This window comes from Streptomyces morookaense (genome assembly GCF_013030945.1).
In the GTDB taxonomy this organism is placed as follows: domain Bacteria; phylum Actinomycetota; class Actinomycetes; order Streptomycetales; family Streptomycetaceae; genus Streptomyces; species Streptomyces morookaensis.
The window spans coordinates 1-57,178 of record NZ_JABBXF010000001.1 but is presented as its reverse complement, the minus strand read 5'-3'; the positions used below and the strand labels follow the sequence as shown (position 1 = coordinate 57,178).

Below are 57,178 nucleotides of genomic sequence, written 5' to 3'. Positions count from 1 at the left end.
AATGCCGCGTACAAGTACTCCAGCGTCACGGCCAGTTCGAGCGCGGCCGCCTGCTTCAGTGCGGTCCACAGCTCGCCGCGGGTGCTGATCGCCGGGCCGGTGCCCGTCTGCGCCGGGACGGTGAGCGGCGGGCGTATGCGCGCCTGCTGATTGCGCAGATAGGCCAGCAGCAGGCGCGCCTTGGGGTCGGACAGGTCGCGGGTGGGCGGCATGTAGTACGTCTTCGGTTTGTTGCGCGGGTCGCACATCTGCCAGGCGAGCTCCGCGTACGTCTCCACCTTGCACTGGTCGGCCAGGCTGAAGACCTCCGAGCGCATGAAGGTGGAGATCTGCTCGTAGTAGGCGAAGATCTCCTCGTGCAGCAGGGCGAAGTCGACGTCCCGGCGCGGGATGTCGTCCAGGTGCCAGTCGTCCGGCAGGACGCGTACGGCCAGCCAGCCGGCGCCCGCCCAGAAGCCGAGCGCGTCCGCGTCGTCGTACGCCTCCCACGCCGAGCCCGGGCCGGGCGCCACTTGCGGCGTGTCGTCCGGATCGGCGGAGAGCAGGACACGGCAGGTGCCCGCCCGCTCGCCGCGGAGCACGAGCGTTCCGTCGCCGTGCTCGTCGGTCCGTACGACGCACTCCTCCGCATAACCGCCGTCCCCGGCGCCCACGCCCAGGATCACCGCGTCACCGGTACGGGCCTGCGGGGAGCCCGCCGTCTTGTCGGCGGGCAGGCCACGGGGGTTGAAGTACTGGCGGACGTGCACCCGCTCCACGCCCGCGGGACGCCCGCGGACGTAGGAGCGCAGCGGTACGCGCACGGCGTGGTCGTCCTCGCGCACGCGGTCGCGGTGGTGCAGGACCAGGAGCGCGTCGTCGGTGTGGACGGTGGTCTCCTTCTCCGTCAGCAGCGTCACCCGCCGGCCGCCCGGGGTGGCGGCCGTCAGGCACAGGGCCTGGTGCTCCGCCTCCTCCCAGCCCGGCTCGGCGGGCACCGTGACGATGCCCGAAGTGCCGTCGCCGGCGCGGTAGACGGCCGCGGGCAGCCGGGCGACCAGGCGCCCGGACACCGCGGTCCGCAGCTCCAGGTCCCCGGCGTCCAGCGGCGGGCCGAGCCGGTGCAGCGGGCCGGGGCCCGGCTCCGTGGCGCGGGTGGTGACCGGCACCGCGGAGACCATGTTGAACTGCGCCCGCCCGGAGGCGACTTCGACGGTGAGATGGTGCAGCACGCGCTCGTGCCGGGGCACCATGAGCCGCCCGGCCGGGTGGGTGCGCAGCTCGTGCGCGTGCCAGGGGGCGATGGTGCCGCGGACGCGCCAGTGGCTCGGCGCGTCCGGGACCAGCGGGGTGGACATGCCGTCCAGCGCGAACTGCACGACGAGCCCGTCCGCCCCGCGTTCGACGGACTCCCGCAACGCCCGCACCACGGGCGAGGTTTCCGCGTCGGGCAGCCACTCCGGCCCGCCGCCGGCGCCGTCCGCGGTGACCACGAACTGGTGCACCGCGCAGTAGCGCAGCTGCGACGCCCACGGATGCCCGGCGGCCCCGCCCAGATCCCGGATCCGGGCGAAGTCCACCCAGCGCGGCGGCAGGAAGCCGCCGACCGGGCCGCTGAGCATGTAGCCGCTGCCCTCGTCGTGCGAACGCCCCACCCGCCCGAAGCCGAACCGGCCCACCATCAGGGCCGTGGTCCAGCGGGACGCCGGGTCGAGGTCGAAGATCCGGGCGCGGTTGACGGTGGTGCGCAGATACTCGTTGTAGTGGCCCCAGACGTCCACCGTCCGGCCCACCACCGGGTCGCCGACGTCTGCGCGCCCGTCCTGTCCTTCTACGCTCACGATGCGCGCATCGAGCCAGAAGTGTCCGTTGCCGTCGAAGTTCCAGCCCTTGGCGGCGCTGAACTCCCCGTCCGGATCCGGCCGTCCGTCCGGGCCGAAGCGGGGACCGCGGCGCTGCAGGTGCGCGTGGTACTCGGCGGCGGGCCGGTCCGCGAGGACCGGCACGCCGTCCGCCAGCGCACGCTGGGCGGCCAGGTCGACCAGCCCGCTGCGCGGGCCGGTCGGCAACTTGGTCGTCGCGGTGCCGGTGAAGTGCAGCCGCGGCAGGTCGAAGACGCTCATCACAACGCTCCGGCAGGGTCGTGGTGGCCGGATACCGCCGGGGCCCGGCCGCCGCCGGGCGCGAAGGACTCGACCTCCTCGACGACGCGCAGCGCCGACTCGATCGCCCCCTCGATCCACGCCGGGGCCGTCGAGCAGTGCTCGCCCGCGAAGAACAGCCGGTTCACGGGACGGCAGGCGCGCGCGAGCTCCTCCTCGCACTCCTGCGCGCTCTTGCCCCACCGGGTGGTGCAACCCCCGCCCGTCCAGGGCGAGTCGGCCCAGGCCGCGCTCACCGCGTCCAGGACCATGCCCGGCGAGAGCAGCTCGGGATGGACCTCGCTCAGCTCCTGCAGCACCAGCCGGTGCCGCCGCCGGGCCGGCATCCTGCCCAGCCGCCCGGCCTCGTCACCGATGGTGTAACTGGCCAGCAGCGCGGCCCCGCGGCCCGGGTCGCCGTCGACGGGCGGGTAGTAGGTCTGCCGGATCCGCCCGCCCGTGAACGAGGCGCCCCCGCGTATCCCGCCCTCGCGCCAGAACGGCTCGCGGCAGTGGAACGCCACCTTGGTGGCCGGGCAGTAGACGACGTCGTCCAGCACCGCCAGCTTGTCGGCGTCCAGCCCCGTCAGCCGCATCCGCCGCAGCGCCGGGAACGGAACCGTGCACACGACGAAGTCGCTGCGCCGGACGATGATGCGCGAACCCGAGCGGATCCGCAGCACCACGTCGTCGCCGCGCACGTCGATGCCCACGACCCGGTGCCCGAAGGACACCGGCGCGCGCAACCGGCCCGCCAGCCGCCGCGGCAGCTGGTCCATCCCGCCGTCCAGCCGCAGCAGCGCGGGACTGGTCTCGGTCAGGATGTCGTCGAGGAAGCTGTCCAGCCGCCCGCTGCAGCCCGCCCGGATGCCCGGGTGCGCCGTGAACAGCGAGTGCAGGTCGACCCGGTCGCGGGCGGGACCGCGCAGGTGCCGGGCCAGGTCCACATGGGCCACCAGGTCCAGCAGTTGACGGCGCAGGTCCTCGCGGAGCGCCTCGCGCAGGTCCGGCGGGGCGGTCGCGTCGACGATGGCCGTCAGCCAGGCGCCGAAGGTGACGACGTCGTCGGCGTACCGGCGGCCGGGGCAGTGCCGGGCCAGGTCGGCCCGGAACGCCTCGCGCAGCGGACCGGGCGCGTCCTTGATGCGGACGAAACCGTCCGCGGTCTGCAGAAATGCATTTTCCTCCGACAGCAGTGTCGTGAACACGCGCAGCCGGCCGCCCAGTCGCAGCCGCCGAATGTATTCGAGAGTGCGCCGGTGGTGCGTCGGAATACGCATGGCGCCCAGTTCCACGGACGGCGCGCCCGGGCCGGATCCGAAACGGTGGGTGTGGATGCGACCGCCGATACGCGTGTTGCCTTCCAGCACCTCCACCCGGTACCCGAGCCGCTCCAGCTCGTAGGCGGCCACCAGGCCGGCTATTCCGGCCCCTATGACCGTGACGTGACCGCCCCCGCCGGCCGGCCCGCCGAAGTCGCGGGCATGCCAAATCCGCGTGGTGTCGGACATGGAATTTTCCCCCCGTAAACGTGCATCAATTCCCCGTTTGAGCCCTCATAGAGTTTTCATAGACGCCTGACGAGTGCAATAAAGTTTCAGGACAGCCCGCAAACCCGTACCGGATTCTTCGGCGGTGTCGACGAATGCTTAGACGGCATACGCCAGTTGTGGTCGCGGGACGGAACCGGCGGCCCGGAACCCCGACGCCGTATCGGGCCCGTACTCCTCAGGGAGTACGAAAAGATCCGTCCTCAGGGACGACGACGGGAGCCTCCGGCGCGAGGCATCGTGGAGACATGGACGACTTCGGGACGGCTCGCAGAGGAGAGCAGTGAGCGCGCTGGTGGCCTCCGTTCTGCTCTGCCTGGTCTCCGCCGGCTGCTACGCGGCCGCGGCCATCGCCCAGGAGCGGGTCGCCGCCACCGGGGAGGCCGGCGGCGGGGCGCTTCTGCCGCTGCGCCGCGCGGGCTGGTGGGGCGCGGTCGCACTGACGTGCGCCGGCGCAGGGCTGCACGTGGTGGCGCTCGCCTTCGGGCCGCTCAGCCTGGTGCAGCCGCTCGGCGCGCTGACGATCGTCTTCGCACTGCCCATGGCGGCACTCTTCGACCGCCGGCCCGTCGGCGGCGCCGGATGGCGCGGCGCGCTCCTGGCCACCGCCGGCCTCGCCGGGCTGCTGAGCCTGACCGGCCCGCCGCGCGCCGAAACCCTGGGCAGCGCCCAACGTCCGGTCCTCACCGGCGTCGTGCTCGCCTGCGTGGCCGCGCTGGTGCTGCTCGCGCGCTGCATGCGCAGACCCGTCGTGCGCGGCGTGGTGCTGGCGGCGGCCGCGGGGACGGCCTTCGGAATGGCCTCGGTCTTCACCAAGGCCGCCGACGAGGACTTCGAGGCGCACCGCGTGGGTGCGCTGCTGCCCGCCCTCGTGGTGATCGCGGTGCTCGCCACCGCGGGGATGCTGCTGTCCCAGGCTTCGTACCGGGGCGCCGGGCTGGCGGCCCCGCTGTCGACGGTGACCATCGTCAACCCGGTGGTGGCCGCGGCCGTCGGTGTCGTGGTGCTGGGGGAGGGTTTCCGGTACGGCCTCGCCGGCGGCCTGCTGGCCGTCGCGGCCGGCGCCGTGGCGGCGGCCGGCGTGGTCGTGCTGACGTACCGGTCGGCGGCGGGTGAACCCGACGCCGTGGCGCGGGAGATCGTGGTGACGGCGCACCGGGTGCCTGCGGCGCGTGTGCCGGACCTGCGCCCCGTAGGGGCGCTGGGGGCACCCCCAGCGGTAGCTGGGGGAGGAACTGCGCGATCGGCCACGACGCGCCCGTAGTCGACGTTCTCGGGGCTGCGCCCCGGACCCCCAGGGTGGTGCGTTCGGCTGCGGGTCGGTGGGGGCTGGTCGCGCAGTTCCCCGCGCCCCTTACGGGGCGCCATGGCGCGCACCGGCGCTCCGCGCCACCATGAAGGCCGGCCGGCCCACCGCTACCGAGGAGCGCGCCCGTGGAGTTCGACGTCGTCGTGGAGATTCCGCAAGGCAGCCGCAACAAGTACGAGATGGACCATGAACGGGGGCGCATCCGGCTGGACCGGATGCTGTTCACCTCCACCCGCTACCCCGCCGACTACGGATACGTCGACGGCACGCTCGGCGCGGACGGGGAACCGCTGGACGCGCTCGTCCTCGCCGGCGACCCCACCTTCCCCGGCGTCTTCATCCGGTGCCGCACCATCGGCATGTTCCGCATGCGGGACGAACAGGGCGAGGACGACAAGGTGTTGTGCGTCCCCATCGGCGACCCCCGCTACGAGCACCTGCGCGACCTGCGGCACCTGCCGGAGTTCGACAAGCTGGAGATCCAGCACTTCTTCGAGGTCTACAAGGAGCTCGAACCCGGCAAGTCCGTCGACGGCGCCTGCTGGGCGGACCGGGCCGCCGCGGAGGCGGAGATCACCGCATCCCGCGAGCGGGCGAAAGGAACGCAGACGCAGTAGGCGCGGATGCGGTAGAAGGAACGCATGGCAACTACGGGGCGGCGGGCGCCCGATGGACGGCTGCTCGCCGTCGCGGTCGCATACGCGGTGGTCCAACTCTGCTATGCCGTCGCGCACATGGACCTCGGCTGGGACGAGACCGTGTACCTCTCCCAGGTCGATCCCCGCCACCCGGCCGCGTTCTTCAGCGCGCCCCGCTCGCGCGGTGTGAGCTTCCTCGTCGCCCCTGTCGTCGCCGTCACCCCGTCCGTGCCCGTGCTGCGGGTGGTGCTGGTGCTGCTGTCCTCGGCCGCGCTCTACGCCGCGTTCCGGGTGTGGGATCCGCTGGTCGGCCGGGCGCGCGTCGCACTCGCGGCGCTGCTCTTCGCCACGCTGTGGATCACGGTGCTCAGCGGGCCGGAGGTGATGCCGAACCTGTGGATCGCACTGTCGGCCGTCGCCGCGGTGGGGTGGTTCCTGCGCACCCGGGGCGACGGACGCCGCCGGGCCCTCGTCGGCCTCACCGCCACGCTCGCCGCGGCCGCGCTCTTCCGCGCGCCCGATGCCGTCTGGCTCGCCCTGCCCCTGCTCGCCGTGTGCGCCGCGGCACCGGAATGGCGCCGGCCCGGCACCGTGGCCGCCGTGCTGGGCGGGCTCGCGCTGGGCGGCGTGCAGTGGGCGGTGGAGGCGTACGTCCGCTTCGGCGGCATCGGGAACCGGCTGTCGCTCTCCAGCGACACGGAAGGCGGCATGGGCGCCCACCTCGGCGCGGGACTGCGGGCCGCCTACCGCAGCCTCAACGGGCCGCAGCTGTGCCGCCCTTGCCACATCGCCGGGCCGTCGCCGACGCACGCGCTGTGGTGGCTGCTGCTGCCGGTGCTGGTGGTGGCGGCGTGCGCGGTGGGGCGGAGGGAGGAGCGGGCGGTGACGCTGCTGCCCATCGCCTGCGCGGTGGCCCTGGCGGCGCCGTATGTGCTGTTGCTGGACTACTCGGCGCCGCGGTTCCTGCTGCCGGTGTACGCGCTGCTCTCCCTGCCGGTGGCGGGACTTGTGGTGCGCGTGGCCCGGGGGCGGCGCGCGGTGACGGGCGTGGTGTGCGTGGTGCTGGCTGCCCACGGTGCCGTGCAGCTGAAGGAGTTGCGGCTGAACACCGCCGATGCGCGGGACACGACTGTGCGGTACCGGCGCGCCGCACAGGAGTTGGGGCGGCTGGGGGTGAGGGCGCCGTGTCTGGTGACGGGGCCGCGGGCGCAGCCGATCGCGTACGAGGCGGGGTGCGCGTCCGCGGAGACGATGGGGAACAACCGGTCGACGACGGTGCGGGGCATCGTGGATGCGGCATCCACGATGCCGGTGGCGATTCTCTACGATCCGCGGGATCCGTATGTGCCCGCTTATGCGCGGGCGTGGCGGGTGCATGTGTTGCCGGGGACGGATTGGGCTGTGTACGTCAACGTTCGGTAGGGGGCGCGGCACGTCATCTGCGGGCGCGTCGTGGTTGCTCGCGCAGTTCCTCCCCCAGCTACCGCTGGGGGTACCCCCAGCGCCCCTTGCGGGGCGCCCCCAACTACGGGGCGAGGAGTGCCGCCAAATCGCCCTCCACGTCCAAGTGGACCCCCTCCGACCCCGCAGGGACCACCGCGTAGGAGCCCGCCAGGAAGCCGCGCAGCTCCGCCGTGTCGATCTGCACCATCGCCACACCCTCCGCCGCGTGCAGCTCCAGCACGGTGCGCTGCGGTCCGCACGGCCAGACGCGGACGTCCCCCGTGCCCGACGGCGTGAGCAGGCCCCGCGCGAGCAGTTCGCGGGCGAAGGTCCACGAGACCTCCGAGCCGTCGAGCGAGGCCGCGGGCGGGAAGACGATGTGGACGGCGAACGGGTCGGCGCTCGCGTACCGCAGACGGGCCCGGACCGTACGGGTCGGCGGAGTCGACGCGATGAGCCGTGCTTGGACAGCCTGGTCGATGACAGTGGACAACGCCTGCTCCCTTGCGGTTGATGTCCGGGTGGTGCGGTCCGTGCCTTCCTCGAAGGGTGAGACGTTGGAACCATTACGGCAGTGCGATGAATGGAGCGTGACCTGCGTCACGCTTGAACCGGCAGGACGGCCAGCACCTCCCACCCGCCCCCGGCCACCGGCCCCGCCGTCAGCGAGCCCCCGATCGCGTCCGCGCGCTCGGCGAGGCCCACCAGGCCCAGCCCGCCGCTCTCCTCGGGCGGCCGCAGAGGAGCACCGCGCCCGCCGTCGTCGCGGACGGACACGAAGAGCCGCTCCCCGGACCGCTGCAGCGTGACGTCCACGGCCGAGGCGCCGGGGCTGTGCTTGGCCACGTTGGCCAGCGCCTCGTCCATGATCCGGCGTACGGACGCGGCCAGTTCGGGGGCCAGCCCGGCACCGAAGGACGGGTCGACGTCGAAGGTGACGCGCGCACCGGGATGCGCGCGGCGGAAGGCCTCGACGGGTTCGGCGATCCGGTCCGGCCCCGGCAGCGGCTCCCGGCGCGGGTGGTCCTGCTGCAACACCCTCAGCAGCCGCTGGGCCGTCGTCATGGCCACGTCGCCGGCCTCCTGGATGTCGCGCAGCGAGGCGGCCACCCGCTCGTCCTGTGCCAGCGACCCGGTGGCCTTGGCCAGCAGGGTCATCGCCTGCACGTGGTGGGCGACGTAGTCGTGCAGCTCGCCCGCCAGCTCCCGCCGTTCGGCCTCGCGTGCGGCGGCCACCGCCTGCGCGCGTTCGGCGTCCCGGTAGCGCAGGCACAGTCCGAGCGCGGCGACGCCGGCCACGACGAGCGCGGAGGCGACGACGGTCGTGCCGCTCGCGTCCGCGTCCCGGACCGGCGCGGCCAGCACCCCGCCCGCCAGGGCGATCCCCAGCGGCACGGCCGGCCGCACCGGGGTGCGCCAGGCGACCAGGCACAGCAGCACCAGCAGGGCCGCGCTCTCGGTCAGGCCCCACGCGGGGACCGGCTGCCCGTCCGCCAGCAGCCGGCCGGTCACCGCCCAGGACACCCCGACGGCCGCCGTCGCCCGCGCGGTCAGCGGCGCCCACGGCAGCACGCACAGCGCCACCAGCAGCCCGGCGATCCACACCAGCAGATGCGCGTGGTGCGCGGCGGCGGAGTACGACGCGTAGGCGTGGGCCCTGCCGAGCAGACGGCCCTCGCACACCCACAGTCCGCACAGGGCGGCCGCCGGCCAGGCTCGTCCGCGGGCGGTCCGGGGGCGCGCACCGGCGACCGGCGGCGGTGGCATCTGCGTCATGCCCCCCGACGCTAGGCAGCCGCGCGCACGCATGGATCGACCGTCCAGCCACATGCGCCTGGCCGAAAGGATGAATGTTTGACGGCCTCGGGCCGTGGACGCCACCACCCGGCCTCCGCTAGCTTGCCGGTCCATGACAAGTCGGACGATGGGACGCGGCCTGGCCGCACTGGCCGCAGCCGTCTGCGGGCTCCTTCTCCAGGCACCGGCCCAGGCCGCCGCCCCGCACCCCTCCTGGTCCTGGGAGGCCCGGCCGGCCGGCACCGACGCGCGCTTCCGCGGGCTCGCGGCCGTGAGCCGGTCCACCGCGTGGGTCGCCGGCACCAAGGGCACCGTGCTGCTCACCCGTGACGGCGGCCGCCGCTGGCGCACCGTCTCCCCGCCCGGCGCGGGCGGACTGGAGTTCCGCGACGTCAAGGCCTTCGACGCCCGGCACGCCGTGGTCCTGGCCATCGGCGAGGGCGAGGCCTCCCGCATCCTGCGCACCGACGACGCCGGCCGCACCTGGACGGAGGCCTTCCGCAACACCGACCCCAAGGCCTTCTACGACTGCATGACCTTCTTCGACCACCGGCACGGCATCGCCCTCGGCGACCCCGTCGACGGACGCTTCCGCGTCCTGGGCACCGGCGACGGCGGCCGCAGCTGGCACGTCCTGCCCTCCGCCGGCATGCCGTCGGCCCTGCCCGGCGAGGCCGCCTTCGCGGCGAGCGGCCAGTGCGTGGCGAGTTCGGGCCGCCACGACGCGTGGATCGCCACGGGAGGCGGCGCCGTCTCCCGCGTCCTGCACTCCACCGACCGCGGCCGCACCTGGACGGCCTCCGCCACTCCCGTACCGGCGGGCGACCCCGCCCGGGGCGTCTTCGCCCTCGCCTTCCGCGACCGCACGCACGGGCTGGCCGTCGGCGGCGACTACCGCGCCGGGCAGCCGTCCCCGCACGCCGCCGCCGCGAGCGGCGACGGCGGGACCACCTGGGCCGCGGCCGCACTCCCGCCCGCCGCCTACCGCTCCGGCGCCGCCTGGCTGCCGCACAGCCGCACCACGGCCGTGGCCGTCGGCCCGACGGGCAGCGACCTCACCACGGACGGCGGCCGCAGCTGGCACGGCTTCGACACGGGCTCGTACGACACCGTCGCCTGCGCCCCGGACGGCGGCTGCTGGGCGGCGGGGGAGAAGGGCCGGATCGCCCGGCTGGGGCGATCCGGACGGTGACGGTCAGGACGGCAGCGTCTCGCGGTACTGCTCCAGCGGCTCGGCGGTCTTCGTCGCGAAGAACTTCGTGATCGTGTACTCGCACACCCCCGCCACGCTGAACGGGTCGCTCTTGGCGATCTCCTCGATCTTCGTCCGGTCGTCGCCGAGGGCGATGATGATGCCGCCGTCCCGCGGGTCCTTGCGCCCGGAGGCGATGAAGACCCCGGAGGCGTAGTGCGAATCCAGCCAGGCGACGTGCTCCGGCAGTGCGGCCTCGATGCGGTCGATGGGCGCGATGTACGTCAGCTCCATTACGAACATGATCGACAGGCTACGCCCGTGCCGTAGCGTGGGAACCACTATGACCAGTGCCATGACCGATACGTCCCGCGGTGTGCCGCCCGACTGGCCCACGACCGAGGCGGAAGCGACAGCCGTCCAGGACGAGTTGCGCAGCCGTGTGATCCTGGACGAGCCCGGCCCGGCGCCGGACGCGCCGCTGGTCGCGGTGGGCGTGGACGTCGCCTACGACGACGAGCGCGACGTCGTCGCCGCGGCCGCCGTGGCGCTGGACGCGGCCACGCTGGAGGTCGTGGGGCGGGCGACGGCCGTGGGCAGGGTCAGCTTCCCGTATGTGCCCGGCCTGCTGGCGTTCCGTGAGATCCCCACCGTGCTGGCCGCGCTGGACCGCCTCGCCGTGGAGCCGGGCCTGGTCGTCTGCGACGGCTACGGCCTGGCGCACCCGCGCCGCTTCGGCCTGGCGAGCCACCTGGGCGTGCTGACGGGCCTGCCGACCGTCGGGGTCGCGAAGAACCCGTTCACCTTCCGCTACGACCAGCCGGGGCCCCTGCGGGGCGATACGGCGCCGCTGCTCGACGGGGAGGAGGAGGTGGGGCGGGCGCTGCGCACCCGCGAGGGGGTGAAGCCGGTGTTCGTGTCCGTGGGCCACCGGGTGAGCCTGGACGGGGCGTGCGCGCAGGTGCTGCGACTGGCACGGGGGTTCCGGCTGCCGGAGACGACGCGGGCGGCGGATGCGTTGTGCCGTGCGGCGCTTCGGGGGGCGTAGGGGGCGCCGTTCACCGGGGGTTGCCGCCCCCGGAACCGTCGACCAGTCGGCTGCGGGCCCGCGGTGGCTGGTCGCGCAGTTCCTCCCCCAGCTACCGCTGGGGGGACCCCCAGCGCCCCTGACGGGGCACAACCCCGGCAACGTCGAGCAGCCACCCCGGGGTCCGGGGCACAGGCCCGGTTTCGCGAAGCCCCGAAACTCCAGAGTGATAGTTCTGGAGTGGTCGGCCCATGGTGGCGTCCTCGCAGGTCAAGCGGTCCCGGCAACCTCTGCTCTCCACGGAGGGCATGGAGAAGAGCGATGTAGCAGGGCTCACGGTCGGAGGCGTTGGGAATCTCTCCGTCCCTACGGCCCGCATGGAGAAGTGCGACGTAGCAGCGGGTGCCGGGAATTCACTGGTCCCTACCAGCGGCATGCAACAGGGACATGCGGCGACATCTGCGCAGGTCAATGCCTCCGGGCAACCGTTGCTCCCCACAAAGAGCATGGGGAGCAACACAACTGTAGGAACCGTGTTCGCCGAGACCCTGCGCGGGGTCCGGTGCGTCCGCCTGTCGGTTCGGACGGATGAGACGACCAGTCCCGAGCGGCAGCGCGAGGCCGACGACATAGCAGCGGCAGCACTCGGGATCGACTTCGGCGGAGGCGACGCGCTGCGCGAAGCGGTCGACCTGGACGTGTCCGCCTCCAAGATCGGACCGTTCGACCGTCCTCAGCTCGGCGGGTGGCTCGCACGTCCCGATGACTTTGACGCCCTGGTGTGGTGGCGCTTCGACCGTGCCATCCGGTCCATGGCGGACATGCACGATCTCGCGAAGTGGGCGCGGACCCATCGCAAGATGCTCGTGTTCGCCGAGGGCATCGGCGGGGGTCGGCTGGTGTTCGACTTCCGCAACCCGATGGACCCCACGTCCGAGCTCATGATGATGATGCTCGCGTTCGCAGCGCAGGTGGAGACGCAGAGCATCAGCGACCGCGTCACCGGGGCACAGGCAGCCATGCGCCGGATGGAACTGCGCTGGCGTGGCGGCGGCCGTCCCCCGTACGGCTACCTGCCTTCCCCCATGCCCAAGGAGCATGGCGGGAGCGGTTGGACGCTTGTCCCTGACCCAGATGCGGTCAACGTCATTGAGCGGATCATTGCCGAGCTGGTGTCCGGCAAGACCCTGCACGCCATCGCACAGGGACTCAACCGTGACGGCGTACTGCCCCCCTCCGAGCACTGGAAGGCGTACAAGGCGAGGAACAAGGGCACCACCGACGCAGATACCCGGGACGCCACCGAGAACGCCGAGCCGAAGAAGCGGCCCGCACAGTGGGTGTCGGAGACCATCCGGAACATGCTCAAGAACCCGACGCTCCTGGGCTGGAAGATGCATGCCCGCAAGCCTGTGCGGGACGACCAGGGCAACCCAGTCATGGCCACCACGCAACCGATCCTCACGCGGGAAGAGTTCGACCAGGTCGCCGTACTGATCACGCCGAAGCCGACAGCAGAGAAGGCGCCCCGCCGTAAGGACTCGCCGGCGCTGCTGCTGCGCGTCATCCACTGCGACGGGTGCGGCGGCCGCATGTACCTCAACAAGTCCTCGGGGAACTACGGGTGCTCGTCCTACAAGTACGGGACGCACTGCGATGCTCCGGCCACCGTCCGCGCCACGTGGGTGGACGAGTACGTGACCGCCGAGTTCCTGCGGACTGCCGGACCGGTGCAGATCGCCCGCGTCACCGAGATACCGGGGTACGACCCTCAGCCGGAGATCGACGCGACCGTTGCGGAGATGGAGGAGCACGACGAGCAGAAGGGCCGCCGCAAGTCCAAAGCCGGTATGGCTGCTTGGCAGCGCCGCGCGGATGCCCTTGAAGCGCGTTTGGCCGAGCTGGAGTCCCGGGAGAAGCGCGAGCCCCGGCGTGAGGTCGTTTCCACGGGCCGCACCTTCGCCGACGAGTGGCAGGCGGCGGACACTGAGGGCAAGCGAGCCATGCTCATTGACAGCGGTGCCCACCTGGCGGTCAAGCGCGGCACCAAGGGCGGGTGGCGCACACTCGACCTGCGACGCGTTGAGTTCACCATCACCGGGGACCTTGAGCCCGTTATTGAGGAACTCGCCGCCGTCGCTGCGGAAGTCGAACACGAGAACAACCCCGAGCACGCCCCCGCGCCTGGTGCCCGCGCGCGGCTCCAACAGGGCGCGATATCCGCAGCCGCATAGGGCCTCTGGGGGCTGCGGACGCCCCCGGACGATCACTTGGCCGTCCGGGGCCTTGTCGTGCCCGCAGGCAGGCGTACGGGGCTTCCCCCGGGCCCCGCCGGCTCAGGGCTCGCTCCGGACTGCTCTACAGCAGGCTGAGTGGTGTTGGAGTGACGGTTTACACCACTTTTTTAGAACACATAGAAAAAATACAAAGAAAGAGAGACCGGTACCTCAAACGGCACTGCGCCACCGGGGGACCGACCAGCGGGAATCCGTCCGTCCCTACTACTCCCGGAAGCGGAGCGCGACGAGACCGCACCAGGTGCACCGCAGCAACGGTGACGCCCCTAGGAACTCGTCCGTCCCTACTGATCGCACCGAGAGAGCGGGATTACCGCGCACCCACCCCGAGGGGGAACCTTGGCGGACTGAGTGCCCGACTCTCGGAACCAGCGTTGCCCGTGCACCACGCGCCCCCGCGTTACTCGGGGGTGGCCGCAGGGGTCGTGAGGCAACGTGCGGGGACCGCACCGCCCATGAGTAACCGCCTCTTGATCGGGGGCGCCGAAAGGGGCTGTAAGCGCGTGCGGTCCCCACCGTGTCCGGACTGGCCCCGAGCCGGCGAGGACATGCAAGCCCGCTGACCCAACGGCTAGAGGTGCGCGGTACCGGCCCCCTCGGGGAGATCCGTACGCATTCCGCAGAGTTCCCCGGTTCGAGTCCGGGGGCGGGCACACAACGACGACCACCACCAGGGGGACGCACATGCGCTGTATCGACTGCACCGAGCCCGCCACACACCGAGGACGCTGCAAGACGCACCACGGGGCGTACGAGGGTCGCCCGAGCGTCCGCACCCGACGAGCACGGGGCAGGCGACGGGCGAACCGCCGGGACGCTGCTGCGAGGCTTCGCCGGCGAGTGCAGGAACGGGGCTCGGCCTGGTGCGACTGGTGCTTGGGTGACTTCCCCCGCGGACGGGGTGGACGTGGACCACGTGCGCCCGCTGTCCCTCGGCGGTGAAGACGTGGACTCGAACGTCCAAGTGCTGTGCCACGAGTGCCACCAGCTCAAGACGCGTACCGAGTTCGGTGTTAGCGCGACGTGAGCCACGCTGCTAGCCCACTTCCGGTGGTTGTGGCGAGAGCTGCCACCAGCCATCTAGGGATGCGCTGAACGGTCAAGTTCAGTCCACCGCAACGGAGTTCGAGGTGTGGGGGTTCGGCTATGTCGCTCGTTCGCTTCATGGCGGTAGGACAGCACGGGATCGCTGTACGACCAAACACACACACCCCGCCTTACGCCGAATGGTGGGCTCCGCGCAGCGCCCCCTGACATGGCGGCGTGTGTCAGCGGGATGTGATCCATGCCGCGAGCCCGCTTCCCGTGGCAGTGGCGAGACCGCCCACCAACCATCTAGGGATGCGCTGAACAGTCAAGTGCAGACCACCGCAGCGAAGTTCGAACTTTGGAGTGTTAATCGAGCTGTTACCGCTCCCGGTCGTTGTTGTCATGCTCCAAGACCAACACAAGGGAACTCACTGACACCACCGATGTCGAGGAATTGACTGGTGAAAAATTCTTCGCCTGGTGAAGAAGACTGCGGGGGCGAAGAATGCTTCACCCCCTCCGTAGTTCGGAGGTACCCCCATGCCCCGTAAGCCCCGCCCCCCGTGCTCTGTCCCCGGGTGCCCCGAGCTGACCACGGGTGGCCGCTGTGCCAAGCACCAACGCGAGGCGGAACAGCAGCGCGGGACGAGTGCGGCCAACGGCTACGGGACACGGTGGCAGCGCACGCGTAAGGCGTACCTGTACCGGAACCGTTGGTGTCTGCTGTGCGGTCGCACGGCCACGGTTGCCGACCATTTCCCTTTGTCCCGGCGTGAGTTGGTGACTCAAGGGGTTGCCGATCCTGACGCGTTCAGCCGGCTCCGTCCGCTGTGCACGCGGTGTCACAACCGCGAGACCGCTAAGCGGCAACCGGGTGGTTGGGCTGCTGCGAATGCGAAGCCCATTCGGTCATAGTGTGCGGCTTCCCCAGGGGGGTGGCCCCCTCCCCTCGCCTTCCAGAGCGGCAGGGAGGCGAAAAACTCGCATGGCTTATTTGAGCGTTTCTGTGGGTCATGTCAGCCATCGGCAATTAGGCGGCGCTCGCGTGAGCGCCACATTTGCATGCCTTTAAAGGAGGAAACTCATGGCTCTCACCCTTGCTGAATCTGCAAAGCTCTCTACCGACATGTTGCAGCGTGGCGTCATTGAAATGTTTGTGCAGGAATCCCCGATCCTCGATCGGCTGCCGCTGATTCAGGTGACGGGCAACGCCTTCAAGTACAACGAGGAGTCCACGCTTCCCGGGGTGTCCTTCCGGGCGGTGAACGAGGCGTATCCGGAGAGCACGGGCACGCTGAACCAGCGGATCGAAACCCTGGCGATCCTCGGCGGCGATGCCGACGTGGACAAGTTCATTGTGCAGACGCGTGGTGACCTGAACGATCAGCGTGCCGTTCAGACCACGCTCAAGATCAAGGCTGCCTCGGTCCACTTCGCGGACCAGTTCTTCAACGGTGACGTGGAGGTCAACCCGAAGGGCTTCGACGGTCTGCGCAAGCGGCTGTTCGGCGCTCAGGTACTGGACGCAAAGGGAGCGGGCCCGGTCGCCAACGGCCATGACTTCTTTGACGCCCTGGATGCCCTGACAGCACAGGTACGCGGCATCAGCGGCTCCAACGGCGCGCTGTACATGAACGCCGCGCTCCGGGCCAAGATCGAGTCCGGGTTCCGCCGGCTCGGCGGTGGCGAACTCCTGCGCGAGGAGATCGCAGGCAAGCGCACCGTCACGTGGAAGGGCATCCCGCTCCTGGACGCCGGACAGAAGCTCGATGGGGCCGATGTCCTGCCGCTGACGACGGGCACCGGCGGGAAGCAGACCGGCGACATCTACGCCGTCCGCTTCGGCACGGGCGAAGCCGACGCCGGAGTCTCCGGACTGACCAACGGCGGAGTCCAGGCAACAGACCTGGGCGAGGCTCACGACAAGCCCGTCTACCGCACCCGCATCGACTTCTACTGCGGTCTCGCCCTGTTCGGCGGCAAGGCGGCCGCCCGCCTGAACAACGTGCTCGTCGGCTGACATGAACCCCGCACTTGCTACCCACCGGGTATGCAGGTGCGGGGTTTCGTCATGCTCAGATGTAGTTTCAAATGCCGTACTACTCCGTCCACTTGACGGTTCTCTGCCGTAGGGGCGAGGCTCGCCCGTGCACACTGGTGCAACCCTTCGACCGTGGGAGCGAGCATGGCCTTGAAGTTCCTCGGCATCATCCCGAATACCCCGGACACGGACTCTCCGACGATCTGGCTCGACGAGGAATCCGGTGACCTTCTGATCCAGTCCTACAAGGCCACCGAGGAGGAGGTGAAGAAGTGCCAGGAGATCGGTTCGATCCCTGGTCACTCCACGACTGTGCCGGACCACGAGACGATCATCCGACTCCCCAAGGTCATGCTCCAGTTCATCCCCAAGCCCGACAGCGAGTAAGGAAGAGATGACGACGCCCGTACATGAGGGCCTGGCCAAGGCCACGCAGTCAGCCGTTCACCTGGAGATGCGCGACACCTATCAGCCCAGCGATCCCGAGTTCATCGCTTGGCAGCAGGGCAAGCGCCTTGATCCCGCTGGCGACCGGTCGTCGTGGTGGCGCCCGTTCCTCGACGTGGTGGCCGAGACGACAGCGCGCGGGGTCGTGATGCAGCGCGCCCGGATCGTCTCCGAACCGGTGACCGACTACATCCGGTACGAGTACGACGTGACGTTCCCGAATATCGTGGCTGGTGAGCAGGTGCGGTGGCTGGCCCGGCGCAAGGCAGCAGACATCGCGCTGCCTGGTACCGATCTGTGGATGTTCGATGACAAGGCCGTACTGTTCACCTATTTCTCCGGCATCGGCGAAGTGGTCGACCGTGAATGGCGCACAGAACCGGCTGTCGTGGACCTCGTGAAGTCGGCGTTTGAAACGGTCTGGGAACGGGCCACCCCGCACGAGGAGTACCGGCCCCGCTGATCCTTTGGCCCCATGGTTGTCTCTCCGTCTTCAAGCGCTCAGCAGGCCCGGCAGGCTCTGGCGGACCGGCTCGCGGAGCTGTGCCGGGATGCTGGGCTGACCGGGCGTGATCTCGCCCGTCTGTGCGGCTGGCATGCGTCCAAGTCGTCACGGATCATGAACGCGCGGACTCCGCCTTCCGCCGATGACATCCGGGCGTGGTGCCGGGCGACCGGTGCGGAGGATCAGACGGCCGATCTGGTCGCCTCGCTGCGCACTGCCGAGGGGATGTGGATCGACTGGCGGCGCATGGAACGCACCGGGCTGAAGCAGGCGCAGGAAGCCCGGTTGCCCTTGTACGAGCGCACCCGCCGGTTCCGCTCGTACTCACCCGGACTCGTGCCCGGATTGATCCAGACCCGCGCCTACACCGAGACAGTGTTGCGGGCTGTGCAGCGGCGCAGGGTGACGGTTGACGACGTGGTCGAGGCGGTAACTGCGCGCATGGAACGGCAACGTGTGCTGCACGAGGGGAGCCGGCGGTTCGCCTTCCTCATGGAGGAGACGGCCTTGCGGAACAGCCTCGGCGACGACGACATGCTCACTGACCAGCTTGGCCACCTGGCCACGGTCGGCTCCCTCCCCAACGTCAGCTTGGGCATCGTGCCCGAACAGCGCCACCGCTCACGGATGCCGGTCGAAGGGTTCTGGATCTACGATGCGGCACAGGTCAACGTCGAGCTGGTATCCGGTTACCTCACCATCACACAGCCGAGCGAAGTCGCCATGTACGCAGACACGTTCGCCGAACTGGCCGACATGGCCGTCTACGGGACACAGGCACGAGCACTGATCACGGCAGCCATGGATGCACTCCGGTAACTGCCGTGCAATCTCGTAGAACCTCCTGGGAGTTGAGGCTGCTCGGTTCCTAGCGTGGTCGTCATTCAGACGTCACGAGGAGCGGGGATGCGTACTCGTAGGACCACCATGTCACCGGCGCCCCTCATGGGGGCGCCGTCCCTTGAGCCACCCAAGCCGGTACCCGGTTGTGTTGAGTGTCTGAGACTGGCAACAGCCCGCCTGAACGCCCGGACGAGAGGCGACTTCACAACCGCCACGGATTGCGACATCAAGATCCGGAAGCACGGTCAGGGGCACCAGTGACCACGCGCGCTGTCTACCGGTACGTGCCGCACACGATCACGCACGTGCCCGAAGGAGGGGTCGTCTTCGAAGCGTTCTGCACTGCGGACGCCTGCTGCGAAGGCTCCGGCCCACAGGACGAACAGGAAGCGGCGCAGGACTGGGCTCTACACCATGCTGGGCGCACCGGTCACGACTTGTTCCGGCGCGTGGTGACCGACCATGCGAGGGTCACCCGTGCCGATTAGTCCCCGGCCCGCGAAGCCACGTCGACCATGACGGCTCCGCGGGCCGGACGGCAACGCTCCCGACCGGACAAGCCTTGAGTACGGGCAGACGTGCCCGAACTGGGCGGACGCGCTCAAGCTCTCGCCCCGGTCCGCCCCTTCGCTGGGGTGCCGCTCCGGCGGTGAGGGCGTAGCCACTGGCCCCGTTCGTACGCTGGCGTGCGAACGGGGTTACTTGCCGTCTTGGGGGCTGCCTCCTGCGATTCGGTCTCGGACGTACGTCCCGCGCTGAGGAACGGTGAATACGTAGCCTTCCTCACGCAGGAAGCGGACTGCGTTGCGCACGGTCTCGCGCGCCACTCCGAAACGCTGCACCAAGGTCGCCTCGGAGGGAATCCGGCGATTCACGGGCAGGGTGCCGTTCTCGATGTCACCGATGATCACAGCGGCGATCTGCCGATAGACCGGGGTCGGGGACTCGTGATCAATCTCAGGTGCAGCCATGAGGGGAACAGTAGACAACAAGCCATGTTGGCATCCGATGGCATACGTCTATGGACTGAGGTAGACGGAGGTAGACCAGTTGTCTTACCGTCGGACACGAAAACGCCCCGACAGACCGCTTAGGACCGGTCTATCGGGGCTTAGCCGACCAGCTTTCGAGGAGCTGAACGACTCATGCGCGATGCTATCGCCCGCGCCCTCTTATGGGTGCTCCGCCTGCTGCTGCCCGCCCACGGCAGGCACGACGGAAGACGCTGCACCCCTGCGATGGTCCCGGTGTCGACCGCCCCCGCCCCGGTGCCAACCCCGCCGACCCAATCGCCTTACGTGATCTGCGGCGGCCACAAGCCGATCCCGCCGCATCACCTCGCCCGGTACATCCTCCCGCCCGATACCCGCCCGCTCGTTCCGCGCTACCTGGTCGCTTGGGAACGGGAACTCGAACGTCGGCAGCAGCGCGAACGACGCCGCGCGATCGAAGCAATGTGGGAGGGACGGGACTACCCGTACAGCTACCCCGGAGCGCTGTTCACCGCCATGGCGGTGACCGCATGAGCGCCACGCGGTGCTGCCGATGCGGCAGGCCTACGGAAGCCCGTGTGGCTGTCGGGTGGCGCGACACCGGCAGCAACTCCGGGACCACGGTCTACGCCTGCCCCGACTGCGCCCTGAAGATTGACCCCGGACCGTCCCCCGAGGACACGCAGAGCGCCACGGACCCGCGCTGACCGGCAGCAGTGCCCCGCCCCGCCTGGTCAGACGCTGGGCGGGGCCTCCCCCGTAGAACACCCCGTTACGAGTTTCGGGAAGGGGCGGCCCGGGGGAAGAACCACCGAGTGACCCCCATCCTCACCGGCGTCGTCCCGCCCCTCTGCACCCCGCTCACCCCGGCCGGCGAGGTCGACACCCGGTCCCTCGGCGCCCTCGTCGAGCGCGTCCTCTCCGCCGGCGCGGCAGCGGTCTTCGCGCTCGGGTCCAGCGGTGAGGCCGCCCTGCTCGACGACGCGCAGCGGCGCACCGTCCTGGCGACGGTCGTCGAGGTCGTCGCGGGGCGGGTGCCCGTCCTCGCCGGGGCCGTCGACATGAGCCCCGCCCGCGTCCTCGCCCACGCCCGCACCGCCGCCGCGCTCGGGGCGGACGCCGTCGTCGTCACCGCGCCCTTCTACGTCGTCCCGCACCCGGACGAGACCGCCGCCCACTTCCGGCGCGTGCGCGAGGGGGGCGGGCTGCCCGTCGTCGGGTACGACATCCCCTCCTCCGTCGGCACCAAGCTCGACGCCCGCACCGTGCTCGCCCTCGCCGAGGACGGCACCCTGGCCGGGCTCAAGGACAGCAGCGGCGACCTCAACGCCCTGCGGCGCCTGCTCGGTGCGCTGCGCGAGCGCGGCCTGCACCGCACCTTCTCCGTGCTGACCGGCTCCGAACTCGCCGCCGACGCCGCCCTGCTGGCCGGTGCGCACGGCATCGTGCCGGGGCTCGGCAACGTCGACCCGGACGGGTACGTACGCCTCTACGAGCACGCCCGTGCGGGCCGCTGGGCGGAGGCCGCCGCCGAACAGGACCGGCTGGCCGCCCTGTTCGCCCTCACCGGCACCGGCGACCCCGCCGCCATGGGGGCCGCATCCTCCGCGCTCGGCGGTTTCAAGGCCGCCCTGCACCTGCTCGGCGTCATCGACTGCCCGGCCACCGCGCCCCCGCTGACGCCCCTGCCGGACGGCGCCGGGGCGGCCGTGCGGCGCATCCTGCAGGAGGCCGGCCTGCTGTGAGCCGGTTCCGCTGCGTTGTCAGTGGTGCGGGATAGCGTGAGCACATGGCAGGCAGAGCAACCACCCCCGCTCCCCTCAAGGCCCGCGCCGCCGTGCGCGCGTTCGCGCTCGGACTCCCCGGCGCGGTCGAGGAGTTCCCCTGGGAAGAGGATGCGGTCGTCAAGGTCAACAAGAAAATCTTCGTCTTCCTGGGGTCGGAGGGGAACACCGAGACCCCCGGCATCGGCGTCAAACTCAAGGACGAGGAGGCGCACGGCCACGCCCTCGCCGTCCCCGGTGCCGCGCCGAGCCGGTACGGGCTGGGGCGGCACGGCTGGGTGTCGATCCCGCTGACGGGCGGGAGCGCGCCCGTCGAGCTGCTCTGCGACTGGGTGGAGGAGAGCTACCGCACGATCGCCCCCAAACGGCTCGTCGCCGAGCTCGACGCGCGCTGACGGGCGTCAGCGGACGCGGATGGCGTCGAGTTTCTCTCTCAGGTAGCGGTGCGAATCGATACCGAGCACGTCCGTACCCGGGTTGCACTCGTAGAAGTAGACCAGTGACATCAGCTCCTCGGCCGGTTCGTCGACGGGTGGCGGCAGTACGCGATGCCGACCGGAACGCCAGCGGCCTCCGGTCCAGAACGCCATGAGATCACCGATGTTGACGGTGAGGGCATCCGGGTCGTACGGGGCGTTCTGCCAACCGTCCTCGTCGGTGAAGAGCTGCAGTCCTCCTCGGCCCTGCTGCCGGTCCAGGACGGTGACCGTGCCGAAGTCCGTGTGCGGCCCGATGCGGAACTGGCCGGGCCGCGGGGAGCCGGCCGTCCGGAGGTCCGGGTACCAGTTGATGTTGAATCCCCATGTGGGACGAGTGGTGTGCCGGGTGAAGAAGGTCTCACCCTCGCCGAGAGCAACACCCAGCAGTTCCAGAATGCCGTCCGAGAGACGGCGCATCCGGGCCAGGTATGCGGTCACCAGGGGCCGGAGCGAAGGGACCTCCGCGGGCCAGGTGTTGGGCGCGAACCACTCGGACCCCACGGACGGGTCCTCGCCCGGTCCCTCCGCCGCGAACGAAAGGGATTCCTTGAGGTCGGGTGGCGTCTCGGTGCCCTCAGCATACCCGTTGGCCTCGGCGCCCGGCCCGAGCCAGCCGCGCCCGCCGACCTCGACGGCGTACGGCCGTTTGTCCTCTTCCGGAAGCCGGAAGAACACACGGGCCTGCGCACGGACGGCGGCCCGCAGGTCCGGAGCGATGCCATGCCCGCTGACGAGCAGGAACCCTGCGGTGCGCAGCGCTCGGTCGACTACGGCAGGGCTGCCGTCGGTCCGCCAGGTGCGCAAGTCGACTGTGGGGACGGAGACCATGAAGCGACTCTTCTCGCATGCACGGGATGCCAAACCCGGGTGACCCTCGGCAGCGCTGAACCGCTGCCCTCGCAGCTCTTGATCACGCAAGGCCGAGAACCTGCAACTCCGCTGCCCGCCGGGGCTTGTGGAGAGTGGAACACGTTCTTAACATCGCGGGTGTTACAGCGAATATGTCACACGGGCGTGGGCGTTGGGGGCCGCATGGCAGGGACAGGGCACGGTCCGCACGGTCCGCTCACCGGTGTGCGGGTCGTCGAGCTCGCGGGCATCGGTCCCGCGCCGTTCGCCGCGATGCTGCTCGCCGATCTCGGCGCGGATGTCGTCCGCGTCGACCGGCCCGGCGGCCCCGGGCTCGGTGTCGAGCCCCGGTACGACATCACCAACCGCAACAAGCGCTCGGTCCTCGTCGACCTCAAGACGGAGGCCGGCCGGGAGGCCGTTCTCCAACTCGCCGCGCGGGCCGACGTGTTCGTCGAGGGCTACCGCCCCGGTGTCGCCGAGCGGCTCGGCGTCGGGCCCGAGGACGCCCTCGCCCGCAACCCCCGCCTGGTGTACGGGCGGATGACCGGCTGGGGCCAGGACGGGCCGCTCGCCGCCACCGCCGGGCACGACATCGGCTATATCGCCGTCACCGGCGCCCTCGGTCTGACCGGTCCGCCCGACGGGCCCCCGTACGCCCCCGCCAACCTGCTCGGCGACTACGCCGGCGGCTCCCTCTACCTGGTCGTCGGCGTCCTCGCCGCCCTCCACCACGCCCGCGCCGCCGGCACCGGCCAGGTCGTCGACGCCGCCATCGTCGACGGCACCGCGCATCTGACCGCCATGCTGCACGCCATGACCGCGGCCGGCGGCTGGCAGGACCGGCGCGGCGCCAACCTCCTCGACGGCGGCGCCCCGTTCTACGGCACGTACGAAACCGCCGACGGGGAATACATGGCCGTCGGCGCGCTGGAGACGCGTTTCCACGCCGAGTTCGCCCGGCTCCTCGGCATCGAGGATGTCGAGGGCGTCGCGGACGCCCGTAGCGACACGGCCCGTTGGGGCGAGCTGCGTGCGGCCATCGCGGCACGCTTCCGGCAGCGCACCCGCGCCGAGTGGACCGAGGTGTTCGCCGGCACGGACGCCTGCGTCGCGCCCGTCCTCTCGCTGCGCGAGGCACCCCGGCACCCGCACCTCGCCGCCCGCGGCACCTTCGCCGCGCCCGGCGGCATCACCCAGCCCGCCCCCGCCCCGCGCTTCTCCGCCACCCCCGGCACCCTGCGCCGCCCGCCCGCGCAGCCGGGGGCCGACGCGGCGGAGGTGGCCCGCGACTGGGGACTGCCCGGACTCCGACAGCTCCAGAAGGGCCCGCACGATGAAGCGTGAGATCTACGGTGCCGAGCACGAAGCCTTCCGCGCGACCGTCCGCGCCTTCCTCTCCAAGGAGGTCGAGCCGCACTACGAGCAGTGGGAGAAGGACGGCGTCGTCTCGCGCGAGGCCTGGCTGGCGGCCGGCCGGCAGGGGCTGCTCGGCCTCACCGTCCCCGAGGAGTACGGCGGCGGAGGCAGTACGGACCACCGCTTCGGGGCCGTCCTCACCGAGGAGTTCGCCCGCTCCGGCGCCGCCGGCTTCGGCGTCGAGCTGCACAACGACATCATCGGCCCGTACCTGACCGCGCTGGCCACCGAGGAGCAGAAGCGCCGCTGGCTGCCGGGCTTCTGCACGGGCGAGACGGTCACGGCGATCGCCATGACGGAGCCCGGCGCCGGCTCCGACCTCCAGGCCCTGCGCACCACCGCCGAGGACCGCGGCGACCACTGGCTGCTCAACGGCTCCAAGACGTTCATCTCCAACGGCATCCTGGCCGACCTGGTGATCGTCGTGGCCCGCACGAAGCCGGAGGGCGGTGCGAAGGGCATGAGCCTGCTGGTGGTCGAGCGCGGCATGGCGGGCTTCGAGCGCGGCCGCAACCTCGACAAGATCGGCCTCAAGGCCCAGGACACCGCCGAACTCTTCTTCCACGACGTCCGCGTGCCCAAGGAGAACCTGCTCGGCGAGCTCCACGGCGCCTTCGTGCACCTGATGCAGAACCTCCCGCAGGAGCGCCTCTGCATAGCGGTCGGCGCCATCGCCGCCGCCGAGCACCTGCTGGAGACCACCCTCGGGTACGTCAAGGAGCGCGAGGCCTTCGGGCGTCCGCTCGCCCGGCTGCAGCACGTCCGCTTCGAACTCGCCGAGATGGCCACGGAGTGCGCCGTCACCCGCACCTTCGTCGACCGGTGCATCGACGCCCACAACGGCGGCGAACTCGACGCCGTGCACGCGGCGATGGCCAAGTGGTGGGCCACCGAGCTGCAGAAACGCGTCGCCGACCGGTGCCTGCAACTGCACGGCGGCTACGGTTACATGACCGAGTACCGGGTCGCCAGGGCCTTCACCGACGGCCGTGTCACGACCATCTTCGGCGGGGCGACCGAGATCATGAAGGAGATCATCGGCCGTTCCCTGCTCGCGTGACCCCACCCACTTCTCCGGAAAGGCTTGCCGACCCTTGAGCACCGAAGCGTACGTCTACGAAGCGATCCGCACCCCGCGCGGCCGCGGCAAGGCCGACGGGGCCCTGCACGGCACCAAGCCGATCGACCTCGTCGTGGGCCTGATCCATGAACTCCGGCGCCGCCTGCCCGGTCTGGACCCGGCGGCGATCGACGACATCGTGCTCGGCGTCGTCAGCCCGATCGGCGACCAGGGCTCCGACATCGCCCGCATCGCCGCCATCGCCGCCGGGCTGCCGGACACGGTGGCCGGCGTGCAGGAGAACCGCTTCTGTGCCTCGGGCCTGGAGGCCGTCAACCTGGCGGCCGCCAAGGTGCGTTCGGGCTGGGAGGACCTCGTCCTGGCGGGCGGCGTCGAGTCGATGTCCCGGGTGCCGATCGGTTCCGACGGCGGGGCCTGGTTCGGCGACCCGATGACCAGCCACACGGTCGGCTTCGTCCCGCAGGGCATCGGCGCCGACCTCATCGCCACACTGGGCGGCTTCTCCCGCCGCGACGTCGACGCCTTCGCGGCCCGCTCGCAGGAGCTGGCCGCTGCGGCCTGGAAGGACGGCCGCTTCGAGCGCTCCGTGGTGCCGGTGCGCGACCGCAGCGGACTCGTCGTCCTCGACCGGGACGAGCACCTGCGGCCCGGCACGACCGTCGAGACGCTGGCGAAGCTCAGGCCGTCGTTCGCGGCGATGGGCGAGGCGGGCGGCTTCGACGCGGTGGCGCTGCAGAAGTACCACTGGGTCGAGAAGATCGACCACGTGCACCACGCGGGCAACTCCTCGGGCATCGTGGACGGGGCGTCCCTCGTCGCCATCGGCAGCCGCGAGGTGGGGGAGCGGTACGGGCTCGCGCCGCGGGCGCGCATCGTCTCGGCGGCCGTCTCCGGCTCGGAGCCGACCATCATGCTCACGGGCCCGGCCCCCGCCACCCGCAAGGCCCTGGCCAAGGCCGGGCTGACGATGGACGACATCGACCTCGTCGAGATCAACGAGGCGTTCGCGGCCGTGGTGCTGCGGTTCGTCGAGGAGACGGGCGTCGACCTGGAGAAGGTCAACGTCAACGGCGGCGCCATCGCCCTGGGGCACCCGCTGGGGGCCACCGGCGCCATGCTCGTCGGCACGGTCGTGGACGAACTGGAGCGGCGCGGCGGGCGGTACGGGCTCGTCACCCTGTGCGTGGGGGGTGGGATGGGGATCGCCACCGTCATCGAGCGCGTGTAGGGCGCGCACGGCGCCCCGTAAGGGGCGCGGGGAACTGCGCGACCAGCCACGACGCGCCCGCAGCCGAGGTCCCCGGGGCTTCGCCCCGGACCCCTGGGGCGGTGTGTCGACTGCGGGCCGTCGGTGGTTTCTCGCGCAGTTCCCCGCGCCCCTTACGGGGCGCACATCCTCCGCCCGCCCCGAACACCCCTCCAGGAGCCCCGACATGAGCAGCACCATCCGCTGGCAGCGCAGCGACGACGTCGTCACCCTCGTCCTCGACGACCCCGGTCAGTCCGCCAACACCATGAACGCCGCGTTCCAGCAGTCCCTCGCCGCCGTCGCCGACCGGCTGGAGGCCGAGAAGGACGGCATCCGCGGCATCATCGTCACCTCCGCCAAGAAGACCTTCTTCGCCGGCGGCGACCTGCGCGAGCTCATCGCCGTCACCCCCGAGCACGCGCAGCAGGTCTTCGACGCCGGCCTGCGCATCAAGCGCGACCTGCGCCGTATCGAGACCCTCGGCGTGCCCGTCGTGGCCGCCCTCAACGGGGCCGCGCTCGGCGGCGGTTACGAGATCGCCCTCGCCTGCCACCACCGCGTCGCCCTCGACGCGCCCGGCTCGAAGATCGGCCTGCCCGAGGTCACCCTCGGCCTGCTCCCCGGGAGCGGCGGCGTCGTCCGCACCGTACGCCTCCTCGGCATCACCGACGCGCTGCTCAAGGTGCTGCTGCAGGGCACGCAGTACAGCCCGCGGCGCGCCCTGGAGGCCGGGCTCGTCCACGAAGTGGCCGACACCGAGGAGGAGATGCTCGCGAAGGCCCGCGCCTTCATCGACGACCACCCGGACGCCCGCCAGCCCTGGGACACCGAGGGCTACCGGATCCCCGGCGGCACCCCGGCCGACCCCGCCTTCGCCGCGGCCCTGCCCGCCTTCCCGGCCACGCTGAGCAAGCAGACCGGCGGCGCGCCCTACCCCGCCCCGCGCAACATCCTGGCGGCCGCCGTCGAGGGCGCCCAGGTGGACTTCGAGACCGCGCAGGTCATCGAGACCCGGTACTTCACGGAGCTGGTCACCGGCCGGACCTCCAAGAACATGATCCAGGCCTTCTTCTTCGACCTCCAGGCCGTCAACGCGGGCCGCAGCCGCCCGCAGGGCACCGAGCCGCGCCCCGTGCGCAGGGCGGCCGTGCTCGGGGCGGGCATGATGGGGGCCGGCATCGCCTACGCGTGCGCCCGCGCCGGCATCGAGGTCGTCCTCAAGGACGTCACCCTGGAGAACGCCCGGCACGGGAAGGCCTACTCGGAAGGCCTGTTGGACAAGGCCGTCGCCAAGGGCCGCACCACCCAGGCCGAGCGCGACGCCGTGCTCGCCCGTATCACCCCCACCGCCGACGTGGCGGAACTGGCCGGCTGCGACGCCGTCATCGAGGCCGTGTTCGAGGACCCTGCGCTCAAGCACAAGGTGTTCCAGGAGGTCCAGCACGTCGTCGCCCCCGACGCCCTGCTGTGCTCCAACACCTCCACCCTCCCCATCACCCTGCTCGCCGAAGGCGTCGAGCGGCCCGTGGACTTCATCGGCCTGCACTTCTTCTCGCCCGTCGACAAGATGCCGCTGGTGGAGATCATCAAGGGCGAGCGCACCGGCGACGAGGCCCTGGCCCGCGCTTTCGACCTCGTCCGGCAGATCCGCAAGACGCCCGTCGTCGTCAACGACTCGCGCGGCTTCTTCACTTCGCGCGTCATCGGCCGCTTCATCAACGAGGGCGTGGCCATGGTCGGCGAGGGCGTCCCGGCCGCCTCCGTGGAACAGGCCGCCGCCCAGGCCGGCTACCCGGCCAAGGTGCTCTCCCTCATGGACGAGCTGACCCTCACCCTGCCGCGGAAGATCCGCGAGGAGACCCGCAAGGCGGCCGAGGAGAGCGGCGGCGGCTGGACCCCGCACCCCGCGGACGCCGTCATCGACCGCATGGTCGAGGAGTTCGACCGCCCGGGCCGCAGCGGCGGCGCGGGCTTCTACGACTACGTGGACGGCAAGCGGGCGGGGCTCTGGCCGGGCCTGGCCGAGCACTTCGGGCGGGAGGGTACGGACGTGCCCTTCGAGGACCTGAAGGAGCGGATGCTGTTCTCCGAGGCGCTGGACTCCGTCCGCTGCCTGGAGGAGGGCGTCCTCACCTCCGTGGCCGACGCCAACATCGGCTCCGTCCTGGGGATCGGCTTCCCCGGCTGGACCGGCGGCGTCCTGCAGTACATCAACGGCTACGAGGGCGGCCTGCCCGGCTTCGTGGCCCGCGCGCGGGAGCTCCAGGCCGCCTACGGCGAGCGCTTCGCCCCGCCGGCCCTGCTGCTGGAGAAGGCGGAGAAGGGGGAGACCTTCACCGACTGACCGCCCGCAGCTCTTCCTTGAGCGACCGCTGGAAGGCCGTCACCAGGGCCTGCACCACCATCGGCTGCATATGGGCGGACAGCGACTTCATGGCGTCGACCCGCTCGGGATCCCATACCTCGTCGTGGAAGAGGCGGGTGAGCTCCCGGGCGGTCGCCCGCGCGTGCTCCACCAGCACCGTACGGGCCTTGAGGAGGGTCTCCAGGGGGATCGGGACGTCCAGCAGCTGCACGCCCAGGCCCAGCAGCCCGCGGTCCACCCGGAACACGCCGTCCGTGTCCGCCCGTTCGAGGACGTCCATGGCGGCGAGCCGGTCGACGTCCTCCTCGGTCAGGGCCCGGCCCGCGCGGCGTTCGAGTTCCTCGCGCGTGGTCTCCTCCGCCGCGTCCGGCGTCCAGGAGGCCACCACCGCACGGTGGATGGCCAGATCGCGGGCGCTGAGGTCCGCGGGGAGGCCCTGCACATAGCGCTCGATGGCGGCGAGGGTGAGGCCCTGGCGCTGCAACTCCTCGATCAGGGCCAGCCGGGAGAGGTGTTCGGGCCCGTAGTGCCCGACCCGGCGGGGGCCGATCTCGGGCGGGGGCAGCAGCCCGCGGGTGCCGTAGAAGCGGACGGTGCGCACGGTCATCCCGGCGCGGGCGGCCAGTTCGTCGATGGTGAGCATCACCACGTCAGTATTGCTGTGACACCACCGGTGTGAAACCGGTGGTGTCACAGCAGAAGGTCAGCGGAAGGCGATGCCGATCAGTGTTCGTGGCCGAGCTGGGCCGACTGGATCTGCTTCCACGACTTCGGCTGCGCCGGCTTGCCGGCCGCCCGCAGGGACGCGCCTGCCGGGGCCTTGCCGATGCCGTACGAGGCAGCGTCCGCGGCGGAGGGCTTGGACGTGGTGAACAGCCAGGTGTCGAACAGCTTCTGCAGCTTCCTGCCCGAGACCTTCTCGGCGAACGCCTGGAAGTCCTGGACAGAACCGTTGCCGTACTTGTTCACGGTCGGCCACTTCTTGAGGATCTCGAAGAAGGCCTTGTCGCCCACGGTGTTGCGCAGGGCCTGGATCGCGATCGCGCCACGGTTGTAGACGGCGGCGTGGAACTGGTTCTCCGGGCCCGGGTCGCCCGGCTTGACCGTCCAGAAGGCGTTGTCCGCCGGGATGCTCGTGTAGATGTAGTCCGCGAGCTGCTGGGCGGTGCCCTCCTTCTCCTTCTCCGACCACAGCCACTGGGCGTAGGAGGCGAAGCCCTCGTTGACCCAGATGTCACGCCAGTTCTTCACCGACACGCTGTCGCCGTACCACTGGTGCGCCAGCTCGTGCACCACGACCGAGGGGTTGGCCCCGTCGGCGAACTGCGCGGGGCTGTAGAACGGCCGGGTCTGGGTCTCCAGAGCGTAGTGCGTGGGCACGTTGGGCACATAGCCGCCGGCCGCCGTGAAGGGGTACGGGCCGAAGATCGAGGACTCCCAGTCCAGGATCTCGTTCGTGCGCTCGACGCTCGCCTTGGCCGAGTCGAGGTTGTCGCCCAGGTCCTTGCTGTACGCGTTGACGATCGGCAGGCCGTTCGACGTGGTGCCGGTGGTGATGTCGAACTTGCCGACCGCCAGCGTGGCCAGGTAGGTGGCCTGCGGCTTGGTCGAGCGCCAGTTGTAGCGCGTCCAGCCCAGCTTGGAGTACTTCGAGGCCAGCACGCCGTTGCTGATCGCCTGCACGTCGTCCGGCACGGACACCGAGACGTCGAACGTCGCCTTGTCGCGCGGGTGGTCGTTGCTCGGGAACCACCAGGCCGCCGACTCCGGCTCGTTGGCGATCACGCCGCCGTCCGGGGTGCGCTGCCAGGAGCTGGAGCCGTCGACCTTCACCTGCGAGGGGATGCCGGTGTAGCGGACGACGACGCTGACCTGCTTGCCCTTCAGCAGGGGCGACGCCGGGGTGATCTCCAGCTCGTGGGTGCCGGTCCTGGTGAAGAAGGCCTTCTTCCCGTCGACCAGCACGTCCTTGACGTCCAGCAGGAAGTCCAGGTTGAAGCGCGAGAGGTCCTGGGTGGCGGTGGTGATCAGAGTTGCCGTGCCGTCCAGCCGGTCGGTCTTCGGCTGGTACGCCAGACGCAGGTCGTAGTGGGAGACGGTGTACCCGCCGTTCCCGGCTTCCGGGTAGTACGAGTCCCCGAGGCCCGGTGCGCCGGGCGTGGGCTCGGCGGCGGATGCCGGGACGGCCAGCATGAGGAACGCCGCGGCCGCACTGGGGACGATGAGTCTGTGACGCACGAGTCACTCCAACTCGTAGGGGACGAGGGGCTGATCGCAGCCTATGTACTCACCGGGGGGCAGGGTATGTCCATGGCGGATTGCGACATGTGATCGACATGCGCCTGACATCAACGCCCCCCGGACCACTTCCGGCCACCGTCACCCCCCTTATGTACCGGAGTTGACTGGCGCTACGGTCCGGCCGTGCCCATACATCAGCGGGTCACCCGCATCCCATGGACCACTCTGCTCGTGGCGGTTCTGGCCGCCCTGACCACCGTTCTCGGCGCCTGTCCCGGCACTGCGCGCGCCGCGACGGCACAGCATGGCGGAAAACCGCCGGGAGAAAGCAGACCGGTGTACTCGTACGACCGTGCCGTGCGCGAATCCGTGTGGGTGGACACGGGGATCGACGGTGACGGCGACGGCCGCACCGACCGGGTCGCCGTCGACATCATCCGCCCCCGGGAGGCGGCCGAGCAGGGCCGGCGCGTCCCCGTCGTCATGGACGCCAGCCCGTACTACGCCTGTTGCGGGCGCGGCAACGAGAGCCAGCTCAAGACGTACGACGCACAGGGCAACCCGGTGCAGTTCCCGCTCTACTACGACAACTACTTCGTCCCGCGCGGCTACGCCGTCGCCCTCGTCGACCTCACCGGAACCAACCGCTCCGACGGCTGCACGGACATCGGCGGCCGCTCCGACGTCCAGTCCGCCAGGGCCGTCGTCGACTGGCTCAACGGCCGTGCGCACGGCTGGTCCTCGCGCACCGGCGGCCACCCGGTCCGCGCCGGCTGGAGCACGGGGGCCGTCGGCATGATCGGCAAGAGCTACGACGGCACGATCGCCAACGCCGTTGCCGCGACGGGCGTCAGGGGGCTGCGGACCATCGTCCCGATCGGCGGCATCAGCTCCTGGTACGACTACTACTTCTCCCAGGGCGCCGCCCTCTACGACGGCGGACCCGAGCAACTGTCCGACACCGTCGAGAGTTCCGCCGCGCGCGGCCGCTGCGCGGCCGTCCGGCAGAGGCTCGTCGAGGGCGCACCGCGCAACGGCGACTGGACCGCGCTGTGGAGTGCGCGCGACTACGTGCGGGACGCGGGCAGGGTACGGGCCAGCGTCTTCGCCGTCCACGGCCTGCAGGACCTCAACGTCCGTACCAAGCACTTCGGTCAGTGGTGGGATGCGCTCGCCGCGCACGGTGTGGAGCGCAAGGTGTGGCTGTCGACCGCGGGTCACGTCGATCCGTTCGACTTCCGCCGCGCGGAGTGGGTGGACACGCTGCACCGGTGGTTCGACCACTACCTGCTGGGCTACGACAACGGCGTCCAGCGCGAGCCGATGGCCGACATCGAGCGCGCGCCCGGCCGGTGGACGACGGACCGGGTGTGGCCGCCGCGCGGTACGAGGACGGTGTCCCTGTACCCGGAACCCGGACAGGCGCTCGGTGTGCGGCCGGCACCGCGCGGTGCGACCGCGGAGTTCACGGACGACCCGAGGCGGAGCGAGACGGACTGGGCGGCGCAGATCGACCGGTCCACGCCGGACAAGGCCGGATTCGTCACGCAGCCGTTGCCGCACGACCTGCGGGTGTCCGGCTCGTCGGCGGTACGGCTGACGGTGACGCCGTCGACGGAATCGGCACACCTGTCGGCGGTGCTGGTGGACGTCGGCCCTGCCGTCATCCGCAACTACGCGGCACGCGGGGAAGGGATCGTCACCCTGGCCGACCGTGACTGCTGGGGCAGCGGCAACACCGGCGACACGGGGTGCTTCCTGCGGACGGCGCCCGACACGAAGCGGGTGGGCGCCACGGTGTTCAGCCGCGGCTGGGCAGACCTGGGCCGGGGCCGTGCATTGGAGCCGGGGCGGCCGTACACGATGACGCTGGCGCTGGCGGCCACCGACCATGTGGTGCCGGCGGGCCACCGGCTGGCACTGATCGTGGCCGGGACGGACGCGGGGCTGGTCGAACCGGCGTCGACGACACCGCGATTGACGGTGGACCTGAGGGGGTCGGGGGTGCGGGTGCCGGTGGCCCCGTAAGGCTTACGAGCCTCCCACCAACTCCGCCACCGCCTCCGCGCACCCCCACGACACCGTCACACCGGCACCCCCGTGCCCGTAGTTGTGCACCAACATCCCCCCGCCCGGCAGGGTTTCCGACTCCAGGCGTACCGCCGCCCGGGCCGGCCGCAGGCCGACCCGGTGGGCCAGGACGCGGGCCTGGCCCAGGCCCGGATGGACCCGTGCGCACCGCGCGATGATCGCCTGTGCCGTCGACGGCACAGGCGACCGGTCCCACACATGGCTGCGCGCCGTCCCGCCGAGCACCACCCCGTACGGCTGCGGGAAGACGTACACGGAGTCGGTCCCCCGCTCGTCGGCCTCCGCTTCCGCGAACCATTCGTGCACGCCCGGGTTCTCCACCACGACGAGCTGGCCCTGCACGGGATACACCCCGGGATCGGGCACCAGATGACGCGCCCCGAGCCCGGTGCAGTTGACCACGGCCGGTGCCCGGCGTGCCGCCTCGGCGAGCGAGGAGACCGGGCGGCCGGGCATGACCGCGCCGCCTGCAGCGGCCAACCGCCGCTGCAGGTAGGCGAGATGGGCGGGCATGTCCAGCAGCGGCACATGCACCCGCACGGCGCGCCCGTACCCCGGCGGCAGTTCGCCCCGCATCGCGGCCCGCAGCCCGGGCACCCCGGCTGCCCACGGTCCGAGCTCCGCGGGGCCGGCCCCCGCGTACGTACCGGCGACCATGCGCACCCCGGTCTCCGCCGGCCGCGCGGCGAGCGCGGCCAGGACCGTCAGCGAGCGCAACGACCAGGCGGCCACGGCCTCTTGGGGGTCGATCCGGTACGGCCACCACAGTGCGCCCGCCACCGCCGACGTGGTCTCCGCCGGGGCCTCCCGGCTCCACACCGCGACCCGGAGCCCGCGCTCCGCCAGCACGACCGCACTGGTCAGTCCGGCTATCCCGGCACCGACCACGATCACATCGCTCGCCATGGGCCGACGGTACCGGCGAATTCCCCGCCTCCGGGCTCGAAGTGGCAGACAGAGGGGAATACTCCGGGCATGGCAGCGTACGCGACCTTCGGGCTGGCCCCGGCGACGCGCGCCGGCGCGCTCCTCGCCGACGGGGCGTACGAAGTGCACCGGGAATTCCTGGACTTCGTCGTGGACGGCAGGCCGTTGCTGGCCCGGCTCGCCGACGTCGACGGCGTCTCGCCGCTCGCCGCCGACCTCGGGCCCACGGTCTTCACCTCGCAGGTGCGCGCCCTGCTGCTGGAGGGCCTGCCGCCGCTGCCCGGCGGACGGCACGTGCTCTACGCCTGCCCGGAGTGCGAGGGGCTGGAGTGCGGGGTGGTCACGGCCGTCATCGAGCGGGACGGCGCGGACGTGGTGTGGCGGGACTTCGTCTGGCAGACGGCTCCGGCGCCCGACCCGGTGCGCGACGGCTACCGCGGGGTGGGCCCGTTCCGCTTCCGCTCCGCCGAGTACCGGGCCGTCCTGGAGCGGCTGCTCGCGGACGGGGTGTGCGGGGCCCGCCGGGTCCTGCTGGTGGGGCCGCGCGTCGCCCTGTTCGCCCGGCTCGCGGCGGCCCTGCGGTCGATCGGCATAGGAGCCGAGATCACCCGGGACGCGGCGGGGGCGCACGCGGCGGAGATCCGCACATACGGGGCCGTCGCGTTCGAGCGGGACGTGGGGGAGGACGAACGGGCCGCGGTGCGGGCCGCCTTCGCGGCCGCCGGTTCGGACGCCGTCTTCATAGAGGCCCCCGCCCCGGCCGTCCCGCTGCTCGTCGCCCAGGTCGAACAGGCCCTCCAGCACGCGTCGCACACACTGCGCCGGCTCACGGGGCTGACCGCGGGCGCGGGGCGGGCGCACGTCGGGGTGGCCGCCGCCTGCCGGGTCCGGCTCACCGGCTACCGGCAGTGCCGTTTCCGCCGCATCCGCACCGTCGAGGTGTTCGAGGGCCGGCTGGAGCCGGGCGAGCACGCCGTGCCGCTGGACGCCCGGCTGCGTGCGGGCGCCTTCGTCGTCGCCCGCACCACGGGGGACGTCCTGGTCGCCCGGCTCACGGCCTGAGGCTCCTGCCTGCGGGTCCTGCGGGTCCTGCGGGTCCTGCAGGCGAACGTCCGGAGAAAACGCCGGGAAAAGTATGGGAAAACCATTACTGTGCGAATCCTGTGAGCGGATAGAGTTTCCGCTGCCATGACTGCAACGCTCGTCGCCAAGGACCTCGCCGCCGCACACGGCGACCGCACCCTCTTCTCGGGGCTCGACCTGGTCGTCGCCCCCGGCGACGTCATCGGCCTGGTCGGGGCCAACGGCGCGGGCAAGTCCACCCTGCTGCGCCTGCTCGCCGGGCTCGGCACCCCCGACGAGGGCACGGTGCACACGGGCCCCGCCTCGGCGACCGTGGGACATCTGCCGCAGGAGCCCGAACGGCGCGAGGGCGAGACGGTCGGCGCCTTCCTCGCCCGCCGCACCGGTGTCGCGGCCGCCCAGGCCGCACTCGACGCCGCCACGCAGGAGCTGGTCGACGGGGCGCCGGGCGCGGACGACGCCTATGCCGTCGCTCTGGAGCGCTGGCTCGGCCTCGGCGGCGCCGACCTGGAGGAACGCGCCGAGGAGGTCGTCGCCTCGCTCGGCCTCACCGTCGGGCTCGACCGGCCGATGACGGCCCTCTCCGGCGGCCAGGCCGCCCGGGCCGGCCTCGCCTCGCTGCTCCTCAGCCGGTACGACGTCTTCCTGCTCGACGAGCCGACCAACGACCTCGACCTGGACGGCCTGGCCCGCCTGGAGGAGTTCGTCACCGGGCTGCGCGCCGGGACGGTGCTCGTCAGCCACGACCGCGAGTTCCTCGCCCGCACCGTGGACCAGGTCCTCGAACTCGACCTCGCCCAGCAGCAGGTCAACCTCTACGGCGGCGGCTACGAGGCCTACCTGGAGGAGCGCGCGACCGCCCGCCGGCACGCCCGCGAGGCGTACGAGGAATATGCGGACACCCGCGCCGGCCTGGAGGCCCGGGCCCGTACCCAGCGCAACTGGATGGACAAGGGCGTCCGCAACGCCCGCCGCAAGGCCACCGACAACGACAAGATCGGCCGCAAGTTCCGCTCCGAGGCCACCGAGAAGCAGGCCGCCAAGGCCCGCCAGACCGAGCGGCTCATCGAGCGGCTGGACGTCGTCGAGGAGCCCCGCAAGGAGTGGGAGCTGCGCATGGAGATCGCCGCCGCGCCCCGTTCCGGCGCGGTGGTGGCCACCCTGCGCGGCGCGGCGGCCCGGCGCGGTGCCTTCGCCTTCGGCCCGGTGGACCTGCAGATCGACTGGGCCGACCGGGTCGCGATCACCGGCGCCAACGGCTCGGGGAAGTCCACGCTGCTCGCGGCCCTGCTCGGCCGGCTGCCTCTGGAGGCGGGCAGTGCCGCGCTCGGCCCGGGCGTGGTCGTGGGCGAGGTGGACCAGGCGCGGGCCCTGTTCTTCGGGGACGAGGCGCTGCTGGACGCCTTCGGGGCGGCGGTGCCCGACACGGCGCCCGCCGACGTCCGCACCCTGCTCGCCAAATTCGGCCTGAAGGCGGCGCACGTGCTGCGCCCCGCGGCCACGCTCTCGCCCGGCGAGCGCACCCGCGCCGCGCTGGCCCTGCTCCAGGCCCGCGGCGTCAACCTGCTCGTCCTGGACGAGCCCACCAACCACCTCGACCTGCCCGCGATCGAACAGCTGGAATCGGCGCTGGCCTCCTACCGGGGCACGCTGCTCCTGGTCACCCACGACCGGCGGATGCTCGACGCGGTGCACACCACCCGGCGGATCGAGGTCGCCGAGGGCCGGATCACCGAGCGCTGAGACTCCGGCCGGTCCGGACGGGTGATCCGGTGACCGAAAACAACGCCAGGTACAGGCCAAGTCTTCCCCAAGGCACGGTCACGCTGGGTGACGCGTTTGGTCGTGTTTCAGAGGTGTTACGACGCCTTGGAAACCGCGTCCTGAGGGCGATTTGAATCGTTGATGGGATGGTGCGGCACCCGTTCGATTTACGGAACGTTGGTCCCCGGTTTCCGAACCAGTGGCAACCTGCCTTCGTCTGTAGGGGGCGAACGCGTCCACCGGACGTGAGCACCACCTTTTGACGTCGAAAAAGAGGCACACACACATGCCGCCGACCCTTCCAGGCCACTTGCCCGCTCCACGAGGTCCGCTCGTGGGGACGGCGCGCTACGGCAGCGCACCGCCGCCGCCGGAGCGCACCCTCCTCGACGTGCTCGACTCGACCGCCGCCGCCCACCCCGACGCGCCGGCCATCGACACCGGCACCGAGGTGCTGACCTACCGCGCCCTGTGCGCCGAGGTCGCCTCGCGTGCCGAGATGCTCCGCAGCGCAGGCGCCGGCCCGGGCGACCGCATCGGCATCCGGATCCCCTCCGGTACCGCGGACCTGTACCTCTCCGTGCTCGCCGTGCTGCGCTGTGGCGCCGCCTACGTGCCCGTCGACGCCGACGACCCGGACGAGCGTGCCACCACCGTCTTCCGCGAGGCGAACGTCGGCCTGGTGCTGGGCGCCGACGGCCGCATCACCCCGGGGCCCGCCCCCGCCACCGGCGCCGCTCTCGGCCGCCCCGCGACGCCGGACGACGACGCCTGGATCATCTTCACCTCCGGCTCCACCGGCGCCCCCAAGGGCGTCGCCGTCAGCCACCGCAGCGCGGCCGCCTTCGTCGACGCCGAGGCCCGGCTCTTCCTCCAGCAGCAGCCGCTGGCCCCCGGCGACCGGGTGCTGGCCGGGCTGTCCGTCGCCTTCGACGCCTCCTGCGAGGAGATGTGGCTGGCCTGGCGGCACGGCGCCTGCCTGGTCCCCGCCCCGCGCTCCCTGGTGCGGGCCGGCCACGAGCTCGGCCCCTGGCTCGTCCAGCGCGGCATCACCGTCGTCTCCACCGTGCCCACCCTCGCCGCGCTGTGGCCCCCGGAGTCCCTGGACCGGGTGCGGCTGCTGATCGTCGGCGGCGAGGCCTGCCCCGCCGAGCTCGTCGACCGCTTCGCCGTGCCCGGCCGCGAGATGTGGAACACCTACGGGCCCACCGAGACCACCGTCGTCGCCTGCGCCGCCCGGATGTTCCCCGGCCGCACCGTGCGCATCGGCCTGCCGCTCGACGGCTGGGAGCTCGCCGTCGTGGACGAGTCCGGCGAGCCGGTCCCCTTCGGCGCCGAGGGCGAACTCGTCATCTCCGGTGCCGGCGTGGCCCGATACCTCGACCCCGTCAAGGACGCCGACAAGTTCCGTCCTTCCGCGGCCCTCGACACCCACCGCGCCTACCGCACCGGCGACCTCGTGCGCGCCGACCCCGAGGGCCTGGTCTTCGCCGGCCGCGCCGACGACCAGATCAAGCTCGGCGGACGCCGCATCGAGCTCGGTGAGATCGACGCCGCCCTCAGCGCCCTGCCCGGTGTGCTCGGCGCCGCGGCGGCCGTGCGCACCACCCCGGCCGGCGGCCAGATCCTCGTCGGCTATGTGGTGACCGGGGCCGGCTACGACGGGCAGGACGCCCGCAAACGGCTCCAGGAGCGGCTGCCCGCCGCCCTCGTGCCCGTGCTGGCCGAGATCGAGGACCTGCCCACCCGCACCTCCGGCAAGGTCGACCGCAACGCCCTCCCGTGGCCGCTGACCACCGCCGACACCGGCGACGGCCCGGACGCCGACCGCGAGCTGTACGGCACCGCGGCCCGGCTCGCCGACCTGTGGGAGAAGCTCGTCGGCTTCCGCCCCACCGCCGACTCCGACTTCGTGGCCATGGGCGGCACCAGCCTGACCGCCGCCCGTATGGCCTCCACCCTGCGCGAGACCCACCCCGGCGTCTCCGTCGCCGGCCTCTACCAGCACACCGTGCTGCGCGACATGGCCGTGTACATCGACTCGCTCGCCCCGCAGGCACCGCAGAGCGACCTCCCGCCCCGCCGGGTCCGGCCCGTGCGCCGCCGCACCGGCGCCGCGCAGATCGCGGTGCAGTGCGCCCTCTTCGGCGTCCAGGGCCTGCGCGGCGTGGTCGGTCTCGCCCTCGCGGACAACGTGCTCGGCCTCCTCGCCCCCCGGGCCTGGGCGCCGCACACCGCCTGGTGGATGGTGATCGTCGGCTGGTTCGTCCTGTTCAGCGCCCCCGCCCGGCTCGCCATCGGCGCCGCCGCGGCCCGGCTGCTGACCCGCGGCATCACCCCCGGCGTCCACCCGCGCGGCGGCCGCGTCCACCTGAAGCTGTGGACCGCCGAGCGGATCGTCTCCTCCTTCGGCGTCCCCGCCCTCCTCGGCACCCCGTGGGCCGCCCGCTACGCCCGCGCCCTCGGCTGCTCGGCCGGCCGGCACGTCAACCTCCACGCCATGCCGCCCGTCACCGGCCTCGCCTCCTTCGGCGACCGGTGCAGCGTCGAACCCGAGGCCGACATCTCCGGCTGGTGGCTCGACGGCGAGGACCTGCACATCGGGACCGTCCGCATCGACGCCGACGCCCGCGTCGGCCACCGCACCATGCTGATGCCCGGCGCCTCCCTCGGCGCCGGCGCCGAACTCGCCGCGGGCGCCTGCCTGGACGGCCACGTCCCGGCGGGGGAGATCTGGGAAGGTTCCCCGGCCCGTCCCGCCCCCGGCGGTCACGGTGGACTCCGCTCCGCCGGCGCGCCCGGCGACCCGCTCGCCTGGCCCGCCCCGCGCCGCGGCCGCTCCCGCCGCTGGGACCTCGCCTACGCGCTGACCCTGCTCGGCCTGCCGCTGGTGTCGCTCGTCGCCTCCGCACCCGCCCTCGTGGGCACGTACTTCCTGGTCAAGGGCGCCACGACGCTGTCCTCGGCCGGACTGCTGCTGCTCGCCGCGGTGGCGCCCGCCACCCTCGTCACCACCGTGTGCGGCCTGCTGCTCGTCGCCGCCCTGGTCCGGATCCTGGGCCGGGGCATCGTCCCCGGCGTCCACCCGGCCTGCGGCGGGGTCGCCTGGCGCGCCTGGCTCGTCAACCGGCTGCTGACCGACGCCCGGGCCACCTTCTTCCCGCTCTACGCCAGCCTCGGCACCCCCGTGTGGCTGCGCCTGCTGGGCGCCCGCGTGGGCCGGCGCGCGGAGGTCTCCACCGTCCTGCCGTTGCCCTCGCTGCTCAGCGTCGACGACGGTGCCTTCCTCGCCGACGACACCCTCGTCGCCCCCTACGAACTGCGCGGCGGCTGGCTGAAGCTGGGCCGCGCCCACGTCGGGCGGCGCGCCTTCGTCGGCAACTCCGGCATCGTCGGCCCCGGCCGCACCGTGCCCGACAACGGCCTGGTCGGCGTCCTCTCCGACGCCCCCGAGCACAGCGAGCCCGGCAGTTCCTGGCTCGGCCGCCCCGCGATGCCGCTGCCGCGCGTGGCCACCCAGGGCGACGCGGGCCGCACCTTCGACCCGCCGCGCCGGCTCGTCCTGGCCCGCGCCGCCGTCGAGATCTGCCGCCTGCTGCCGCTGATGGTCGGCTTCGCGATCGGCCTGGGCGTGTTCCTCGTCGAGCAGGACGCCTTCGACAAGGGCGGCCCCGGACTCGCCGCCCTGCTCGGCGCTCCGCTGCTGCTGGCCGCCGGCCTCGCCGCCGCGCTCACCGCGACCGCGGCCAAGTGGCTGCTCATGGGCCGCTTCAAGGCCGGCGAGCAGCCGCTGTGGAGCTCCTTCGTCTGGCGCAACGAGCTGTACGACGTCTTCGTGGAGTCCCTCGCCGTGCCCTTCTTCGTGGGCCCCTTCACCGGCACCCCCGTGCTCAACTGGTGGCTGCGCAGCCTGGGCGTCCGCATCGGGCGGGGCGTCTGGTGCGACACGCACTGGCTGCCCGAGACCGACCTCATCACCCTCGAGGACGGGGTCAGCGTCAACCGGGGCTGCGTCCTGCAGACCCACCTCTTCCACGACCGGATCATGCGCATGGACGCCGTTCACCTCGCCGAGGGCTCCTCGCTGGGCCCGCACGGCATCGTGCTCCCCGGCAGCTCCGTCGGCGCGCACACCTCCGTCGGCCCGTCCTCGCTCGTGATGCGCGGCGAGAGCGTGCCCGCCGGGACGCGCTGGACCGGCAACCCCATCGCGGGCGAGCCGCAGGTGCCCGTCACGGCAGGTGCCGCCACCCCGGAGTACGCGGCATGACGGGCGGCACCCCGCGATGACGCTCAGGGAGCGGTTCCCGTGCAGCCGCCGCACCGTGCTCACGGCTGCGGCGGCCCTCCCGCTCACCGCCGCGGCGGCCGCCGACACCGGCGGCCCCGCGCGGTTCCCGAGCACGGAGCGCTACTTCCCGCGGCAGGGCTCCGACGGCCACCGCACCCTCGCCTACGACCTGCGGCTGGCCTACGACCCCGAGCGGGCCTGGCTCGACGGGCACGCCCGTATCGAGGCCGTCGCCGTCGAGCGCACCGGCCGGATCGCCCTCGACCTGGCGAAGCTGAAGGTCGGCTCCGTCGAACTGGACGGGGAGGCGGTGGCCTTCCACCGCCGCGACGGCAAGATCCTCATCACCGCGCCGCGGGAACTGGCGCCCGCCCAGCCGTTCGCCCTCGATGTGCGCTACAGCGGGCGGCCCGCCCCCGTGCACACCTCCTTCGGCCCCATCGGCTGGGACCGCACCGGCGACGACCACGACGGCACGCTCGTCGCCTCCCAGCCGGTCGGCGCGCCGTCGTGGTTCCCCTGCAACGACCGGCCCGACGACAAGGCCGCCTACACCTTCACGGTGACCGTGCCCCGGGGCCACCAGGTCCTGGCCAACGGCACGTTGCAGGACCACCGGGAACTGGACGACGGCACCGCACGCTGGACCTACCACCATCCCGGGCCCATGGCCCCCTACCTCGCCGCCGTCTACACGGGGCGCTTCCTCCACACCACCGTCCCCGACGGGCACGCACCGGTCCCGGTGCGCAACGCATACCCGGCCGACCTCGCCGAGGAGGCCCGGCACGACCTGGCGCGCCAGCCCGAGATGCTGCGGGCGTTCACCGAGCTGTTCGGGCCGTACCCCTTCGAGGCGTACGGCGCCGTCGTCGTCGACGCGGAGCTGGCCGAGCCGGTGGAGAACCAGACGCTGTCCGTCTTCGGCAGCAACCACATGGACGGGCAACGCGGTTCCGAGACGCTCGTGGCGCACGAGATCGCCCACCAGTGGTTCGGCAACAGCGTCGGCCTGTCCGACTGGCAGCACATCTGGCTCAACGAGGGCTTCGCCACGTACGCGGAGTGGCTGTGGTCGGAGCACATCGACGAGGACGACGCGGACACGCTCGCGCGTGAGGCCTGGGCCGATCTGGCGGGACGCCGCCAGACGCTGCGCATCGCGGACCCGGGGCACCGGCACCTCTTCGACGACCGCATCTACGTCCGGGGCGCGTGCACGCTGCACGCGCTGCGGCTGGCGGTCGGGGACGACCGCTTCTTCACGGTGCTGCGGTCATGGCACGAAGTGCACCGGGGCGGCAGCGCCGACACGGAGATGTTTCTCCGGCACGCGGAGCGGGTCGCAGGTCGCCCGTTGGGCGACCTGCTGCATCCGTGGCTGTACGAGAAGGCGTTGCCGGCGTTGCTGGCGACCCCGTAGCGGGGGCGCCCCGTCAGGGGCGCGGGGAACTGCGCGACAAGCCCCCACCGGCTCGCAGTTCGACGCACCGCCCCCGGAGGTCCGGGGCGCAGCCCCGGGATTGTCGACTGCGGGCGCGTCGTGGTTGCTCGCGCAGTTCCCCGCGCCCCTTACGGGGCGCGGGGGGCGGTCAGCCCTTGGGGCCCAGCAAGCCCGCGCGGCGCAGCGCATCCGCCATCGCGCCGTCCGCCGGCGCGGCAGCAGGCTTGCCGCCGCGCGGGGCACCGCCCTTGCGCTGGCGCGGCGCGGAGCGCCGTTCCCCGCCGCCGGCCGGTGCCGGCGCCGCCGAGTCCTCCAACCTGAGCGTCAGCGAAATCCGCTTGCGCGGAACATCCACCTCCAGCACCTTCACCCGCACGATGTCCCCCGGCTTCACCACGTCCCGCGGGTCCTTGACGAACGTCTTCGACATCGCCGACACGTGCACCAGACCGTCCTGGTGCACGCCGACATCCACGAACGCCCCGAACGCGGCCACGTTCGTGACGACGCCCTCCAGCACCATCCCCGGCTCCAGGTCGCCGATCTTCTCGACGCCCTCCTTGAACGTGGCCGTCTTGAACGCCGGCCGCGGGTCGCGGCCCGGCTTCTCCAGTTCGCGCAGGATGTCCGTGACCGTCGGCAGACCCACCGCGTCGCTGACGAAGTCCTGCGGCCGCAGCGAGCGCAGCACCGCGGTGTTGCCGATGAGCGAGGCGACCTCGCCGCCCGTCGTCTTCACCATCGCCCGCACCACGGGGTACGACTCGGGGTGCACGCTCGACGCGTCCAACGGGTCGTCGCCGCCGCGGATGCGGAGGAAGCCCGCGCACTGCTCGTACGCCTTGGGGCCGAGGCGCGCCACGTCCTTCAGCGCCTTGCGGCTGCGGAACGGCCCGTTCGCGTCCCGGTGCGCCACGATGTTCTCGGCGAGGCCCGCGCCGATGCCCGACACCCGTGAAAGCAGCGGCGCGGACGCGGTGTTGACGTCGACGCCGACACCGTTGACGCAGTCCTCGACGACCGCGTCGAGCGAGCGCGACAGCTTCACCTCGGACAGGTCGTGCTGGTACTGGCCGACACCGATCGACTTGGGGTCGATCTTGACGAGTTCGGCGAGCGGGTCCTGCAGACGGCGCGCGATCGAGACGGCGCCGCGCAGCGACACGTCGAGATCCGGCAGCTCCTGCGAGGCGAAGGCGGAGGCGGAGTACACGGAGGCGCCGGCCTCCGAGACCATCACCTTCGTGAGCTTCAACTCCGGGTGCCGCGCGAGGAGATCGGCGGCCAGCCGGTCCGTCTCGCGGGAGGCCGTGCCGTTGCCGATGGCGACGAGCTCGACGTCGTGCTCGCGGGCGAGCCGGGCCAGGGTGGCGAGGGAGGCGTCCCACTTGTTCTGCGGGACGTGCGGGTAGATCGTCTCGGTGGCGGCCACCTTGCCCGTCGCGTCCACGACGGCCACCTTCACGCCCGTGCGGAAACCGGGGTCGAGGCCCATCGTGGCGCGCGTGCCGGCGGGGGCGGCGAGCAGCAGATCCCGCAGGTTGGCGGCGAAGACGCGCACCGCCTCGTCCTCCGCCGCCTGGCGCAGCCGCAGCCGCAGGTCGATGCCGAGGTGGACGAGGATGCGCGTGCGCCAGGCCCAGCGCACGGTGTCGCCGAGCCACTTGTCGGCGGGGCGGCCGCGGTCGGCGATGCCGAAGCGCCGCGCGATCGCCTGCTCGTACGCCGTCGGTCCCGCCGCGGCGGACGGCTCCTCCGGCTCCAGCGTGAGGTCGAGGACCTCCTCCTTCTCGCCGCGCAGCATGGCCAGCACCCGGTGCGAGGGCAGGGCGGTGAAGGGCTCGGCGAAGGAGAAGTAGTCGGCGAACTTGGCGCCCGCCTCCTCCTTGCCGTCACGCACCTTCGCCGCCAGGCGGCCCCGCGTCCACATGCGCTCGCGCAGCTCGCCGATGAGGTCCGCGTCCTCGCCGAACCGCTCGGTCAGGATGGCCCGCGCGCCCTCCAGCGCGGCGGCCGCGTCCGCAACTCCCTTGTCCGGGTCGACGAAGGCCGCCGCGGCGGCCGCCGGCTCGGTGCCGGGGTCGCCCAGCAGCCCGTCGGCGAGCGGCTCCAGCCCGGCCTCGCGCGCGATCTGCGCCTTGGTGCGCCGCTTGGGCTTGAAGGGCAGGTAGATGTCCTCCAGCCGGGCCTTGGAGTCGGCCTCGCGGATCCGCGCCTCCAGCTCCGCGTCCAGCTTGCCCTGGGACCGCACGGACTCCAGGATCGCGGCCCGCCGGTCCTCCAGCTCCCGCAGGTAGCGCAGCCGCTCCTCGAGGGTGCGCAGCTGTGCATCGTCCAGCGCCCCGGTCGCCTCCTTGCGGTAACGGGCCACGAAGGGCACGGTCGCGCCGCCGTCGAGCAGTTCGACGGCGGCCTTGACCTGCCCTTCCCGCACGCCGAGTTCCTCGGCGATCCTGCCTTCGATCACGATCACGCTCTGCTTTCTCCCGGGAGCCGTGACCTGTCATTGTGGCAGGATCCGCGATGAGGAACCTCAGGCCCTGCCCCTCAGATCCGCCGGAAAGGCACCCCCCTTGACCAGGGCGGTGGTGAAGCCCGTCATCAGCTCGATCAGGCGCTCGATGCCGTCGGCGCCCAAGTGCACGTACGGGGCACGGTCCAGGCGGTCCGTCTCGCGTTCGATGTCCTCGCGCAGCGCGTCGCCCTCCGCCGTCAACCCGCCCTCGGCGTCCAGCAGTCCGCGCCCGTGCAGCCGGTCCTTGGCCGCGTCCAGCTCGTCCTCGGTCCAGCCGCGCATGGTGACCAGCCAGTTGCGCGCCATCCCCTTGCCGGTGGCGCTGTGGGTGACGAGCGCCTCGACGGGGTCGAGCCCGGAGTGGCCGAGGGCGATCAGGTGGCCGTCGCCGCGGTGTTCGCGCAGCAGGGTGGCGGCATGCCACAGGGCGAGGTGCGGCGCGTCGGGCACGGGCAGGTCGGCGTGGGCCGCGTACAGCGGGCGGACCGCTCGCTCGCACGCCTCCGCGGCCCGCAGCGCGAGCCCGGCCGCCTCGGTCATCCCGGCGGAGGAGACGGCCTCTTCGCCGAGCAGCCGCCGCAGGTGGCCGTCGACGGCCCGCAGCCGGGCGTCCAGCACCTGCTCGGGCGAGGCGATGTCCCAGACGTGCGGCACGTGCTGCGCGATCACGTCGTGCTTGAAGCTGTGGAACGTGGCCGTGACGACCCCCGCGCCGACACGGCCGAACGCTGCGCTGCGCCCGGCGAAGTAGACGGCACGGCCCTTCTCGATGCCGAGCGCCGTCAGTTCCCGGGTGATCTCCGGGGCGAAGTAGTGGGCGGCATGGAAGGGGTTGACGACGGTGTTGCAGCGCCTCGGGGCGTCCGCGGGCACATCCGATCCCGATGTAATGGTCATGTACCAGTACGTTACCGACTGGTTGGTACAGCGGGAAGGTTCCGGGTGGTTGTCTCAGGCGCCCGTCCAGCCGAATTGCGGAGTGCGGCGTTCCAGAAACGCCGCCACCCCCTCCGCCGTCTCCCCGCTCCTGCGGGCCTCCAGGGGCCACTCGGCGCCGTCCCCGTCCGTCGTCAGGGCCGTCTTCGCCGCCACCTGGGTCAGCAACGACCGCCCCGCCAGCACCTCCGCGAACTCCGTCACCCGGGGCCCCAACTCCTCCTCCGGCCATACCTCGTCCACCAGGCCCACCCGCAGCGCCCGTTCGGTGTCGATCAATTCCGCGGAGAACAGCAGGTACTTGGCCGCAGCCGGTCCGACGAGACTCGCCAGCCGCCGGGTGGAGACCGCCGGGTAGGCGATCCCCAGCCGGGCCGGGGTCACCCCGAACTTCGCCCCCTCCGCGGCGAACCGCAGGTCGCACGCGGCGGCGAGCTGGCAGCCGCCGCCCACGCAGTGGCCGCGGACCGCGGCGATCGTGGGTTTGGGGAAGGCGGCCAGTGCCTCCTCGGCCGCCACCGCCAGGCCCTGCGGGCCCGCACCGTGGTCGGCGGCGAGGGTGGAGATGTCCGCCCCGGCGCAGAACGTCCCGCCCTCGCCGGTCAGGACGAGCACGCGCACGGCCGGATCGGCGGCGCACTGCTTCAGCAGGTCCGGCAGCGCCTGCCACATCTCCGTGGTCATGGCGTTCCGCTTGGCCGGGTGGTCGATGCGGACGGTCGCGGTGGCACCGGTGACGTCCAGGTGCAGTGCTGCGGGCTCCATGCGCCGGATGCTATCCGGCACCGGCGCCCCTATGATCAAGATCAGGGGGCGCTGTGAGGAGGCGCTCATGCCCAAGGCACGATCGAGGCGGCTGAGCCGCGGTTTCGGGGTGCTGGCCCTGCTCGGCGGGATCCTGGTGCTCGCGGGGGTGGTGGGCCTCGCCTACGCCGCCTTCGCGACCCTCACCACGATGCTGCTCTTCGGCTGGCTGCTGCTGATCGGCGGCGTCGTGGGCCTGCTGCACGCCGTCCAGTCGCGGGCGAGCAACTACTTCTGGCTGGGCGTGGTGGTGGCCGCGCTGAACATCGCGGCCGGTGTCGTGGTCATCAAGATGCCCGTGAACGCGGCCGCGGCACTGACGATGTTCGCGGCGCTGCTGTTCCTCACCGGCGGTGTGTTCCGCCTGGTGGGCAGCCTGGTGGTGCGCGGCCCGCAAATGGCCTGGACGCTGCTGCAGGGCGCCTTCGATCTCCTGCTGGGCATCCTGGTGCTGGCCGACTGGCCGCACAGCAGCCTCTATGTGATCGGTACGTTCATCTCGCTGGCCCTGCTCTTCGACGGGCTCGGGCTGATCGCCCTCGGCGTCGGCGGCAGGCGGGCCGTGCGCTCTGTGAATAGTGAACTTGACAACCAGGAACGGTCGCGTGAGTGACCGCGGCATACGCACCCGGTCAAATCCCGTCGATACGTGCCGACTTCCGTTCAGGGGGCCGGTACGGACGGTTGAACTCCCAACACTCGACGTGTGCGGTCGAGCCACGGCGAGGGGTTGGTATCGGACATGGAGATCCTCGGGAGTGCCCCCAAGGGGCCCAGCCGGGCGGTGGCGCCCCCGCCCCGCAGACCGGGCGGCTACGAGGGCAGCTGGCGGCTGACCGTCCCGTCGCTCGACTGCTCCGTCCCGGGCGCCCGGCACGCCGTCCGCGACCTGATCGCCCGTCAGGGCGTGCCGATCCGCCCGGACCTGCTGCACGGCCTGCTGCTGATCGTCTCCGAGCTGGTCACCAACGCCGTCCAGCACGCGGCCCTGCTCTCGCCGGAGGTGGGCGTCGAGGTCTCCATCGGCCCGGCCTGGGTACGGGTGGCCGTCGAGGACAGCCACCCGTACCGGCCCCGGCCGATGGAGGTCGGCGACGAGTGCACCGGCGGCCGCGGCCTGCTGCTCGTGCAGGCCGTCGTCGAGGAGGCCGGCGGCTGCCACGACGTGGAGCACACTGCCGGGGGCGGCAAGGTGGTCTGGGCCGCCCTGCCGCTCACCAGCCCGCAGCGGGGCCGGTGAGCTCCCGGACCACCGGCCGGGCGGCGTCCAGCACCGTCATGAACCACGCGGAGAACTCGGCCTTCTCCCGCAGCGCGTCGAGCTCGGCGGGCGTCACGAACGCCGTCTCCCCGATCTCCGCCGGGTCCGGGCGCGGGGTGTCCCGCACGATCCCGGCGAAGAGGTGGTTGTACTCCTGCTCGACCAGGCCCGAGGCCGGGTCGGGGTGGTTGTAGCGGACCGTTCCCGCCTCGCGCAGCAGCGCGGGCGCGACGCCCAGCTCCTCCGCCGTGCGCCGGGCCGCCGCGACGAACGGCGGCTCCGCCGGGTACGGGTGCCCGCAGCAGGTGTTCGACCAGACGCCGGGGGAGTGGTACTTGCCCAGCGCCCGGCGCTGCAGCAGCAGCCGGCCGCTGTCGTCGAAGAGGAAGACCGAGAAGGCGCGGTGCAGCCTGCCGGGTGCGACATGGGCGGAGAGCTTCTCGGCGGTGCCGATCGTCCTGCCGCTCTCGTCGACGAGCTCCAGCATGATCGGTTCGGCGGTGCTGTCGTCTGACGTCATCGGCATGACCATTCCCTCGTTCTCGGTCTCGTCCCTGGAGTCTGCCTCAGAAACGGCGCCCGGTGCGCCCCGTCAGGGGCGCTGGGGGTACCCCCAGCGGTAGCTGGGGGAGGAACTGCGCGAGCAACCACCGACGGCCCGCAGCCGAAGTACCGCACTTCCGGCGGAGCCTAGTGGCACAGCCTCGCCTCGTGCTCCGCGTGCCCGCTGGGCTCCAGCTGGAAGGTGCAGTGCTCGACGTCGAAGTGCTCGCCCAGGCAGCCCTGCAGGTCGTGCAGCATCTTCTCGTGCCCGGCCGAGTCCAGCGCCTGCGGGTCCACGACCACGTGCGCGGAGAGCACCGGCATGCCCGAGGTGATCGTCCACACATGCAGGTCGTGCAGGTCCTCCACGCCCGGCAGGGCCATGATGTGCGCCCGTACCTCGCCCATGTCGACGTTCTTCGGCGCGGCCTCCAGGAGCACGTCCAGCGCCTCCCGCAGCAGCTTCACCGTGCGCGGCACGATCATCAGGCCGATCAGCAGCGAGGCGACCGGGTCCGCCTGCTTCCAGCCGGTGGCCATGATGACCAGCGCCGAGATCACCACGGCCAGCGAACCGAGGGCGTCCGAGAGGACCTCCAGGAACGCCCCGCGCACATTGAGGCTCTCCTTCTGGCCGCGCATCAGCAGCGCCAGCGAGACGAGGTTGGCGACGACGCCCACCAGGCCGAAGAGCACGGTCGTCCCGCCCGGCACCTCGGTGGGCTCCACCAGCCGCTGCACGGCCTCGAAGAGGATGAACCCGCCGACGCCGAGCAGCAGCAGGCAGTTCAGCAGTGCCGCCAGGATCTCCGCCCGCGCATAGCCGTAGGTGCGCCGGCCGCCGGCCGGCCGGTTCGCGAAGTGGATCGCCACCAGCGCCATGCTCACCCCCACCGCGTCCGTGGCCATGTGGCCCGCGTCCGCGATCAGTGCCAGCGAGCCGGTCAGCGCGCTGCCGACGATCTCCGCGACCAGCACCGTCAGGGTGATGCCCAGAGCGATACGCAGCCGGCCCTTGTAGGCGGCGGCCGCGGTGCCGCTCGTCGGCGGGGGTCCCCCGTGCGAGTGGCCGTGGTCGTGCCCTGCACCCATTGATACGCCGCCTCTCCCGAGCGCTCGCCCAAACGGCCGGCGGGGGCCGGCCGGGACCCCAGTGAACTACGGGTGGGGGGTATTGGCAACGCGGCACTGAACACCGTTGTCATTGCCTCTGACCTGCGGCGATGCGGCAGCGCCAGGGCGGCGCCGTGATCAGCGAAGACGTGCCTCCGGGTGGTGCAGGCACCATCCCTCCCAGGCCGAGGAGACCATGCTGCGGAGGTCGTGCCGGGCGGTCCAGCCGAGCTCGTCGGCGATCGTCGCGTTCGACGCCACGACCCGCGCCGGGTCGCCCGGACGGCGCGGCGCGACCTCGGGCGCCAGGTCCGTACGGCCGGTGATCTCCCCGATCAGATCCGCCATCTCGCGCACGGACACCCCGCGGCCGGTGCCGACGTTGAGCGTCAGGTCCCCGCCGCCGGTCCGCCCGGCGAGCCGGCGGGCGGCGGCCAGGTGGGCGGTGGCCAGGTCCTCGATGTGGATGTAGTCACGGACGCAGGTGCCGTCCGGCGTGTCGTAGTCGGCGCCGAAGATCTTCGGACGCTCCCCGCGGGTGATCCGGTCGAACATCATCGGGATGATGTTGAAGATCCCGGTGTCGGCCAGCTCCGGCCGGGCCGCGCCCGCGACGTTGAAGTAGCGCAGGCAGGCCGTGGAGATCCCATACGCGGCCCCCGTCGCCCGCACCAGCCACTCGCCCGCGAGCTTGGTCTCGCCGTAGGGGTTGATCGGCAGGCACGGGGTCCGCTCCGTGACGAGGTCCACATCCGGCATGCCGTAGACGGCCGCGGAGGACGAGAAGACGAAGCTGCCGATCCCGGCGGCCACCACCGCCTCCAGCAGCACGGTCAGGCCGTGCAGGTTCTCCCGGTAGTAGAGCAGGGGCTTCTCGACCGACTCCCCGACCTGCTTCTTCGCCGCGAGGTGCACCACACCCGCCACGTCCAGGTCGGCGAGGGCGCGGTCCAGCAGCTCCCGGTCCGCGACCGAGCCCTGCACCAGCGGGACGCCCTCGGGCAGCCGGACGGCCCGGCCCGAGGACAGGTCGTCCAGGACGGCCACCTTCTCCCCGGCCTCCACCATCGCCCGCGCTACGTGCGCCCCGATATATCCGGCTCCGCCTGTGATCAGCCACGTCATGCAGGGCACCCTATTCCAGCCGAGGAACCCGAAGGCCCGCCCACACGTCCTGTCAACCGGGGAAGACCGACCGGTGCACGTGCGGTGAACGGCGACTTCCGGTGATCCGATAGCCTCTGCCGACGTGCCGTGCGCCGCCCCGCAGCCGGGCCCTGCGCGCCGTCAGCTTCCAAGGAGTGAGTTCGTCTGTCGACCGCCATCCTCACCGGTCCGCCGCCCGCGGGCTCGTCCCTCGAGGACGACCTGCGAGAGCTCGGCTTCGACGTGCGCGTGGCGGCGGACGCGGCCACGTTGCGTGACGGGCTCGCGGCCGTGCCCGCGACGGAGCGGGTCGCCCTGGTGGACCCCGGCTTCGTCGGCCACGTCCACGCCCTGCGACTGGCCCTCACCGACCCGCGCTTCCCGGCGGCGGCGGTGGAGGGCGCGTTGTCGGTGCAGTCCGAGGCGCGTGGCGCACTGACGCGCGCCGTCACGGAGGGCGAGGCCGTGGGCGCCGTCACCGCCCGCCTCGAAGCCGAAGGCGTCCCCGTGCACCGTCCCGAGCTCGGGGTGCTCGTCGCCGCCGTTCCCGCCGACGACGACACCCGGACCAAGGCCCTCGCCGAGGTGGCCTCCGTCGACGACGAGGCCGTCCGGCTGCGCAGTGCCGTGAAGTCCCGCGACGGCTTCTTCACCACCTTCTGCATCAGCCCGTACTCCCGCTACATCGCCCGCTGGTGCGCCCGGCGCGGTCTCACCCCCAACCAGGTGACCACCGCCTCGCTGCTCACCGCCCTGATCGCGGCCGGCTGTGCCGCGACCGGCACCCGGGGCGGGTTCGTCGCGGCGGGCGTGCTGCTGATCGCCTCGTTCGTCCTGGACTGCACCGACGGGCAGCTCGCCCGTTACTCCCTGCAGTACTCCACGCTCGGCGCCTGGCTCGACGCGACCTTCGACCGCGCCAAGGAGTACGCGTACTACGCGGGCCTGGCGATCGGCGCCGCCCACGGCGGCGGCCACGACGACGTGTGGGCGCTCGCGCTGGGCGCCATGGTCCTGCAGACCTGCCGCCACGTGGTCGACTTCTCCTTCACCGAGGCCAACCACGACGCCACGGCCAACACCAGCCCCACCGCCGCCCTCTCCGACCGGCTCGACAGCGTCGGCTGGACCGTCTGGGCCCGCCGCATGATCGTCCTGCCGATCGGCGAGCGCTGGGCGCTGATCGCGGTCCTGACCGCGCTCACCACGCCGCGCATCGTCTTCACCGTGCTGCTGATCGGCTGCGCCGTGGCCGCCTGCTACACCACCGCCGGCCGCGTCCTGCGCTCGCTGACGCGGAAGGCCCGCCGCACCGACCGCGCCGCGCAGGCGCTGGCGGACCTGGCCGACTCCGGGCCGCTCGCCGAGCTGTCCGCGCGGGTCACCGCGCGACGCCCCGGCGGTGGCGCCACGGCACCGGTCCTCGCCTTCGCGGGCACGGGCGTGCTGCTGCTCCTGCTGTGGTGGCACGCGGCCCCGGGCTGGTGGCCGGTCCTCGGCGCGGGGCTGTACGCGGTCTTCGCGGGCGCGGCGGTCGCCCGCCCCCTCAAGGGCCCGCTCGACTGGCTCGTCCCGCCCGCCTTCCGTGCGGCCGAGTATGTGACGGTCCTGATCCTGGCGGCCCGCTCCGGCGCCCCCGGCGCCCTCCCGGCGGCATTCGGCCTGGTGGCCGCGGTCGCCTACCATCACTACGACACGGTGTACCGCATCCGCGGCGGCACCGGGGCGCCCCCGCACCGGCTGGTGCGGGCGGTCGGCGGGCACGAGGGGCGGGTCCTGGCGGTCACGACCGCCGCCGCCCTCTGGCAGCACGGCCAGGGATTCGCCATCGCGCTGACGGTCCTCGCCGTCGCCATCGCGCTTGTGGTGCTCGGCGAGAGCATCCGGTTCTGGGTGTCCTCCGGGGCACCCGCAGTTCACGACGAAACAGGAGAACCCGCATGATCGGCCTCGTGCTGGCCGCCGGCGCCGGACGGCGTCTGCGCCCCTACACCGACACCCTCCCGAAGGCCCTGGTGCCGGTGGACGGCGAGACGACCGTCCTCGACCTCACGCTGGCCAACTTCGCCGAGGTCGGCCTGACCGAGGTCGCGATCGTCGTCGGCTACCGCAAGGAGGCCGTGTACGAGCGCAAGGAGGCGCTGGAGGCGAAGTACGGCCTGAAGCTGACCCTGATCGACAACGACAAGGCCGAGGAGTGGAACAACGCCTACTCCCTGTGGTGCGCCCGTGACGTCCTCGGCCGCGGTGTGATCCTCGCCAACGGCGACACCGTCCACCCGGTCTCCGTCGAGAAGACGCTGCTCGCCGCCCGCGGCGACGGCCAGAAGATCATCCTCGCCCTCGACATGGTGAAGCACCTCGCCGAAGAGGAGATGAAGGTCGTCGCGGACGCCGAGAAGGGCGTCCAGAAGATCACCAAGCTGATGGACCCGGCCCGCGCGACCGGCGAGTACATCGGCGTCACCCTCATCGAGCCCGAGGCCGCCGCCGAGCTGGCCGACGCCCTGAAGACCACCTTCGAGCGCGACCCCGACCTCTACTACGAGGACGGCTACCAGGAGCTCGTCAACCGCGGCTTCAAGGTCGACACGGCCCCCATCGGCGACGTGAAGTGGGTCGAGATCGACAACCACGACGACCTCGCCAAGGGCCGGGAGATCGCGTGCCAGTACTGACGAGGCTCATCCCCTCGCCGGTCGTCGTCGACATCCGCGCCGGAGCGCTGAACGACCTGGCCGACGTCCTCGCCGACCAGCGCATCTCCAGCTCCGGCAAGCTGGCCGTCGCCATCAGCGGCGGCTCGGGGGCGGCGCTGCGCGAGCGGCTCGCCCCCGCGCTGCCCGGCGCCTCCTGGTACGAGGTCGGCGGCGGCACGCTGGACGACGCGATCCGGCTCGGCGACGCGATGAAGTCCGGCCGCTACGACGCGGTCGTCGGCCTCGGCGGCGGCAAGATCATCGACTGCGCCAAGTACGCCGCGGCGCGGATCGGCCTGCCGCTGGTGGCCGTCGCCACCAACCTCTCGCACGACGGCCTGTGTTCGCCCGTCGCGACCCTGGACAACGACGCGGGCCGCGGCTCCTACGGCGTGCCCAACCCGATCGCCGTCGTGATCGACCTGGACATCGTCCGCCAGGCGCCGGTGCGCTACGTCCGCTCCGGCATCGGCGACGCGATCTCCAACATCTCCTCCGTCGCGGACTGGGAGCTCTCCCACCGCGAGACCGGCGAGGCGATCGACGGACTGGCCGCCGCCATGGCCCGCCAGGCCGGCGAGGCCGTGCTCCGGCACCCCGGCGACGTGGGCGACGACGGTTTCCTGCAGGTGCTGGCCGAGGGGCTGGTGCTCACCGGCATCTCGATGTCCGTGGCCGGCGACAGCCGCCCGGCCTCCGGCGCCTGCCACGAGATCAACCACGCCTTCGACCTCCTCTACCCCAAGCGCGCCGCCAGCCACGGCGAGCAGTGCGGCCTCGGTGCCGCCTTCGCGATGCACCTGCGCGGTGCCCGCGAGGAATCCGCGCTGATGGTCGAGGTGCTGCGGCGGCACGAACTGCCCGTGCTGCCGGGCGACATCGGCTTCACCGACGACGAGTTCGTCAGAGCGGTGGAGTACGCGCCCCAGACCCGCCCCGGGCGGTACACCATCCTGGAGCACCTCGACCTCTCCACCGATCAGATCAGGGACGCATTCGCCGACTATGCAGAAACCGTCAGTCGCTGAACTGCGTCCGGTCGTCCACCCCGCGGGTGTGAAGGACCGGCGCAGCGGTGAGCACTGGGCCGGCCGCCTCTACATGCGGGAGATCTCGCTGCGGGTGGACCGGTACCTGGTGAACACCAGGGTCACGCCCAACCAGCTCACCTACCTGATGACCGTCGCGGGCGTCCTCGCGGCCCCGGCCCTGCTGGTGCCGGGGATCGCGGGCGCCGTGCTCGGCGTGGTCGCCGTCCAGCTCTACCTGCTGCTGGACTGCGTCGACGGCGAGATCGCCCGCTGGAAGAAGCAGTACTCGATCTCCGGGGTCTACCTGGACCGGGTCGCCGCCTACCTGTGCGACGCCGCGGTCCTCGTCGGCCTGGGCCTGCGCGCCGCCGACCTGTGGGGCGGCGGCCGGATCGACTGGCTGTGGGCCTTCCTCGGCACGCTCGCCGCGCTCGGCGCCGTCCTGATCAAGTCCGAGACGGACCTCGTCGGCGTCGCCCGCCACCAGGCCGGCCTGCCGCCGGTCAAGGAGTCGGCCGCCGAGCCGCGTTCGTCCGGCATGGCGCTGGCCCGCAAGGCCGCCGCCGCGCTGAAGTTCCACCGCCTGGTCCTCGGCATCGAGGCGTCCCTGCTGATCCTGGTCCTCGCGATCGCGGACACGGTGCACGGAGGCCTGTTCTTCACCCGCCTCGGCACCGCCGTCCTCGCGGGCATCGCGATGCTGCAGACCCTGCTGCACCTCGTGTCGATCCTGGCGTCCAGCAGGCTGAAATGAGGAGCGAGAACACCATGAAGCTCGGCGCCGTCGTGCTGACCATGGGCAACCGCCCCGAGGAGCTGCGGGCCCTGCTGGAGTCCGTCGCCAAGCAGGACGGCGACCCCATCGAGGTCGTCGTGGTGGGCAACGGTTCCCCGCTGCCCCCGCTGGCCGTCCCCGGGCTGACGGTCCGCACCGTCGAACTGCCCGAGAACGTGGGCATCCCGGCCGGCCGCAACGTCGGCATCGAGGCCTTCGGGCCCGCCGGGCGGGACGTCGACGTCCTGCTCTTCCTCGACGACGACGGACTGCTGCCCGGCCAGGACACGGCCGAACTGTGCCGCGCCGCCTTCACGGCCGACCCGAAGCTCGGCATCATCAGCTTCCGCATCGCCGACCCCGACACCGGCGAGACCCAGCGCCGCCATGTGCCGCGCCTGCGGGCCTCCGACCCGATGCGCTCCTCGCGCGTGACCACCTTCCTCGGCGGCGCCAATGCCGCGCGCACCCGGGTGTTCGCCGACGTCGGCGGGCTGCCGGACGAGTTCTTCTACGCCCACGAGGAGACCGACCTCGCCTGGCGGGCGCTGGACGCGGGCTGGATGATCGACTACCGGTCGGACATGGTGCTCCACCACCCGACCACGGCCCCCAGCCGGCACGCGGTCTACCACCGCATGGTGGCGCGCAACCGCGTGTGGCTCGCCCGCCGCAACCTTCCCGCGCCCCTGGTCCCCGTCTACGTCGGCGTGTGGCTGCTGCTCACCCTCGCGCGGCGCCCGTCGCTCCCCGCGCTGCGCGCGTGGTTCGGCGGTTTCCGCGAGGGCTGGACGACGCCGTGCGGCCCGCGGCGCCCCATGAAGTGGCGTACCGTGTGGCGCCTGACCCGACTGGGCCGTCCGCCTGTGATCTGACAGGCTCGTGTCCGAGAGAGCCGGGCGCGGTCCGGGGTATCACTCCGGCAGCGCATCCCGAGGACGAGAGTGCCGACTGTGAGCGAGACAACGCACGACGGCGCGGTCGCCATGAGTGCCCCGCCGTCACCCGACAACGGTCTGACCGCCGCCGAGCTGGCCGGCAAGTACGGTCTCGCGGTGAGCGGCGCCCGGCCCGGACTCGCCGCGTACGTACGGCAGCTGTGGGGGAGGCGGCACTTCATCGCCGCCTTCTCCAGCGCCAAGCTGACCGCCCAGTACACCCAGGCCAAGCTGGGCCAGGTCTGGCAGGTGGCGACGCCCCTGCTGAACGCCCTGGTCTACTACTTCATCTTCGGCGTCCTGATGAACACCAAGCGGGGGATGTCGACGAACACGTTCATCCCCTTCCTGGTGACGGGTGTGTTCGTCTTCACCTTCACGCAGAGCTCGGCGATGGCGGGCGTGCGCGCGATCTCGGGCAACCTGGGCCTCGTACGGGCGTTGCACTTCCCGCGGGCGGCGCTGCCGATCTCCTTCGCGCTCCAGCAGCTCCAGCAGCTGCTGTACTCGATGCTCGTGCTCGTCCTGGTGCTGGTGAGCTGCGGCCACATGCCCCGTATGTCGTGGATCCTCGTGGCGCCGGTGCTCCTGCTGCAGTTCTTCTTCAACACGGGCCTGGCGCTGGTCCTGGCCCGGATGGGCAGCAAGACGCCGGACCTGGCGCAGCTGCTGCCGTTCATCATGCGGACGTGGCTGTACGCGTCCGGCGTGATGTACCCGCTGGTCTACAACCTCAAGCGGGCCCACGCGGCCCCGTGGCTGATCGACGTGATGAGCGCCAACCCGGCCGCCGTCTACATCGACCTGATGCGTCATTCGCTCATGGGCCATCTGAGGACGTCTCCGCTGCCGCACCATGCGTGGCCGCTGGCGCTCGGCTGGGCCGTGCTGGTCGGCGTCGGCGGTTTCGTGTACTTCTGGAAGGCTGAGGAGCGGTACGGCCGTGGCTGATGAGCTGATCCCCACCGTCATCGCCGATGACGTCCACATCGTGTACCGCGTCTACGGTGCCGACACCGGGCGGGGGAGTGCGACGGCGGCGCTGAACCGGATCGTCAAGCGCCGGCCGAGCGTGGGCGTCCGCGAGGTCCATGCGGTCAAGGGCGTGAGCTTCACGGCC

Annotated in this window: 49 protein-coding genes and 1 pseudogene (1 of these 50 cut by a window edge); 34 read left to right on the top strand and 16 right to left on the bottom strand. The window is 72.0% G+C overall.

Annotation, left to right across the window (positions count from 1 at the left end; translation table 11 throughout):
• A protein-coding gene (locus tag HG542_RS00240; RefSeq protein ID WP_171077883.1) for a ferritin-like domain-containing protein crosses the window boundary here: on the bottom strand, nt 1-2,102 show its 5' portion. The gene continues 1,186 nt to the left of window position 1, outside the view; the window shows 2,102 of its 3,288 coding nt (coding positions 1-2,102); its start codon is at nt 2,100-2,102; its stop codon lies beyond the left edge, outside the window.
• A complete protein-coding gene (locus HG542_RS00235; protein ID WP_171077882.1) occupies nt 2,102-3,631 on the bottom strand; it encodes a flavin monoamine oxidase family protein in 1,530 nt (509 codons plus the stop codon). Before HG542_RS00235 ends, HG542_RS00240 begins: the two co-directional genes overlap by 1 nt.
• Before the next feature lie 322 nt (nt 3,632-3,953).
• Between HG542_RS00235 and HG542_RS00230 the strand changes: the two genes are divergently transcribed.
• From HG542_RS00230 to HG542_RS00220, 3 genes are all read left to right on the top strand, one after another.
• Nucleotides 3,954-4,934 carry a DMT family transporter gene (locus tag HG542_RS00230; protein WP_171077881.1) on the top strand — a complete coding sequence of 327 codons (981 nt, stop codon included), beginning with the start codon at nt 3,954-3,956 and terminating at the stop codon, nt 4,932-4,934.
• Nucleotides 4,935-5,104: 170 nt separating this feature from the next.
• On the top strand, nt 5,105-5,596 hold the full coding sequence (locus HG542_RS00225) for an inorganic diphosphatase (RefSeq protein WP_171077880.1): 492 nt from the start codon (nt 5,105-5,107) through the stop codon (nt 5,594-5,596).
• 24 nt (nt 5,597-5,620) lie between these two features.
• Nucleotides 5,621-7,039: a hypothetical protein gene (locus tag HG542_RS00220; RefSeq protein ID WP_171077879.1), complete on the top strand. Its 1,419-nt coding sequence runs from the start codon at nt 5,621-5,623 to the stop codon at nt 7,037-7,039.
• Between the two features lie 103 nt (nt 7,040-7,142).
• Here the strand turns inward: HG542_RS00220 and ssgD are convergent, their stop codons facing one another.
• A complete protein-coding gene (gene ssgD, locus HG542_RS00215; protein WP_171077878.1) occupies nt 7,143-7,553 on the bottom strand; it encodes a spore wall synthesis regulator SsgD in 411 nt (136 codons plus the stop codon).
• A 107-nt stretch (nt 7,554-7,660) separates the two neighbouring features.
• A complete protein-coding gene (locus HG542_RS00210) occupies nt 7,661-8,836 on the bottom strand; it encodes a sensor histidine kinase (RefSeq protein WP_171077877.1) in 1,176 nt (391 codons plus the stop codon).
• Between the two features lie 133 nt (nt 8,837-8,969).
• Between HG542_RS00210 and HG542_RS00205 the strand changes: the two genes are divergently transcribed.
• Nucleotides 8,970-10,049 carry a WD40/YVTN/BNR-like repeat-containing protein gene (locus HG542_RS00205; RefSeq protein WP_229922757.1) on the top strand — a complete coding sequence of 360 codons (1,080 nt, stop codon included), beginning with the start codon at nt 8,970-8,972 and terminating at the stop codon, nt 10,047-10,049.
• Nucleotides 10,050-10,052: 3 nt separating this feature from the next.
• Here HG542_RS00205 and HG542_RS00200 read toward each other — a convergent pair whose 3' ends face one another.
• Nucleotides 10,053-10,352 (bottom strand): YciI family protein, encoded by a 300-nt coding sequence (locus tag HG542_RS00200; RefSeq protein WP_171077876.1) that lies wholly within the window; start codon nt 10,350-10,352, stop codon nt 10,053-10,055.
• Nucleotides 10,353-10,404: 52 nt separating this feature from the next.
• Between HG542_RS00200 and HG542_RS00195 the strand changes: the two genes are divergently transcribed.
• From HG542_RS00195 to HG542_RS36235, 8 genes are all read left to right on the top strand, one after another.
• Nucleotides 10,405-11,097: an endonuclease V gene (locus HG542_RS00195; RefSeq protein WP_171077875.1), complete on the top strand. Its 693-nt coding sequence runs from the start codon at nt 10,405-10,407 to the stop codon at nt 11,095-11,097.
• Nucleotides 11,098-11,582: 485 nt separating this feature from the next.
• Complete coding sequence (locus HG542_RS00190) at nt 11,583-13,310, top strand: recombinase family protein (RefSeq protein ID WP_171077874.1); 1,728 nt, start codon at nt 11,583-11,585, stop codon at nt 13,308-13,310.
• A 943-nt stretch (nt 13,311-14,253) separates the two neighbouring features.
• The gene (locus HG542_RS35875) at nt 14,254-14,400 is read left to right on the top strand and encodes an HNH endonuclease (RefSeq protein ID WP_229922756.1); all 147 of its coding nucleotides are present in this window, start codon (nt 14,254-14,256) and stop codon (nt 14,398-14,400) included.
• Nucleotides 14,401-15,486: 1,086 nt separating this feature from the next.
• Nucleotides 15,487-16,422 carry a major capsid protein gene (locus tag HG542_RS00180; protein WP_171077873.1) on the top strand — a complete coding sequence of 312 codons (936 nt, stop codon included), beginning with the start codon at nt 15,487-15,489 and terminating at the stop codon, nt 16,420-16,422.
• A 165-nt stretch (nt 16,423-16,587) separates the two neighbouring features.
• Complete coding sequence (locus HG542_RS00175; protein ID WP_171077872.1) at nt 16,588-16,830, top strand: hypothetical protein; 243 nt, start codon at nt 16,588-16,590, stop codon at nt 16,828-16,830.
• Nucleotides 16,831-16,837: 7 nt separating this feature from the next.
• Nucleotides 16,838-17,353, top strand: a complete 516-nt coding sequence (locus tag HG542_RS00170; protein ID WP_171077871.1) for a DUF6879 family protein — start codon at nt 16,838-16,840, stop codon at nt 17,351-17,353.
• Nucleotides 17,354-17,365: 12 nt separating this feature from the next.
• Nucleotides 17,366-18,214 carry a helix-turn-helix domain-containing protein gene (locus HG542_RS00165; protein ID WP_171077870.1) on the top strand — a complete coding sequence of 283 codons (849 nt, stop codon included), beginning with the start codon at nt 17,366-17,368 and terminating at the stop codon, nt 18,212-18,214.
• Between the two features lie 176 nt (nt 18,215-18,390).
• On the top strand, nt 18,391-18,726 hold the full coding sequence (locus HG542_RS36235; protein ID WP_438816686.1) for a DUF7848 domain-containing protein: 336 nt from the start codon (nt 18,391-18,393) through the stop codon (nt 18,724-18,726).
• 210 nt (nt 18,727-18,936) lie between these two features.
• Here HG542_RS36235 and HG542_RS00160 read toward each other — a convergent pair whose 3' ends face one another.
• The gene (locus HG542_RS00160) at nt 18,937-19,209 is read right to left on the bottom strand and encodes a GntR family transcriptional regulator (protein WP_171077869.1); all 273 of its coding nucleotides are present in this window, start codon (nt 19,207-19,209) and stop codon (nt 18,937-18,939) included.
• Nucleotides 19,210-19,383: 174 nt separating this feature from the next.
• Between HG542_RS00160 and HG542_RS00155 the strand changes: the two genes are divergently transcribed.
• The 4 genes from HG542_RS00155 to HG542_RS00145 all read left to right on the top strand — a co-directional run bounded on the left by HG542_RS00155 (nt 19,384) and on the right by HG542_RS00145 (nt 21,409).
• Entirely contained in the window at nt 19,384-19,764 is a 381-nt protein-coding gene (locus tag HG542_RS00155) for a hypothetical protein (protein ID WP_171077843.1), read from the top strand.
• A gap of 44 nt (nt 19,765-19,808) precedes the next feature.
• Nucleotides 19,809-19,937: a hypothetical protein gene (locus HG542_RS34635; protein ID WP_255315706.1), complete on the top strand. Its 129-nt coding sequence runs from the start codon at nt 19,809-19,811 to the stop codon at nt 19,935-19,937.
• A 108-nt stretch (nt 19,938-20,045) separates the two neighbouring features.
• Nucleotides 20,046-20,975 carry a dihydrodipicolinate synthase family protein gene (locus HG542_RS00150; protein ID WP_171077868.1) on the top strand — a complete coding sequence of 310 codons (930 nt, stop codon included), beginning with the start codon at nt 20,046-20,048 and terminating at the stop codon, nt 20,973-20,975.
• Nucleotides 20,976-21,019: 44 nt separating this feature from the next.
• Nucleotides 21,020-21,409, top strand: coding sequence for an MmcQ/YjbR family DNA-binding protein (locus HG542_RS00145; protein ID WP_171077867.1), 390 nt, complete (start codon nt 21,020-21,022; stop codon nt 21,407-21,409).
• Nucleotides 21,410-21,415: 6 nt separating this feature from the next.
• Here the strand turns inward: HG542_RS00145 and HG542_RS00140 are convergent, their stop codons facing one another.
• A complete protein-coding gene (locus HG542_RS00140) occupies nt 21,416-22,321 on the bottom strand; it encodes an isopenicillin N synthase family dioxygenase (protein WP_171077866.1) in 906 nt (301 codons plus the stop codon).
• A 204-nt stretch (nt 22,322-22,525) separates the two neighbouring features.
• Between HG542_RS00140 and HG542_RS00135 the strand changes: the two genes are divergently transcribed.
• The 4 genes from HG542_RS00135 to HG542_RS00120 all read left to right on the top strand — a co-directional run bounded on the left by HG542_RS00135 (nt 22,526) and on the right by HG542_RS00120 (nt 28,435).
• Nucleotides 22,526-23,689 carry a CaiB/BaiF CoA transferase family protein gene (locus tag HG542_RS00135; protein ID WP_171077865.1) on the top strand — a complete coding sequence of 388 codons (1,164 nt, stop codon included), beginning with the start codon at nt 22,526-22,528 and terminating at the stop codon, nt 23,687-23,689.
• A complete protein-coding gene (locus HG542_RS00130; RefSeq protein WP_171077864.1) occupies nt 23,679-24,821 on the top strand; it encodes an acyl-CoA dehydrogenase family protein in 1,143 nt (380 codons plus the stop codon). Before HG542_RS00135 ends, HG542_RS00130 begins: the two co-directional genes overlap by 11 nt.
• Nucleotides 24,822-24,855: 34 nt before the next feature.
• Entirely contained in the window at nt 24,856-26,070 is a 1,215-nt protein-coding gene (locus tag HG542_RS00125; protein WP_171077863.1) for an acetyl-CoA C-acetyltransferase, read from the top strand.
• Between the two features lie 205 nt (nt 26,071-26,275).
• Nucleotides 26,276-28,435, top strand: a complete 2,160-nt coding sequence (locus HG542_RS00120; protein WP_171077862.1) for a 3-hydroxyacyl-CoA dehydrogenase NAD-binding domain-containing protein — start codon at nt 26,276-26,278, stop codon at nt 28,433-28,435.
• On the opposite strand, the gene HG542_RS00115 is transcribed toward HG542_RS00120, so the two are convergent.
• Complete coding sequence (locus HG542_RS00115) at nt 28,425-29,099, bottom strand: MerR family transcriptional regulator (protein WP_171077994.1); 675 nt, start codon at nt 29,097-29,099, stop codon at nt 28,425-28,427. The genes HG542_RS00120 and HG542_RS00115 overlap by 11 nt on opposite strands.
• 80 nt (nt 29,100-29,179) lie before the next feature.
• Entirely contained in the window at nt 29,180-30,694 is a 1,515-nt protein-coding gene (locus tag HG542_RS00110; RefSeq protein WP_171077861.1) for a M1 family metallopeptidase, read from the bottom strand.
• A 186-nt stretch (nt 30,695-30,880) separates the two neighbouring features.
• On the opposite strand from HG542_RS00110, the gene HG542_RS00105 reads away from it, so the two are divergent.
• On the top strand, nt 30,881-32,725 hold the full coding sequence (locus HG542_RS00105; protein WP_227725091.1) for a Xaa-Pro dipeptidyl-peptidase: 1,845 nt from the start codon (nt 30,881-30,883) through the stop codon (nt 32,723-32,725).
• 3 nt (nt 32,726-32,728) lie between these two features.
• Here the strand turns inward: HG542_RS00105 and HG542_RS00100 are convergent, their stop codons facing one another.
• Nucleotides 32,729-33,694 carry an FAD-dependent oxidoreductase gene (locus HG542_RS00100; protein ID WP_171077860.1) on the bottom strand — a complete coding sequence of 322 codons (966 nt, stop codon included), beginning with the start codon at nt 33,692-33,694 and terminating at the stop codon, nt 32,729-32,731.
• A gap of 69 nt (nt 33,695-33,763) precedes the next feature.
• Between HG542_RS00100 and HG542_RS00095 the strand changes: the two genes are divergently transcribed.
• The 4 genes from HG542_RS00095 to HG542_RS00080 all read left to right on the top strand — a co-directional run bounded on the left by HG542_RS00095 (nt 33,764) and on the right by HG542_RS00080 (nt 42,276).
• Entirely contained in the window at nt 33,764-34,777 is a 1,014-nt protein-coding gene (locus HG542_RS00095; RefSeq protein WP_171077859.1) for an oxidoreductase, read from the top strand.
• 126 nt (nt 34,778-34,903) lie between these two features.
• A complete protein-coding gene (locus HG542_RS00090; RefSeq protein WP_171077858.1) occupies nt 34,904-36,541 on the top strand; it encodes an ABC-F family ATP-binding cassette domain-containing protein in 1,638 nt (545 codons plus the stop codon).
• Between the two features lie 307 nt (nt 36,542-36,848).
• Complete coding sequence (locus HG542_RS00085) at nt 36,849-40,832, top strand: Pls/PosA family non-ribosomal peptide synthetase (protein WP_171077857.1); 3,984 nt, start codon at nt 36,849-36,851, stop codon at nt 40,830-40,832.
• A 16-nt stretch (nt 40,833-40,848) separates the two neighbouring features.
• Nucleotides 40,849-42,276 carry a M1 family metallopeptidase gene (locus tag HG542_RS00080; protein ID WP_171077856.1) on the top strand — a complete coding sequence of 476 codons (1,428 nt, stop codon included), beginning with the start codon at nt 40,849-40,851 and terminating at the stop codon, nt 42,274-42,276.
• A gap of 169 nt (nt 42,277-42,445) precedes the next feature.
• On the opposite strand, the gene HG542_RS00075 is transcribed toward HG542_RS00080, so the two are convergent.
• Genes HG542_RS00075 through HG542_RS00065 form a run of 3 tightly spaced genes read right to left on the bottom strand, consistent with a single transcriptional unit; the run spans nt 42,446 to nt 46,513 of the window.
• A complete protein-coding gene (locus HG542_RS00075) occupies nt 42,446-44,770 on the bottom strand; it encodes a Tex family protein (RefSeq protein WP_171077855.1) in 2,325 nt (774 codons plus the stop codon).
• 60 nt (nt 44,771-44,830) lie between these two features.
• Nucleotides 44,831-45,709 carry an SCO6745 family protein gene (locus HG542_RS00070; protein WP_171077854.1) on the bottom strand — a complete coding sequence of 293 codons (879 nt, stop codon included), beginning with the start codon at nt 45,707-45,709 and terminating at the stop codon, nt 44,831-44,833.
• A gap of 54 nt (nt 45,710-45,763) precedes the next feature.
• Nucleotides 45,764-46,513, bottom strand: coding sequence for an enoyl-CoA hydratase/isomerase family protein (locus tag HG542_RS00065; RefSeq protein WP_171077853.1), 750 nt, complete (start codon nt 46,511-46,513; stop codon nt 45,764-45,766).
• A gap of 67 nt (nt 46,514-46,580) precedes the next feature.
• Here HG542_RS00065 and HG542_RS00060 point away from each other — a divergent pair, with 67 nt between their 5' ends.
• Both HG542_RS00060 and HG542_RS00055 read left to right on the top strand, forming a co-directional pair.
• Nucleotides 46,581-47,165 (top strand): HdeD family acid-resistance protein, encoded by a 585-nt coding sequence (locus tag HG542_RS00060; RefSeq protein WP_171077852.1) that lies wholly within the window; start codon nt 46,581-46,583, stop codon nt 47,163-47,165.
• Between the two features lie 129 nt (nt 47,166-47,294).
• On the top strand, nt 47,295-47,792 hold the full coding sequence (locus HG542_RS00055) for an ATP-binding protein (protein ID WP_171077992.1): 498 nt from the start codon (nt 47,295-47,297) through the stop codon (nt 47,790-47,792).
• Here the strand turns inward: HG542_RS00055 and idi are convergent.
• From idi to galE, 3 genes are all read right to left on the bottom strand, one after another.
• The gene (idi, locus tag HG542_RS00050) at nt 47,767-48,339 is read right to left on the bottom strand and encodes an isopentenyl-diphosphate Delta-isomerase (protein ID WP_373313176.1); all 573 of its coding nucleotides are present in this window, start codon (nt 48,337-48,339) and stop codon (nt 47,767-47,769) included. The genes HG542_RS00055 and idi overlap by 26 nt on opposite strands.
• Before the next feature lie 164 nt (nt 48,340-48,503).
• A complete protein-coding gene (locus HG542_RS00045) occupies nt 48,504-49,448 on the bottom strand; it encodes a cation diffusion facilitator family transporter (RefSeq protein ID WP_171077850.1) in 945 nt (314 codons plus the stop codon).
• Nucleotides 49,449-49,607: 159 nt separating this feature from the next.
• Complete coding sequence (gene galE, locus HG542_RS00040) at nt 49,608-50,594, bottom strand: UDP-glucose 4-epimerase GalE (protein WP_171077849.1); 987 nt, start codon at nt 50,592-50,594, stop codon at nt 49,608-49,610.
• 186 nt (nt 50,595-50,780) lie between these two features.
• Here galE and HG542_RS00035 point away from each other — a divergent pair, with 186 nt between their 5' ends.
• The 7 genes and pseudogenes from HG542_RS00035 to HG542_RS34630 all read left to right on the top strand — a co-directional run.
• Complete coding sequence (locus tag HG542_RS00035) at nt 50,781-52,559, top strand: DUF5941 domain-containing protein (RefSeq protein ID WP_171077991.1); 1,779 nt, start codon at nt 50,781-50,783, stop codon at nt 52,557-52,559.
• Complete coding sequence (locus HG542_RS00030; RefSeq protein WP_171077848.1) at nt 52,556-53,293, top strand: phosphocholine cytidylyltransferase family protein; 738 nt, start codon at nt 52,556-52,558, stop codon at nt 53,291-53,293. The genes HG542_RS00035 and HG542_RS00030 overlap by 4 nt, the downstream gene beginning before the upstream one ends.
• Entirely contained in the window at nt 53,281-54,342 is a 1,062-nt protein-coding gene (locus tag HG542_RS00025) for an iron-containing alcohol dehydrogenase family protein (protein ID WP_171077847.1), read from the top strand. The genes HG542_RS00030 and HG542_RS00025 overlap by 13 nt, the downstream gene beginning before the upstream one ends.
• Nucleotides 54,320-55,099, top strand: a complete 780-nt coding sequence (locus tag HG542_RS00020) for a CDP-alcohol phosphatidyltransferase family protein (RefSeq protein WP_171077846.1) — start codon at nt 54,320-54,322, stop codon at nt 55,097-55,099. The genes HG542_RS00025 and HG542_RS00020 overlap by 23 nt, the downstream gene beginning before the upstream one ends.
• A gap of 14 nt (nt 55,100-55,113) precedes the next feature.
• Entirely contained in the window at nt 55,114-55,995 is an 882-nt protein-coding gene (locus HG542_RS00015) for a glycosyltransferase family 2 protein (RefSeq protein WP_373313175.1), read from the top strand.
• Nucleotides 55,996-56,073: 78 nt separating this feature from the next.
• Complete coding sequence (locus HG542_RS00010; protein ID WP_171077844.1) at nt 56,074-57,009, top strand: ABC transporter permease; 936 nt, start codon at nt 56,074-56,076, stop codon at nt 57,007-57,009.
• A pseudogene (locus HG542_RS34630) lies at nt 57,002-57,178 on the top strand (ABC transporter ATP-binding protein); the annotation flags it as partial. The gene HG542_RS00010 and the pseudogene HG542_RS34630, both read left to right, overlap by 8 nt.

What these genes read in the sequence shown, in the direction of transcription:
- HG542_RS00090 (WP_171077858.1), top strand. Translation starts at nt 34,904, where the DNA reads ATGACTGCAACGCTCGTCGCCAAGGACCTCGCCGCCGCACACGGCGAC.
- HG542_RS00140 (WP_171077866.1), bottom strand. Translation starts at nt 22,321, where the DNA reads ATGGTCTCCGTCCCCACAGTCGACTTGCGCACCTGGCGGACCGACGGC.
- idi (WP_373313176.1), bottom strand. Translation starts at nt 48,339, where the DNA reads ATGCCGATGACGTCAGACGACAGCACCGCCGAACCGATCATGCTGGAG.
- HG542_RS00190 (WP_171077874.1), top strand. Translation starts at nt 11,583, where the DNA reads ATGGGGAGCAACACAACTGTAGGAACCGTGTTCGCCGAGACCCTGCGC.
- HG542_RS00180 (WP_171077873.1), top strand. Translation starts at nt 15,487, where the DNA reads ATGGCTCTCACCCTTGCTGAATCTGCAAAGCTCTCTACCGACATGTTG.
- HG542_RS00070 (WP_171077854.1), bottom strand. Translation starts at nt 45,709, where the DNA reads ATGACCATTACATCGGGATCGGATGTGCCCGCGGACGCCCCGAGGCGC.
- HG542_RS00145 (WP_171077867.1), top strand. Translation starts at nt 21,020, where the DNA reads ATGGCAGGCAGAGCAACCACCCCCGCTCCCCTCAAGGCCCGCGCCGCC.
- HG542_RS00200 (WP_171077876.1), bottom strand. Translation starts at nt 10,352, where the DNA reads ATGTTCGTAATGGAGCTGACGTACATCGCGCCCATCGACCGCATCGAG.
- HG542_RS00055 (WP_171077992.1), top strand. Translation starts at nt 47,295, where the DNA reads ATGGAGATCCTCGGGAGTGCCCCCAAGGGGCCCAGCCGGGCGGTGGCG.
- HG542_RS00195 (WP_171077875.1), top strand. Translation starts at nt 10,405, where the DNA reads ATGACCGATACGTCCCGCGGTGTGCCGCCCGACTGGCCCACGACCGAG.
- HG542_RS00100 (WP_171077860.1), bottom strand. Translation starts at nt 33,694, where the DNA reads ATGGCGAGCGATGTGATCGTGGTCGGTGCCGGGATAGCCGGACTGACC.
- HG542_RS00085 (WP_171077857.1), top strand. Translation starts at nt 36,849, where the DNA reads ATGCCGCCGACCCTTCCAGGCCACTTGCCCGCTCCACGAGGTCCGCTC.
- HG542_RS00235 (WP_171077882.1), bottom strand. Translation starts at nt 3,631, where the DNA reads ATGTCCGACACCACGCGGATTTGGCATGCCCGCGACTTCGGCGGGCCG.
- HG542_RS00160 (WP_171077869.1), bottom strand. Translation starts at nt 19,209, where the DNA reads ATGGCTGCACCTGAGATTGATCACGAGTCCCCGACCCCGGTCTATCGG.
- HG542_RS00130 (WP_171077864.1), top strand. Translation starts at nt 23,679, where the DNA reads ATGAAGCGTGAGATCTACGGTGCCGAGCACGAAGCCTTCCGCGCGACC.
- HG542_RS00120 (WP_171077862.1), top strand. Translation starts at nt 26,276, where the DNA reads ATGAGCAGCACCATCCGCTGGCAGCGCAGCGACGACGTCGTCACCCTC.
- HG542_RS00155 (WP_171077843.1), top strand. Translation starts at nt 19,384, where the DNA reads ATGCGCGATGCTATCGCCCGCGCCCTCTTATGGGTGCTCCGCCTGCTG.
- galE (WP_171077849.1), bottom strand. Translation starts at nt 50,594, where the DNA reads ATGACGTGGCTGATCACAGGCGGAGCCGGATATATCGGGGCGCACGTA.
- HG542_RS00065 (WP_171077853.1), bottom strand. Translation starts at nt 46,513, where the DNA reads ATGGAGCCCGCAGCACTGCACCTGGACGTCACCGGTGCCACCGCGACC.
- HG542_RS00220 (WP_171077879.1), top strand. Translation starts at nt 5,621, where the DNA reads ATGGCAACTACGGGGCGGCGGGCGCCCGATGGACGGCTGCTCGCCGTC.
- HG542_RS00020 (WP_171077846.1), top strand. Translation starts at nt 54,320, where the DNA reads ATGCAGAAACCGTCAGTCGCTGAACTGCGTCCGGTCGTCCACCCCGCG.
- HG542_RS00170 (WP_171077871.1), top strand. Translation starts at nt 16,838, where the DNA reads ATGACGACGCCCGTACATGAGGGCCTGGCCAAGGCCACGCAGTCAGCC.
- HG542_RS00060 (WP_171077852.1), top strand. Translation starts at nt 46,581, where the DNA reads ATGCCCAAGGCACGATCGAGGCGGCTGAGCCGCGGTTTCGGGGTGCTG.
- HG542_RS00080 (WP_171077856.1), top strand. Translation starts at nt 40,849, where the DNA reads ATGACGCTCAGGGAGCGGTTCCCGTGCAGCCGCCGCACCGTGCTCACG.
- HG542_RS00210 (WP_171077877.1), bottom strand. Translation starts at nt 8,836, where the DNA reads ATGACGCAGATGCCACCGCCGCCGGTCGCCGGTGCGCGCCCCCGGACC.
- HG542_RS00205 (WP_229922757.1), top strand. Translation starts at nt 8,970, where the DNA reads ATGACAAGTCGGACGATGGGACGCGGCCTGGCCGCACTGGCCGCAGCC.
- HG542_RS00115 (WP_171077994.1), bottom strand. Translation starts at nt 29,099, where the DNA reads ATGCTCACCATCGACGAACTGGCCGCCCGCGCCGGGATGACCGTGCGC.
- HG542_RS00175 (WP_171077872.1), top strand. Translation starts at nt 16,588, where the DNA reads ATGGCCTTGAAGTTCCTCGGCATCATCCCGAATACCCCGGACACGGAC.
- HG542_RS00030 (WP_171077848.1), top strand. Translation starts at nt 52,556, where the DNA reads ATGATCGGCCTCGTGCTGGCCGCCGGCGCCGGACGGCGTCTGCGCCCC.
- HG542_RS00135 (WP_171077865.1), top strand. Translation starts at nt 22,526, where the DNA reads ATGGCAGGGACAGGGCACGGTCCGCACGGTCCGCTCACCGGTGTGCGG.
- HG542_RS00095 (WP_171077859.1), top strand. Translation starts at nt 33,764, where the DNA reads ATGGCAGCGTACGCGACCTTCGGGCTGGCCCCGGCGACGCGCGCCGGC.
- HG542_RS00165 (WP_171077870.1), top strand. Translation starts at nt 17,366, where the DNA reads ATGGTTGTCTCTCCGTCTTCAAGCGCTCAGCAGGCCCGGCAGGCTCTG.
- HG542_RS00045 (WP_171077850.1), bottom strand. Translation starts at nt 49,448, where the DNA reads ATGGGTGCAGGGCACGACCACGGCCACTCGCACGGGGGACCCCCGCCG.
- HG542_RS00015 (WP_373313175.1), top strand. Translation starts at nt 55,114, where the DNA reads ATGAAGCTCGGCGCCGTCGTGCTGACCATGGGCAACCGCCCCGAGGAG.